Origin of the sequence: Lentzea sp. NPDC092896, from assembly GCF_044754905.1 — a bacterium.
In the GTDB taxonomy this organism is placed as follows: domain Bacteria; phylum Actinomycetota; class Actinomycetes; order Mycobacteriales; family Pseudonocardiaceae; genus Lentzea.
Window position 1 is genome coordinate 1 of the sequence record NZ_JBIVPX010000006.1, and the last position, 56883, is coordinate 56883.

The 56883-nt window shown below is 67.2% G+C and carries 51 protein-coding genes (1 of these 51 only partly in view); 20 read left to right on the forward strand and 31 right to left on the reverse strand.

Going from position 1 to position 56883, the window contains the following annotated elements; all coding sequences use genetic code 11:
- The first annotated feature begins 191 nt into the window (after positions 1–191).
- The gene (locus tag ACIQF0_RS27860; RefSeq protein ID WP_401033939.1) at positions 192–1403 is read left to right on the forward strand and encodes an amidohydrolase; all 1212 of its coding nucleotides are present in this window, start codon (positions 192–194) and stop codon (positions 1401–1403) included.
- Here ACIQF0_RS27860 and ACIQF0_RS27865 read toward each other — a convergent pair.
- The gene (locus ACIQF0_RS27865; protein WP_401033941.1) at positions 1400–2539 is read right to left on the reverse strand and encodes an acyl-CoA dehydrogenase family protein; all 1140 of its coding nucleotides are present in this window, start codon (positions 2537–2539) and stop codon (positions 1400–1402) included. The two genes, ACIQF0_RS27860 and ACIQF0_RS27865, sit on opposite strands and share 4 nt — an antisense overlap.
- 82 nt (positions 2540–2621) lie before the next feature.
- Between ACIQF0_RS27865 and ACIQF0_RS27870 the strand changes: the two genes are divergently transcribed.
- From ACIQF0_RS27870 to ACIQF0_RS27885, 4 genes are all read left to right on the forward strand, one after another.
- Complete coding sequence (locus ACIQF0_RS27870) at positions 2622–3212, forward strand: TetR/AcrR family transcriptional regulator (protein ID WP_401033945.1); 591 nt, start codon at positions 2622–2624, stop codon at positions 3210–3212.
- Positions 3213–3217: 5 nt separating this feature from the next.
- A complete protein-coding gene (locus ACIQF0_RS27875; RefSeq protein ID WP_360049248.1) occupies positions 3218–4150 on the forward strand; it encodes a carbohydrate kinase in 933 nt (310 codons plus the stop codon).
- A 225-nt stretch (positions 4151–4375) separates the two neighbouring features.
- A complete protein-coding gene (locus ACIQF0_RS27880; protein ID WP_191303710.1) occupies positions 4376–5689 on the forward strand; it encodes a citrate synthase in 1314 nt (437 codons plus the stop codon).
- A 236-nt stretch (positions 5690–5925) separates the two neighbouring features.
- Positions 5926–7131, forward strand: coding sequence for a cryptochrome/photolyase family protein (locus ACIQF0_RS27885; RefSeq protein ID WP_401034888.1), 1206 nt, complete (start codon positions 5926–5928; stop codon positions 7129–7131).
- On the opposite strand, the gene ACIQF0_RS27890 is transcribed toward ACIQF0_RS27885, so the two are convergent.
- A complete protein-coding gene (locus ACIQF0_RS27890; protein WP_401033948.1) occupies positions 7121–8302 on the reverse strand; it encodes an ABC transporter permease in 1182 nt (393 codons plus the stop codon). The genes ACIQF0_RS27885 and ACIQF0_RS27890 overlap by 11 nt on opposite strands.
- The gene (locus ACIQF0_RS27895) at positions 8299–9207 is read right to left on the reverse strand and encodes an ABC transporter ATP-binding protein (protein WP_401033950.1); all 909 of its coding nucleotides are present in this window, start codon (positions 9205–9207) and stop codon (positions 8299–8301) included. The genes ACIQF0_RS27890 and ACIQF0_RS27895 overlap by 4 nt, the downstream gene beginning before the upstream one ends.
- Positions 9208–9336: 129 nt before the next feature.
- Between ACIQF0_RS27895 and ACIQF0_RS27900 the strand changes: the two genes are divergently transcribed.
- The 3 genes from ACIQF0_RS27900 to ACIQF0_RS27910 are packed head-to-tail and all read left to right on the forward strand — an operon-like array spanning position 9337 to position 11805.
- Complete coding sequence (locus tag ACIQF0_RS27900; RefSeq protein ID WP_360049257.1) at positions 9337–9789, forward strand: YbaB/EbfC family nucleoid-associated protein; 453 nt, start codon at positions 9337–9339, stop codon at positions 9787–9789.
- Positions 9790–9808: 19 nt separating this feature from the next.
- Positions 9809–10117: a hypothetical protein gene (locus tag ACIQF0_RS27905; protein WP_401033954.1), complete on the forward strand. Its 309-nt coding sequence runs from the start codon at positions 9809–9811 to the stop codon at positions 10115–10117.
- On the forward strand, positions 10114–11805 hold the full coding sequence (locus tag ACIQF0_RS27910) for a WXG100 family type VII secretion target (protein WP_401033956.1): 1692 nt from the start codon (positions 10114–10116) through the stop codon (positions 11803–11805). The genes ACIQF0_RS27905 and ACIQF0_RS27910 overlap by 4 nt, the downstream gene beginning before the upstream one ends.
- A 62-nt stretch (positions 11806–11867) precedes the next feature.
- On the opposite strand, the gene ACIQF0_RS27915 is transcribed toward ACIQF0_RS27910, so the two are convergent.
- Together ACIQF0_RS27915 and ACIQF0_RS27920 are read right to left on the reverse strand one after the other, a co-directional pair.
- The gene (locus ACIQF0_RS27915; RefSeq protein ID WP_401033957.1) at positions 11868–13253 is read right to left on the reverse strand and encodes a glycerol-3-phosphate dehydrogenase/oxidase; all 1386 of its coding nucleotides are present in this window, start codon (positions 13251–13253) and stop codon (positions 11868–11870) included.
- Positions 13250–13825: a TetR/AcrR family transcriptional regulator gene (locus ACIQF0_RS27920; RefSeq protein WP_401033960.1), complete on the reverse strand. Its 576-nt coding sequence runs from the start codon at positions 13823–13825 to the stop codon at positions 13250–13252. Before ACIQF0_RS27920 ends, ACIQF0_RS27915 begins: the two co-directional genes overlap by 4 nt.
- Here ACIQF0_RS27920 and ACIQF0_RS27925 point away from each other — a divergent pair.
- Positions 13824–15386: an FAD-binding oxidoreductase gene (locus ACIQF0_RS27925; protein ID WP_401033966.1), complete on the forward strand. Its 1563-nt coding sequence runs from the start codon at positions 13824–13826 to the stop codon at positions 15384–15386. The genes ACIQF0_RS27920 and ACIQF0_RS27925 overlap by 2 nt on opposite strands.
- Before the next feature lie 395 nt (positions 15387–15781).
- Here ACIQF0_RS27925 and ACIQF0_RS27930 read toward each other — a convergent pair whose 3' ends face one another.
- The 11 genes from ACIQF0_RS27930 to ACIQF0_RS27980 all read right to left on the reverse strand — a co-directional run bounded on the left by ACIQF0_RS27930 (position 15782) and on the right by ACIQF0_RS27980 (position 24745).
- Positions 15782–16795, reverse strand: a complete 1014-nt coding sequence (locus tag ACIQF0_RS27930; RefSeq protein ID WP_401033969.1) for an NADP-dependent oxidoreductase — start codon at positions 16793–16795, stop codon at positions 15782–15784.
- Between the two features lie 83 nt (positions 16796–16878).
- On the reverse strand, positions 16879–17565 hold the full coding sequence (locus tag ACIQF0_RS27935) for a GNAT family N-acetyltransferase (protein ID WP_401033971.1): 687 nt from the start codon (positions 17563–17565) through the stop codon (positions 16879–16881).
- 27 nt (positions 17566–17592) lie between these two features.
- Positions 17593–18033, reverse strand: a complete 441-nt coding sequence (locus tag ACIQF0_RS27940; protein WP_401033974.1) for a hypothetical protein — start codon at positions 18031–18033, stop codon at positions 17593–17595.
- Positions 18030–20849, reverse strand: coding sequence for an FtsK/SpoIIIE domain-containing protein (locus ACIQF0_RS27945; RefSeq protein WP_401033976.1), 2820 nt, complete (start codon positions 20847–20849; stop codon positions 18030–18032). Before ACIQF0_RS27945 ends, ACIQF0_RS27940 begins: the two co-directional genes overlap by 4 nt.
- Entirely contained in the window at positions 20849–21100 is a 252-nt protein-coding gene (locus ACIQF0_RS27950; RefSeq protein WP_030481404.1) for a hypothetical protein, read from the reverse strand. The genes ACIQF0_RS27945 and ACIQF0_RS27950 overlap by 1 nt, the downstream gene beginning before the upstream one ends.
- Complete coding sequence (locus tag ACIQF0_RS27955) at positions 21100–21360, reverse strand: hypothetical protein (RefSeq protein WP_030481403.1); 261 nt, start codon at positions 21358–21360, stop codon at positions 21100–21102. The genes ACIQF0_RS27950 and ACIQF0_RS27955 overlap by 1 nt, the downstream gene beginning before the upstream one ends.
- 239 nt (positions 21361–21599) lie before the next feature.
- Complete coding sequence (locus ACIQF0_RS27960; protein WP_401033981.1) at positions 21600–22031, reverse strand: hypothetical protein; 432 nt, start codon at positions 22029–22031, stop codon at positions 21600–21602.
- Positions 22032–22047: 16 nt separating this feature from the next.
- A complete protein-coding gene (locus ACIQF0_RS27965; protein WP_401033984.1) occupies positions 22048–22524 on the reverse strand; it encodes an alpha/beta hydrolase in 477 nt (158 codons plus the stop codon).
- A complete protein-coding gene (locus ACIQF0_RS27970; RefSeq protein WP_401033986.1) occupies positions 22525–23121 on the reverse strand; it encodes a DUF4232 domain-containing protein in 597 nt (198 codons plus the stop codon). It abuts the gene before it with no gap.
- A 66-nt stretch (positions 23122–23187) separates the two neighbouring features.
- Positions 23188–24150 carry a gamma-glutamylcyclotransferase gene (locus ACIQF0_RS27975; RefSeq protein ID WP_401033989.1) on the reverse strand — a complete coding sequence of 321 codons (963 nt, stop codon included), beginning with the start codon at positions 24148–24150 and terminating at the stop codon, positions 23188–23190.
- Between the two features lie 250 nt (positions 24151–24400).
- Complete coding sequence (locus tag ACIQF0_RS27980; RefSeq protein ID WP_401033992.1) at positions 24401–24745, reverse strand: winged helix-turn-helix transcriptional regulator; 345 nt, start codon at positions 24743–24745, stop codon at positions 24401–24403.
- 75 nt (positions 24746–24820) lie between these two features.
- On the opposite strand from ACIQF0_RS27980, the gene ACIQF0_RS27985 reads away from it, so the two are divergent.
- Positions 24821–25579, forward strand: a complete 759-nt coding sequence (locus ACIQF0_RS27985; protein WP_401033995.1) for an NmrA family NAD(P)-binding protein — start codon at positions 24821–24823, stop codon at positions 25577–25579.
- Positions 25580–25723: 144 nt separating this feature from the next.
- On the opposite strand, the gene ACIQF0_RS27990 is transcribed toward ACIQF0_RS27985, so the two are convergent.
- The gene (locus ACIQF0_RS27990) at positions 25724–26827 is read right to left on the reverse strand and encodes a LysR family transcriptional regulator (RefSeq protein ID WP_401033998.1); all 1104 of its coding nucleotides are present in this window, start codon (positions 26825–26827) and stop codon (positions 25724–25726) included.
- A gap of 30 nt (positions 26828–26857) precedes the next feature.
- On the opposite strand from ACIQF0_RS27990, the gene ACIQF0_RS27995 reads away from it, so the two are divergent.
- Positions 26858–27289 (forward strand): nitroreductase family deazaflavin-dependent oxidoreductase, encoded by a 432-nt coding sequence (locus tag ACIQF0_RS27995; protein ID WP_360046891.1) that lies wholly within the window; start codon positions 26858–26860, stop codon positions 27287–27289.
- Here the strand turns inward: ACIQF0_RS27995 and ACIQF0_RS28000 are convergent.
- The 4 genes from ACIQF0_RS28000 to ACIQF0_RS28015 form a co-directional block, all read right to left on the reverse strand.
- A complete protein-coding gene (locus ACIQF0_RS28000; protein ID WP_401034002.1) occupies positions 27279–28553 on the reverse strand; it encodes a PhzF family phenazine biosynthesis isomerase in 1275 nt (424 codons plus the stop codon). The two genes, ACIQF0_RS27995 and ACIQF0_RS28000, sit on opposite strands and share 11 nt — an antisense overlap.
- Before the next feature lie 15 nt (positions 28554–28568).
- Positions 28569–29963: a hypothetical protein gene (locus ACIQF0_RS28005; protein WP_401034005.1), complete on the reverse strand. Its 1395-nt coding sequence runs from the start codon at positions 29961–29963 to the stop codon at positions 28569–28571.
- Complete coding sequence (locus tag ACIQF0_RS28010) at positions 29960–31759, reverse strand: dynamin family protein (RefSeq protein ID WP_401034891.1); 1800 nt, start codon at positions 31757–31759, stop codon at positions 29960–29962. Before ACIQF0_RS28010 ends, ACIQF0_RS28005 begins: the two co-directional genes overlap by 4 nt.
- A gap of 196 nt (positions 31760–31955) precedes the next feature.
- Complete coding sequence (locus tag ACIQF0_RS28015; protein WP_360046895.1) at positions 31956–32876, reverse strand: IniB N-terminal domain-containing protein; 921 nt, start codon at positions 32874–32876, stop codon at positions 31956–31958.
- Positions 32877–33096: 220 nt separating this feature from the next.
- On the opposite strand from ACIQF0_RS28015, the gene ACIQF0_RS28020 reads away from it, so the two are divergent.
- From ACIQF0_RS28020 to ACIQF0_RS28030, 3 genes are all read left to right on the forward strand, one after another.
- Entirely contained in the window at positions 33097–34314 is a 1218-nt protein-coding gene (locus ACIQF0_RS28020) for an Hsp70 family protein (protein WP_401034008.1), read from the forward strand.
- Between the two features lie 2 nt (positions 34315–34316).
- Positions 34317–36638 carry a LuxR C-terminal-related transcriptional regulator gene (locus tag ACIQF0_RS28025; protein WP_401034011.1) on the forward strand — a complete coding sequence of 774 codons (2322 nt, stop codon included), beginning with the start codon at positions 34317–34319 and terminating at the stop codon, positions 36636–36638.
- Between the two features lie 440 nt (positions 36639–37078).
- Entirely contained in the window at positions 37079–39088 is a 2010-nt protein-coding gene (locus ACIQF0_RS28030; protein ID WP_401034014.1) for a diguanylate cyclase domain-containing protein, read from the forward strand.
- Here the strand turns inward: ACIQF0_RS28030 and ACIQF0_RS28035 are convergent.
- The 4 genes from ACIQF0_RS28035 to ACIQF0_RS28050 form a co-directional block, all read right to left on the reverse strand.
- Positions 39063–39560, reverse strand: coding sequence for a DUF2165 domain-containing protein (locus ACIQF0_RS28035; RefSeq protein ID WP_401034017.1), 498 nt, complete (start codon positions 39558–39560; stop codon positions 39063–39065). The two genes, ACIQF0_RS28030 and ACIQF0_RS28035, sit on opposite strands and share 26 nt — an antisense overlap.
- 50 nt (positions 39561–39610) lie before the next feature.
- A complete protein-coding gene (locus ACIQF0_RS28040; protein ID WP_401034020.1) occupies positions 39611–43441 on the reverse strand; it encodes a hypothetical protein in 3831 nt (1276 codons plus the stop codon).
- A gap of 251 nt (positions 43442–43692) precedes the next feature.
- On the reverse strand, positions 43693–44592 hold the full coding sequence (locus ACIQF0_RS28045; RefSeq protein ID WP_401034022.1) for an LCP family protein: 900 nt from the start codon (positions 44590–44592) through the stop codon (positions 43693–43695).
- A 45-nt stretch (positions 44593–44637) separates the two neighbouring features.
- The gene (locus ACIQF0_RS28050) at positions 44638–45579 is read right to left on the reverse strand and encodes a nucleoside hydrolase (RefSeq protein ID WP_401034025.1); all 942 of its coding nucleotides are present in this window, start codon (positions 45577–45579) and stop codon (positions 44638–44640) included.
- Here ACIQF0_RS28050 and ACIQF0_RS28055 point away from each other — a divergent pair.
- Positions 45578–46090, forward strand: a complete 513-nt coding sequence (locus tag ACIQF0_RS28055; RefSeq protein WP_401034027.1) for a GNAT family N-acetyltransferase — start codon at positions 45578–45580, stop codon at positions 46088–46090. The two genes, ACIQF0_RS28050 and ACIQF0_RS28055, sit on opposite strands and share 2 nt — an antisense overlap.
- Here ACIQF0_RS28055 and ACIQF0_RS28060 read toward each other — a convergent pair.
- Both ACIQF0_RS28060 and ACIQF0_RS28065 read right to left on the reverse strand, forming a co-directional pair.
- Positions 46071–47525: a purple acid phosphatase family protein gene (locus ACIQF0_RS28060; RefSeq protein WP_401034030.1), complete on the reverse strand. Its 1455-nt coding sequence runs from the start codon at positions 47523–47525 to the stop codon at positions 46071–46073. The genes ACIQF0_RS28055 and ACIQF0_RS28060 overlap by 20 nt on opposite strands.
- An 11-nt stretch (positions 47526–47536) precedes the next feature.
- A complete protein-coding gene (locus ACIQF0_RS28065) occupies positions 47537–49117 on the reverse strand; it encodes a purple acid phosphatase family protein (protein WP_401034032.1) in 1581 nt (526 codons plus the stop codon).
- Positions 49118–49247: 130 nt separating this feature from the next.
- On the opposite strand from ACIQF0_RS28065, the gene ACIQF0_RS28070 reads away from it, so the two are divergent.
- Positions 49248–49718: a hypothetical protein gene (locus ACIQF0_RS28070; RefSeq protein ID WP_360046906.1), complete on the forward strand. Its 471-nt coding sequence runs from the start codon at positions 49248–49250 to the stop codon at positions 49716–49718.
- 219 nt (positions 49719–49937) lie between these two features.
- On the opposite strand, the gene ACIQF0_RS28075 is transcribed toward ACIQF0_RS28070, so the two are convergent.
- The 4 genes from ACIQF0_RS28075 to ACIQF0_RS28090 form a co-directional block, all read right to left on the reverse strand.
- Complete coding sequence (locus ACIQF0_RS28075) at positions 49938–50543, reverse strand: hypothetical protein (protein WP_401034036.1); 606 nt, start codon at positions 50541–50543, stop codon at positions 49938–49940.
- Between the two features lie 1506 nt (positions 50544–52049).
- Entirely contained in the window at positions 52050–53513 is a 1464-nt protein-coding gene (locus tag ACIQF0_RS28080) for a hypothetical protein (RefSeq protein WP_401034038.1), read from the reverse strand.
- A gap of 71 nt (positions 53514–53584) precedes the next feature.
- Positions 53585–54055 carry an NUDIX hydrolase gene (locus tag ACIQF0_RS28085; protein ID WP_401034041.1) on the reverse strand — a complete coding sequence of 157 codons (471 nt, stop codon included), beginning with the start codon at positions 54053–54055 and terminating at the stop codon, positions 53585–53587.
- Positions 54056–54064: 9 nt separating this feature from the next.
- On the reverse strand, positions 54065–54808 hold the full coding sequence (locus ACIQF0_RS28090; protein WP_330271191.1) for a DUF5919 domain-containing protein: 744 nt from the start codon (positions 54806–54808) through the stop codon (positions 54065–54067).
- A 169-nt stretch (positions 54809–54977) separates the two neighbouring features.
- On the opposite strand from ACIQF0_RS28090, the gene ACIQF0_RS28095 reads away from it, so the two are divergent.
- From ACIQF0_RS28095 to ACIQF0_RS28110, 4 genes are all read left to right on the forward strand, one after another.
- Positions 54978–55430: a hypothetical protein gene (locus tag ACIQF0_RS28095; protein WP_401034044.1), complete on the forward strand. Its 453-nt coding sequence runs from the start codon at positions 54978–54980 to the stop codon at positions 55428–55430.
- A complete protein-coding gene (locus tag ACIQF0_RS28100; protein WP_401034046.1) occupies positions 55430–55675 on the forward strand; it encodes a hypothetical protein in 246 nt (81 codons plus the stop codon). The genes ACIQF0_RS28095 and ACIQF0_RS28100 overlap by 1 nt, the downstream gene beginning before the upstream one ends.
- A complete protein-coding gene (locus ACIQF0_RS28105; protein ID WP_401034048.1) occupies positions 55662–55922 on the forward strand; it encodes an AMED_5909 family protein in 261 nt (86 codons plus the stop codon). The genes ACIQF0_RS28100 and ACIQF0_RS28105 overlap by 14 nt, the downstream gene beginning before the upstream one ends.
- Before the next feature lie 391 nt (positions 55923–56313).
- Positions 56314–56883: the beginning of an FtsK/SpoIIIE domain-containing protein gene (locus ACIQF0_RS28110; protein WP_401034050.1), read on the forward strand. 921 nt of this gene lie beyond the right edge of the window; 570 of the gene's 1491 nt are visible here — the first part of the coding sequence; the start codon lies at positions 56314–56316; the stop codon falls past the right edge of the window.

Genomic DNA, 56883 nt, shown 5'->3' on the forward strand with positions numbered 1-56883 from the left:
AGGGGTGTCAACTCGACGAAAAGCGTGTCGAGTTGACACCCCTTCAGGCATGCAGCAAGAGCTGTGGTGCGACTCGTGACGGGACCCCACCGCCCTTGCCGTTCGGTAAGGACGGCTCGCCTTCGGCTTCGCTGTGGTGGTGTAGGCGTAGGGGTGGCCGATGGCCTTGGTAACCGTTAGCGTTGCTAACCATGAACATCGCGATCACCGGGGGCTACGTCGTGCCCGTCGACGGCGAGCCCGTCGAGGGCGGCACTGTCCTCATTCAGGACGGGAAGATCGTTGCGGTTGGTGCTGACGTCGACATTCCTGATGGTGTCGAGGTCGTTGACGCTGACGGGGCGTGGGTGTTGCCCGGCTTTGTCGAGGCGCACGGACACATTGGCGTCCACGAGGAGGCTCAGGGGTGGGCCGGGCAGGACACCAACGAGATGACCGACCCCGTCGGGGCTCGGATGCGGGCGCTTGATGCCATCAACCCCGCTGACCTCGGGTTTGGTGACGCGCTCAGTGGTGGTGTCACCACTGCTGTGATCAAGCCTGGTTCCGGTAACCCCATCGGTGGTCAGACGGTCGCGGTGAAGTGTTGGGGGCGGACCGTTGACGAGATGCTCGTTCGGGAGCCGGTCAGCGTCAAGAGTGCGCTTGGGGAGAACCCGAAGCGGGTTTACGGCGAGAAGGGCAAGTTGCCGGCCACTCGGCAGGGGGTCGCGGCGGTCATTCGTGACGAGTTGACCAAGGCGCAGGACTACCTGGCCAAGAAGGCTGAGGCGGAAGCCGACGGCAAGGCGTTCGACCGCAACACCACGTTGGAGATCCTCGGCAAGGTTCTCAGTGGTGAGTTGCCGTGGTGTCAGCACGCGCATCGGGCCGACGACATCGCCACGGCTATTCGGTTGTCTGAGGAGTTCGGATACCGGTTGATTCTCAACCACGGTACCGAGGGGCATCTGATCGCGGACATCATTGCCGACAAGCAGATTCCGGTGATCATCGGGCCGCTGTTCACCTCGCGGTCCAAAGTGGAGCTTCGGAATCGCGGGTTGCGCAATCCCGGGATTTTGGCGCGGGCCGGGGTGGAGTTGGCGATCACCACCGATCATCCCGTCGTGCCGATCAACTTCCTGGTGCACCAGGCCACGTTGGCGGTGAAGGAAGGGTTGGACAGCGATGTCGCGTTGCGGTCGATCACCACCAACCCGGCGCGGATCATGGGGCTGGACGACCGGGTTGGGTCGTTGAAGCCCGGGCTGGACGGCGATGTCGTGATCTGGTCTGGGGATCCGCTTGACGTGATGAGTCGGGCGCTGCACGTTTTCGTGCAGGGGCGTGAGGTTTACACGTTCGACGAGCGGACTGGGGAAGGGGTCGTGGCCGACCCCTTCTACCGCGAGAGCGTTTAGCGGAGGCCCCTGCCGATGACGAGGCGCTGGATCTGGTTGGTGCCTTCGAAGATCTGCAGGACCTTGGCCTCGCGCATGTAGCGCTCTACCGGGAAGTCGCGGGTGTAGCCCGCGCCGCCGAGCACCTGCACGGCGTCGGTCGTCACCTTCATCGCCGCGTCCGTGGCGATGAGCTTGGCGATCGACGCCTGCTGGCGGAACGGCAGACCGCGGTCGCGGCGGCGCGCGGCCGAGATGTAGGTGGCGCGGGCCGACTCGACGGCCGCGGCCATGTCCGCCAGGAGGAACTCCAGGCCCTGGAACTCGATGATCGGGCGGCCGAACTGGGTTCGGGTCTTGGCGTACGCGACCGCCTCGTCGAGGGCGGCCTGGGCCAGGCCCACCGCGCAGGCCGCGATGCCCAGGCGGCCGGAGTCCAAAGCGGACAGTGCGATCTTGAGGCCGTCGCCCTCGTTGCCGATCAGGCGGTCGGTGCCGAAGCGGACGTCGTCGAACTGGAGTTGGGCGGTGATGGAGCCGGTCAGGCCCATCTTGCGTTCCGGGGTGGCGGCCGTGATGCCTTGGGCCTCGCCTGGCGCGAGGAAGCAGGAGATGCCGCGGCCCGCGTCTGGGGACGTGCGGGCCATCAGCGTGTAGAAGTCGGCGGCGCCGGCGTGCGTGATCCACGCCTTGGTGCCGTTCACGACGTACTCGGAGCCCTTGCGGACGGCCCTGGTCGACATGGCCGCCGGGTCGGAGCCCGCCTGGACCTCGGAGAGGGCGTAGCCGCCGAGCAGTTCACCCTCGAGCATCTCCGGGAGCCAGCGGTCTTGCTGTTCTTTGGTGCCGAAGGTGGCCAGGCCGTAGCAGGACATGACGTGCACGGAGAGGCCCACGGCGACCGTCATCCACGCGGAGGCGACCTCTTCGAGCGCCTGCAGGTAGACCTCGTAGGGCTGCTCGCCGCCGCCGAACTCCTCGGGGTACGGCAGGCCGAGCAGACCGGACCTGCCCAGCAGGCGGAACGCGTCGCGGGGGAACTTCTCGTTCTCCTCCGCGTCCGCCGCGTGGGGCTTCAGTTCGTCCCGCGCGATCTCCCTGACCAGCGCGATCAGGTCCTCGGCCTCTTGCGTGGGGAGCAACCGCTCGGCGGGCATCGTCGACCTCCGGTGTGTACTGGTAGCTGTACTCTAGGACGTTGTGCAGTACAGCGGCCAGCGAATGTGGCAGGGTCGTCACATGACGCGGGCTCTCACGCAGCGGCAGGCCGAGCTGCTCACCCGGTTGGAGGCGTTGTTCCTCACCGAGGGCTTCGGTCATCTCACGCTGGATGACATCGCCGCCCGCCTGCACTGCTCGAAGTCGACGCTGTACGCGCTCGCCGGCAGCAAGGAACAGCTGGCGGTCCGGGTCGTCGGCCGGTACTTCAAAGGCGCCGCCGAACGCATCGAGAAGCGCATCGCGGGCCTCAACGACGTGCGCAAACGCATCGGCAGCTACCTCGCGGGCGCGGCCGAGGAGCTGAGCAAGGCCTCGGCGGCGTTCATCGCGGACGTGTCCGACTTCCCGCCCACGCGTGCCACGTACGAACGCAACGCGCGCGCCGCGGCCGAGCGCATCAAGGCGTTCATCCAGGACGGGGTCGAGCGGCACGTGTTCCGCGAGGTGCACGCCACGTTGTTCGCCGAGATGGCCGGGCTGCTCATCGAGAGCATCCAGACGGGTGTCCTCACGAAACGGGCAGGTGTTTCGGACGCAGAGGCGTTCACCGCACTGGGCGAACTGTTGTTGGATGGGCTCCAGCGGAGTGGTGCTTCCCAGAAGGAGTAGAGCGCGTGATCGTGGTTGCTGGTGAGGCCCTGGTCGACATGGTGCCGGTGGGGGACGAGGAGCTCACGCCGCTCGCGCCCAAGCTGGGCGGCGGACCGTACAACGTGGCCGTCGCGCTCGGCCGGCTCGACGTGCCGACGGGCTTCCTGTCGCGCGTCTCGACCGACCACTTCGGCGAGCAGCTGATCAAACGGCTGCACGCGTCGAAGGTGGAGACCTCTCTGGTCCAACGTGGACAGGAGAACACCACGCTCGCCGTCGTCGGGCTCGCTGACGACGGGTCCGCGCGCTACTCGTTCTACGTCGACGGCACCGCCGACCGGCTCGTCGAGGACCCCGGTCCGCTGCCCGCCGAGACGAAGGCCGTGTCGTTCGGCACGTTGTCGTTGGTGCTGGAGCCCGGCGCCTCGGTGTACGAGACGGTGCTGCGGCGCGAGAGCAAGCGCTTGCTCACGGCGCTCGACCCCAACATCCGGGCGGGCCTGATCCACGATCCGGGCGCCTACCGCGCGCGGTTCCGGTCGTGGCTGCCGGACGTCGGGCTGCTGAAGGCGTCCGTCGAGGACGCGCGGTGGCTCGCCGAGGACGGCGACGTGATCGAGATCGCAAGGACGTGGATTTCACAGGGACCCGCCGCCGTCGTTCTGACGAAAGGTGGCGAAGGTCTGTCAGTGATCACCGCCACCGGACAGGTCGACGTGCCACCCGTGAAGGTGGATGTGGTCGACACGATCGGGGCGGGCGACACAGTGCAAGGCGCCCTGCTCGCGTGGCTGAACGACCACGATGCGTTGAGTGCAGAGAAGATCCGTGGGCTCTCCACGGATGAATGGACTGCCGCATTGACGTATGCCGGTGCGGCCGCCGCGATCACATGTTCCCGTGCGGGCGCCGAACCGCCCTTTGCGAGCGAACTCACCGCCGCGTTGGGTGGATAAAACGGAGGATCGGACTACCGTGGGGTAGCCGCGCTGGAAACTGGCATTACGGATGTGATGCCTGTCCCATCTCTCAGAATCGGTTCACACCGCTGCTGCGAGGCGGGCCTTCCGCCGACTAGCGTGAGTGAACTTGAAGACTCAGATCCCAACGGGGTGGTCCGAGACGACGGCAGGCCCAGCGTGGCCTGCCGCCACCCCGTCCGAGCGTTGAGAGGGACTTGAATGCCCGACGCGACGACTGCGCCGACCGACCCACAGACCGTCGCGCTGCGCCATGAGGGCGGAGAGCTCGAGATGAAGGTGGTGCCGGCGTCCGAAGGCGCGTCCGGCATCGAACTCGGCAAGCTGCTGTCGACCACCGGTCTGGTAACCCTGGACACCGGTTTCGTCAACACGGCCTCCTGCTCCTCCGAGATCACCTACATCGACGGTGACGCCGGAATTCTGCGTTACCGCGGGTATCCGATCGAGCAGTTGGCCGCGCGCTCGAACTTCGCAGAGGTCTCCTACCTCCTGATCTACGGCGAGCTTCCGACCGCCGCGCAGCTCGAGGACTTCTCCTCCAAGATCAGCAGGCACACGCTGCTGCACGAGGACCTCAAGCGCTTCTTCGACGGCTTCCCGCGCGACGCGCACCCGATGCCGGTGCTGTCGTCCGCGGTCTCCGCGCTGTCGACCTTCTACCAGGACTCGCTGTCGCCGTTCGACGCGAACCAGGTGGAGATCTCCACGATCCGCCTTCTCGCCAAGCTGCCGACCATCGCGGCCTACGCGTACAAGAAGTCGGTCGGCCAGCCGTTCCTCTACCCGGACAACTCGCTTGGCCTGGTGGAGAACTTCCTGCGGATGACCTTCGGGTTCCCGGCCGAGGCCTACGACCTCGACCCGGACCTGGTCCGCGCCCTCGACCTGCTCTTCATCCTGCACGCCGACCACGAGCAGAACTGCTCCACGTCGACCGTGCGCCTGGTCGGCTCCTCCGAGGCGAACCTCTTCGCGTCCATCTCCGCGGGCATCAACGCCCTGTTCGGCCCGCTGCACGGCGGCGCGAACAGCGCGGTGCTGGAGATGCTGGAGAAGATCAAGAACGACGGCGGCGACGTGCAGTCGTTCGTCAACAAGGTGAAGAACAAGGAGGACGGCGTCCGCCTGATGGGCTTCGGCCACCGGGTCTACAAGAACTACGACCCGCGCGCCGCGATCATCAAGAAGACGGCCGACGAGATCCTCGGCAAGCTCGGCGCCGACGACCAGCTGCTCGACATCGCGAAGCAGCTGGAAGAAGCCGCACTGAGCGACGACTACTTCATCTCCCGCAAGCTCTACCCGAACGTGGACTTCTACACGGGTCTGATCTACCGGGCGATGGGCTTCCCGACCAAGTTCTTCACCGTGCTGTTCGCGCTCGGCCGGCTCCCCGGCTGGATCGCGCACTGGCGCGAGATGATCAACGACCCGGCCACCAAGATCGGCCGCCCGCGGCAGATCTACACCGGCCCGACGGAGCGCGACTTCATCGCGATGGAAAACCGCTGATCACGGGCTAGTACTTCTCGTAGGCCGAAGGCGCGTCACCCGCTGGGTGGCGCGCCTTTCGCGTTGTCCGAGGAGTGGGTGGAGAGCCCGCGAGGCGAGTTCGTGGCTCTGCGGCTCGGCAGCCGTTGCCCAGCCCGTCACCCGGCCGGTGCGCTGCCCGTCGTGCAGGCCCGGCCCGTTCGTTTTAGCGTCGAGCTGTGAGTTCTTCCCCGTCGCTCGTCTGGTTCCGCCGCGATTTGCGGACATCCGATCATCCAGCCATTCTCGCCGCAGTGGAAAGATCACCTCGCGCACTGGCGTTGTTCGTTCTCGACGACCGGTTGCTGAAACCGTCCGGGCAGCCGCGAATCGATTTCCTGCACCGCTGTTTGCACGCGTTGAACGACGAGCTGGGCGGCCGGTTGATGGTCGTGCACGGTGATCCGGTGAAGACCGTTCCGCGCATCGCGAAGGAAATCGGGGCGGGCAGTGTCCACATCTCCGCGGACTACGCGCCGTACGGCCGCAAACGCGATGAAGCCGTCGAGGAAGCGTTGGGGGACATCGAGCTCGTCCGTTCCGGCTCGCCCTACGCCGTCGCGCCGGGGCGGGTGCGCAAGCAGGACGGCACGCCGTTCAAGGTCTTCACGCCGTTCCGCAACGCCTGGCTGGAGCACGGGTGGCGCAAGCCGGCGGACACCGACGCGTCCACTCTGGACTGGATCGAACCGGGCCACAGCACGAAAATCCCCGCCTCGAAAGAAAAGCTGCCGGACGCGATGAAGCTCTGGGAGGAGTTCCGCGACGAACGGCTGGAGGACTACGACACCACCCGCGACCGCCCCGACATGGACGCGACCAGCAGGATGTCGGCGTTCCTGAGGTGGGGTGTGCTGCACCCGCGGACACTCCTCCAGGACTGTGACGGAACGTTCCGCAGCGAGCTCGCCTGGCGCGAGTTCTACGCCGACGTGCTGTGGCACAAGCCGGAGACCGCGCGGGAGAACTACGACCGCAGGTTCGACCGCATGGAGCACGACGACGACCTGGAGCTGTTCGAGGCCTGGAAAGAAGGCCGCACCGGCTTCCCGATCGTCGACGCCGGCATGCGGCAGCTTCTCCAAGAGGGCTTCATGCACAACCGGGTGCGGATGATCGTCGCGAGTTTCCTGGTCAAGGACCTGCACCTGCCGTGGTGGTGGGGTGCGCGGCACTTCATGGAGCACCTGATCGACGGCGACATCGCCTCGAACCAGCACAACTGGCAGTGGGTCGCCGGCAGCGGCACGGACGCCTCGCCGTACTTCCGCGTCTTCAACCCCATGACCCAGGCCAAGAAGTTCGACCCGGACGGCGCCTACGTGCGCAGGTACGCGCCGGACTCGCCGAGCCTCACGCCGATCGTCGACCACGCGGTCGAACGCCAGGTGGCGCTCGACCGCTACCAGGCCATCAAAGCTTGAGCGCCTCGCGGAGCTTGACGCGAGCGCCGGTCCGCAGCACGGCGTTCGCGTAGACCTTGCCGCCCAGCCACGTGATCGCCGCGATGGCGAGCAGTGCCAGCACGACCGAGAGCACCACCTGCCACGCCGGGGCGACGCCCAGCGCCATCCGCCCCGGCATCAGGATCGGGGCGAACGGCGGCAGCAGCGACAGCACCGTCACAGTGGGACCGGACGGGCTGCCGATCATCAGGTTGATGCCGGCCACGAACGCCACGATGATCGTCATGCTGATCGGCGTCAGCACCGACTGGAGCTCCTCCTGCCGCGACACCAGCGACGCGGCGGCCGCGAACACGGTGGCGTACAAGAAGAATCCGAGCAGGTACCAGAGCACGCCGGTCAGCAGGGCCGCGCCGCCCAGTGCGCCGACGTCCACGACGTCGAAGGCGGAGGAGAGTCCCAGGCCGACCGTGGAGATCACCAGCAGTTGCAACAGGCCGACCGCGCCGAGCCCGATCACCTTGCCCAGCAACAACTGCCACGGCCGCACGGTCGCGAGCAGGATCTCCACGACCCGGCTCGACTTCTCCTCGACCACGCCCTGCGCGACCATCGTGCCGTAGACCAGCAGCGAGTAGTACAGCAGCGCGGCCACGATCAACCCGATCGCGAGGCGCTGACCTCGTTGCGGGTCAACGGGTTCCAGCGCGGTGACGTCCACCTTGACGTTCGCGAGGCTCTGCGCGACCTCCTGCGGGGTGGTGCCCGACTCGGCGAGCTGCGCGATCAGCACCTGCTGCCGCAGCACGTCGTTCAGCGCCGTCGTCAGGATCTCGTCGCCGGAGCCCTTGACGATCATCTTCAGCTCCGGCGGCGCACCGGTCACCAGGGCGTCCAGCCCGCCGTCGCGGACCTCCTGCTCGGGGTTGCCCGCCGTCGTGACGTCGCGTGTCTCCAGGTCGATGCCGAACGCTCTCGCCTTCTCCCGCAAGGGATCCGAGAGCTGCGTCGCCTGGCCGGAAAGCCCGACGACGCTGCGCTGCTGGTCGTCGAACAGGACCGACTGCAGCACCACGTACCCGGCGAGCACGGCGATGATCACCGCGGTGCCGATCAGGAACGACCTGGTGCGCACCTTCGTGACGAACTCGCGCTTGGCCACCAGTGAAACAGCTCGGGCCGACGTCATGCGCTCCTGCCCTCGGTGGTCACCACGTTGCGGAACAGCTCGGTCAGCGACGGGCGCTGCCGGGAGAACTCGTGCACGGGACCCGCCGCGAGTGCCGCGTGCAGCACCGCCTGGTCGTCCACGCCGTCGGTGAGTTCGAGCACGCAGCGCGTCCCGTTCTTCTCGATCACCCGCACACCGTCCAGACTGGCAGTCCAGACGGTCGTTGGCGACTCCACGACCAGTCGAGACGTGCCACCCGACCGGAGTTCGTCCACCGTTCCGATCGCGACCATCGAACCGGCGCTGACGATGCCGACCCGGTCGCACAGGCGTTCCACCAGATCGAGCTGGTGGCTCGAGAACACCACGGGCACCCCGGCGGACGCCTTCTCGCGCAGCACCTGGCTCATCACGTCCACCGCCACCGGGTCGAGGCCGGAGAACGGCTCGTCGAGCACCAGCACGTCCGGCTCGTGCACCAGCGCGGCGGCCAGTTGGACGCGCTGCTGGTTGCCGAGGCTCAGGCGCTGCACCTCGTCCGTGCGGCGGTCACGCAGCCCGAGACGCGCGATCCAGTTCTCCGCGCTCGTGTGGGCCTCGTTGGTGCTCATGCCGTGCAGCTCGGCCAGGTAGACGAGCTGGTCGAGCACCTTCATCCGCGGGTAGAGGCCGCGCTCCTCCGGCATGTAGCCGATCCGGCGCCGGGTGTCGAGGTCGACGGTTCTGCCGTTCCACCGCACCTCGCCGGAGTCGGCCGAGAGCACGCCCAGCGCGATGCGCATGGTCGTGGTCTTCCCGGCGCCGTTGCTTCCGACGAATCCGAAGAGCTCGCCGGCGCGCACGTCGAAAGACATGTCCCGCAGGGCGACGACCTCCCCGTAGCGCTTGGAGACCGCGTCGATCTCCAGCACTCCCTCAGGCACGGTGAACCCCTTCGTTAGCCCGGATGGCGGTAATCGGACTGAAAGTATCGGTGAGCAGGGAACGAGTGAAACGATACGGGCGTCTACGGCGAATCGAACGAACGACCAATTCACTCAACGGGGGTGACCATGCAGCCCATTGACCCGGATCAGTGGCTCAAGCAGTACGGCTCCAAGATCGAGCAGGCCAAGCAGCACGCCGAACAGGCCCGCGACCAGCTCGGTGGTGTGGGTGGCAGCGCCAGCTCGCCAGACGGCCTGATCACGGTGACAGTTAACGCCACAGGCGTGCTGACCGATCTCCAGATCAAGCCGGAAGCCCGCGGCATGGACCCCAGCGAGATCGCCTCAGCCGTGCTCACAGCCTCCGCCAAGGCCCAGCGTGACGCCTCCGGGCGTGTCGTGCAGATCATGACGGACTTCGTCGGCGACAGCCCCGCTCTCGAGTTCGTGAAGGCGCAGATGCCGAACGGATACAAGGGCGACGGAACCGACGAGGAAGAACCGAAGTCGGAGTTGGAGCGCAAGGACGTCCGGCCGGACGACGAGTACTTCACCAACCCACCCGACGTCATGGCCTGAGTGCAGGAGGGGGTTAGGCATGCAGCAGCACTTCAACATCGACCTCGACGAGCTGAGAACCCACGCCGCCAGCGTGGACCGGCTCATGGACCGGATGCGCAAGGCCACCGAGACGTGTGATCCGGGTGCCCTGACGACGGAGGCGTTCGGCGTCTTCCTCGGGTTCCTGGCGTCGAAGGTCCTCCAGGAGGCCGGCCTGTCGCAGGACATGCTCGGCAAGGCCGCGAACTCGCTCATGGACATGGGCAACGGGCTCAAGAAGACCGTTGAGCAGTACGAGCAGGTCGACCTCGACAACATGTTCGGCTTCCAGGGAGGCCGGGGATGAACGCCCCAGCGACGCAGTCCGGCAGCGGTGACACCGCGCAGCTGTTCAACAACGTCTCGAACGCCTACAAGTCCATCGAGAGCGGCGACTGGGTCAGTGGTGGCCTGGGCATCGCGAACGCGGCCATGAGCATGGTCGGCAACGGCTCGAACCCCCTCAGCGGCTTCCTCGCCGCAGGCTTCAGCTGGGCCATCCAGCACGTCGACTTCCTGCGCGAACCGTTCGACGTCCTGCTCGGCAGCCCCGAGTCCATCGCCAAGATGTCCGAGTCGTTCAAGAGCGCGGGCAAGCAGGTCAAGGACATCGGGACCGAGTACCAGAAGATCTGCGTCTCGCAGACCCGCGAGTGGCAGGGCAAGGCGGCCGACGGCTACCGCGCCGCCGCCAAGCGGCACGCGACCGGCCTCGAGACCCTCGCGAAGTCGGTCGACGGCATCGCGGGCGCTGTCAAGGGCGCCGGCGAGCTGGTCGGCACCGTCCGCAAGATGATCATGGACCTGATCAGCCAGGCCGTCTCGGACATGGTCATGAAGATCATCCAGTGGCTGGCTGCCTCGTTCCTGACCTTCGGCGCGGCCATCGCGGGCGCGATCGCGGACATCGTCACGACCGCGGTCAACTACGCGAAGAAGCTCTCCGACTTCCTGCAGAAGCTCGTCGGCTCCGTGCAGAAGCTGATGAAGCTGATCCAGTCCGTCTCGCAGATCGCCAAGGCCGCCGAGACGATCATCGACGCGATCTCCACGATGGCGAACCAGGGCAAGGGCGGTGGCGGCGGCGCTCCCGTCCGGCAGACCTCCGGTGGGTTCGACGGCATCCGCGCCGGCGACCAGAGCCGTGCGTCCAGCGGTGCGGGTGGCACGTTCACCAGCGGCTCGAACCCCGGCTACGCGGGTGGCGGGCCCAACGTCGCCGACGGCCTGGGCAACACCCGGCCGGCCTACGCGGGCAGCGGCAACACTGGTGGCTACCAGGGCCCGTACGGCCAGGGACCCGGCGTGGGCGCCGGTCCCGCCGTGACCCCCGTCTACACGCCTCCTGGCGGCCAGGGCGGCGGCGCGGGTGGTGGCGCCGGTAGCGGTGGCCAGTACCTGCCCGGGCCCGGTACCGGCTCTGGTGCCGGCACGGGTGCGGGCACCGGCACCGGGACGGGTCGCTGGGTTCCTGGTCACTGGGAGCCCGGCACGACCACGACGGCCGGTGGCAACGCCACGACCAAGCCTCCGACGTTCGGCGCCACGCCGACCACGTCGACGAACGCCGACTGGTACCGGCCCACGACCACCGACCACGCCGCGACCGCGGCCGCGGGCGGCGGCGGGGGTGGCGGCGGTGGCGGTGTCCCCAAGGGCATGGGCGGCGGCGGAGGTGGCGGCATGCCCGCCGGCTTCGGCGGTGGCCCGGCCGGTGGCGGTGGCGCCGGTGGGACCTCGGCCACGCAGTTCGGTGGCGCGGCGGGCGTCATGGCGGCCGGCAGCGGCAACGCTCCCGCCGCTCCTGCGGCCGCCGCTGGTGGCGCCCCTCGCGGTGCCGGTGGCGCCGGCGCGGGCGGCATGATGGGTGGCGCCCCGATGGCCGGCGGTGCCGGTCAGCAGGGTGGCAGCAACGAGCACAAGCGGAAGGTCCGGATCGAGGGAGAGGCTCTGGTCGATCCGCCGAAGGCCGCGAAGCCGGTCATCGGCGAGTGACCCAGCACTCCTCGCACTGAGTTCTTGCGCTGAACGGGGCGTCCCTCGCGGACGCCCCGTTTTCATGCGTTGGCCAGGAGTTTCGCGATCTCCGGCGCGGCCTTCTCGCGGTCCTTCGGCACCAGGCCGATGCGCGTGCGCCGGTCCAGGACGTCGTCGGCGTCCAGCGCGCCCTCGTGCTGGATCGCGTGGACGACGTCGGCCTCGGTGACACCGGGCGCGATCGGGGTGGTCGGCGCAGGCCTGTCGTCGACCAGGCGGATGTCCTTGGTGCGGCAGGGGATCTGCGTCAGGCCCGTCGCGTTCACCGCGTCCGCCGCCATCCTGCGGTAGGTGGTGAGCTTGCCACCGACGATCGTGATCACGCCGTTCGGTGCCCTGAGCACGGCGTGGTGCCGGGACAGGTCCGCGGTCTGACCTTCTGCCTGCAGCAACGGGCGCAGGCCCGCGTAGCTGCCGATGACGTCGTCCCTGGTGAGATTTCGTTGCAGGACGTGGGAGGCGGTCGCGAGCAGGAAGTCCACATCGGACTCGGGAACCGCCGGCACGTCCGGGATGTCGTCCACGGGCTCATCGGTGAGACCGAGGTACGCGCGGCCGTTCGCCTGGGGCAGCACGAACGCGAAGCGGTTGTGCTGCCCTGGGACCGGGATCGTCAGCGCCGTGCCGGTGATGCCGGCGGCCCGCGCGTCGATCACCAGGTGGGAGCCGCGGGACGGACGCAGGTGCACCGGGGCGAGCGTGCCGGCCCAGACGCCCGTCGCGTTGATCACCGCTTTGGCCTTGACGGTGAACGTGGTGCCGGTGAGGACGTCTCTTGCCTCCGCGCCGTCGCCTTGCAGCGTCACGACTTTCGCGCGGGTGATGATCCTCGCGCCGTGGCCGGCGGCTGTTCTGGCCAGTGCGACCACGAGCCGGGCGTCGTCGACGAGCTGGCCGTCGTAGCTCAGGAGTCCGCCGGTGAGTTTCGCCGAGTCCAGACCGGGAACCAGCGCCAGGGCTTCGTGTTTCGGCACTCGGCGAGGTGCCGGCAGCACGTCCGCCGGAGTGCGGGCGGCGATGCGCAGCGCGTTGCCGGCGCGGAAGCCCGACATGACGAAGTGGCCCGCGTTGGCGTGCAGGGGGAACAGCATCGGCAGCGTGCGGGTGAGGTGCGGTGCCGTCCTGGTCATCAGGATGCCGCGCTCGACGGCGCTTTCGTGGGCGAGCCGCACGTCGCCCTTCGCGAGGTAGCGCAGGCCGCCGTGGACGAGCTTGCTGGACCACCGGGACGTCCCGAACGCCAGGTCGTGCGCCTCCAGCAGGGTGACCCTGAGACCTCGGGAGGCCGCGTCCAGCGCGACACCCGCGCCCGTGACGCCGCCGCCGATGACCAGCACGTCGGCGACTTCTTGTTGAGCGGCCTCGAGATCTCGTTGGCGCCTGTCCGCGTTCAGGGACGTGTTCACGGCTTCAGGGCTCCGTCCAGCTGCTTGGCGAGCTCGTCGAGCAACGAGCCGAAGTCGAGCCCGGACGTCACCGGCCTGGTGGAGAGCACCATCGACTGCGTGCTCATCAGCACCACGCGCGCCTGCGTCTTGGCGTCGCCGAACCGGATCGACCCGTCGATGTGCCCGGCCTCGATCTGTGCGACGAGGAACTGCTCGACCAGCCGCTGCGTGCTGCCGAGCCGGTCGGTGAGGTACGGCAGCATCAGGTCCGCGTCGAGTTGCAGCACGCGTTGCATGAGCGGGTTGGCCTCGAGCAGCCGGATGGCGTCCACGGCCCTCTGAACGAGCTGCTGACGGGCGTTGCCGTGGTTGACGGCCCGTTCCGCCTCTTCGAGCAGTGCGGCGAACTCACGCGTCATCAGGGCCCGCACGAGGTGGTCCACGTCCGGGTAGCGGCGGTAGAGCGTCATGCGGCTGACGTTGGCCCGTTTCGCCACGTCGGTGAGGGTCGTGCGGCGCACCCCCACTTCCAGAACACACTCACGGGTGGCGTCGAGCAGAGCGTCGTGGGTGTGACGTTGAGACGTCATGTGTAACACTGTAGCAGTGATCAGGGCTCGATGGACCTCCGAAACCGTGCCGTTGCCGCCGCACGCGCTGGCTTGGCTCAGTCAGCGCGTTGGGCTGGGGGAGCCGTTGCCGGAGGTGGCCGTGTCGGTGCCTCCGTCTGAGTTGAGCGAGGACGCCTTTACGGCGTTGGAGGCTGTTTGCACGGTCTCCGTGGAGGACGCGGATCGGCTTGGGCGGGCTGGGGGGCTCTCGTACCTGGACTTGTTGCGTCGTCGTGGGCATGGGGAGCTGGCCGTGCCTGACGCCGTTGTGCAGCCTGCTTCGCCCGAGGAGGTTCTTGAGGTTCTTCGGGTTTGCGTTGAGTACGACGTTGCTGTGGTGCCGTTCGGTGGGGGCACTTCTGTTGTTGGTGGGGTTGAGGCTCTTCGTGGGGCCAAGTCCGCTGTGGTGGCGTTGGATCTGGCCGGGCTCGGGTCGTTGGTTTCCGTCGACCCTGTGTCGCGGGTGGCCGTGTTGCAGGCTGGGGTTACCGGGCCTGAAGCCGAGAGGTTGCTGGGGGAGCACGGGTTCACGCTTGGGCATGTGCCGCAGTCGTTCGAGCGGGCGACCATTGGTGGGTTTGCTGCCACTCGGTCTGCTGGGCAGGCCTCGTCCGGGTATGGGCGGTTCGAGGACATGGTCGAGTCGGTTCGGGTGGCCACGCCGGTGGGGGAGTGGGTTGCCGGGGCTGCTCCTGCGTCTGCTGCCGGTCCGGACTTGAAGCAGCTCGTGCTTGGTAGTGAAGGGCTGTTTGGGGTTATCACTGAGGTTTCCGTGCGGGTTCGGCCTACGCCGTCCGCGCCTCGGTATGAGGGGTTTGTGGTTGACGGGTGGGAGGCTGGGGTTTCGCTGGTGCGGGCCCTGGCTCAGGCTGGGGCGTTGGCTGATGTCACCCGGCTGTCCGATGTGGATGAGACTGAGGTTGCGTTGGCGTTGGCCGGGTCCAAGGCTGATCTGGTCAAGAAGTACTTGCGGGTTCGTGGGGTTCGGCAGCCTTGCCTGGTGATCCTTGGGTGGGAGGGGCGGTCCCGGGCTGCGACGCTGGGTGCGTTGCGTGGGCACAAGGTTGTTCGGCTTGGGCGGGCGATGGGGAACTCCTGGCTGCATGGGCGGTTCAACGGGCCTCGGCAGCGGGATGCCTTGCTGGACGCCGGCGTCTGCGTCGAAACCCTGGAGACCGCCACCCACTGGTCCCGCGTCTCCGAGCTGCGTGACGCTGTGCGGGATGCGTTGGTTGCTGAGCTTGGGAACCCCGTCGTGATGTGCCATGTCTCGCACGCTTATGAGACTGGGGCTTCGTTGTACTTCACCGTTCTTGTGCCTCGGGATCTTTCTGATCCTGTTGGGCAGTGGGGGAAGGCCAAGATTGCGGCATCGGATGCGATTTCTCGGCTTGGGACGATTACGCATCATCATGCTGTTGGGCGGGATCACCTTCCGTGGTTGGAGAAGGAGATCGGGGTTGTTGGGGTTTCGGTGTTGCGGGCGGTCAAGGAGCGGGTTGATCCGACTGGGATTTTGAATCCTGGGAAGTTGATTTAGACGCGCCGGTTGGGGTGCGTTCCCCTGTTGCGTTGGCGGGCCTGCGGTTGAGTGCTTCCCCTGGGGGCTCTGCCCCCAGACCCCCGGCAATCTGATCGGGGGGTCCGCGCCACTCGCGGGTAGATGGCACGCCTGTTGCTTTGGGCGGCAGCCGGTTGGTTAGAGAGTGCGTTGGCGGTGGGGTCCCGTCACGAGCCGAGCCAAGAGCGGGCCACATGCAAGAAGGGTTGTCAAACGGACGAAAAGCGTGTCCGTTTGACAACCCTTCTTGCATGTGGCAAGTGCTATGGCGCGACTCGTGACGGGACCCCACCGCCCTGGGCGCTTGGCAAGGACGGCTCGCCTTCGGCTTCGCGGGCGATCAGGTGCTGGGGTGCTGGGGTGCTGGGTGCTGGTTAGAACTGGACGAGCATCTTGCCCGTGTTCTCGCCTCGCAGCATTCCCAGGAAGGCTGCTGGGGCCTGGGCTGCGCCGCCCTCGATCACCGTTTCGGAGTACTTCAGTTCGCCTGAGGCGATCCAGGCTGCTACCTCTGAGATGAACTGCTGCTGCAGGGCCTTGTGGTCGCCCACCAGCATGCCTCGGAGGGTCAGGCGCTTCGCCAGGATCTGGATCATGTTGCTCGGGCCCGTGGGCTTCTCCGAGTCGTTGTACTGCGAGATGGCGCCGCACATGGTGATTCGGCCGTTGAGGTTCAGGGAGTTGATGGCTGCTTCGAGGTGTTCGCCGCCCACGTTGTCGAAGTAGACGTCGATGCCGTTCGGGGCCGCTGCGGCCAGCTGTTCGGCTACCGGGCCCTCCTTGTAGTTGAAGGCGGCGTCGAAGCCCAGTTCTTCGGTGAGGTACTTGACCTTGTCGGCCGAGCCTGCGGAGCCGATCACTCGGCTGGCGCCCTTGAGGCGGGCGATCTGGCCGACGATCTGGCCCACGGCGCCTGCTGCGCCGGAGACGAAGACTGCGTCGCCTTCCTTGAACTCCGCGGTTGACAGGAGGCCTGCGTAGGCCGTCAGGCCGGGCATGCCCAGGACGCCGAGGTAGGTGGAGAGCGGGGCGACGTTGCCGTCCACCTTCACCACGTGCTTGGCGTCCACCACGGCGTAGTCGCGCCAGCCGAGGCCGTGCAGGACGTTGTCGCCCGCCTTGAGGTTCTCGACGCCTGCGCCCACCTCGACGATCTCGCCGACCGCGCCGCCCTCCAGCGGGGCGCCCACCTGGAACGGGGGGACGTAGGACTTGACGTCGTTCATGCGGCCTCGCATGTACGGGTCGACGCTCATGACCACGTTGCGGACCAGGATCTGGCCTTCGCCCGGGGTCGGGATCTCGACCTCGGCGATCTCGAAGTTGTCCTCGGTCGGCCAGCCCTTCGGGCGGGACGCGAGCCTTACTTCGAGTGCGGTGCTGGTCATGGTCGGACCATCTCCATCCATTGCGTTTCGGATCAGTTATCCGTTTCAACCGACTGTCGGTGTCGACTGTTCCGGAATGTGACCTAGACCGCAGGGAGAAGTGTCGTGACGTCTCGGTAGGCGAAGCCGAGCTTGCGGTACAGGGCGATGGCTGCGGTGTTGTGGTTCTCCACGAAGAGGGCGCACGTGCCGTAGAGCGCTAGTAGTGCTGACGTCACGAACTGGCAGACGCGGTGGCCCAGGCCCTGGCCTGTGTGGTTTGGGTGAACTGCCACGCCCATCATGAAACCGACGTCGGTGGACGACCAGGCTTCGGCTGCTGTGGCGACCAGTTGGTTGTCGATGTGCACGCCTGCCCAGCGGTGGACGCCTTTTTCGCCTGGCCAGGCCCAGGAGTCCGGGTTCGCCTCGCGGAGCAGGGGGGCCACGTCGGTTGTGGTGCTCAGCCAGGTGGCGTCGGTGGGGAGGTCGAGGCTGCCTGTGCGGTCCATCCAGCCGAAGGGCTTGTCCTCCACCCACGGGGTGGGCATCAAGGGTTCTACTTCTTCGGCCAGTTTTCGTTCCAGCAGTGGGCGTAGGTCGACGCCCCTGCCGTGGGCTGCGAGCAGGGATGCGACGCCTTCTGCCGGGCCTGTCAGGACCAGCCGGCGGCGTCTTGTGAGGGCTGGTGCGTGCACGGCCACCGCGCCGCCGTGTTCCCAGGCCGCACCGCCGCACGACAGTGCCTGGGCTGCCCAGCGGACCATCGGATCGTCACTGGCGTCCTGCACGTCGGCGGTGGTGCGTAACCGGCGCACTCAGTCCTTCTGCTTGCGGCGCAGCAAGGTTCGCTTCGCGAGCGAGTCCTCCAGTGCCTGGTACGCGAGGTCCATCGCCCGGTTGTACTCGCCCTGGGGGCGTGGGGGGACGGACTCGTTCGGCTGTGGGGGCGTGACCATCTGGAGCCAGCGCTCGTTCCAGAGCTGCTCCACGGCCGCCTCCCAGTGCAGGGCGGCGCCCATCCGCACGACCCGCTCGCGATCGCGCACCTCGGCGATCTCGTGCTGGGTCGACGCGAGCCGCGCGGCGAGCTCGGCACACCGCACCTCGTCCAGCTTGCGCTGGCGGGCGGCCGCGTCCGTGGCGATGGCGATGATCTCCTTGTAGCGCTCAACCGCGGAGATCGTCGGCACCTCGATCACCTCCTCGCTCTGACGCTGCGACGGGACCGGGTCGAACATCGTCATCATCGGGTTCATGACGCTTCTCCAGTGTCGAACGGGATGATCACTTGCGGTCGCGAGTGCTCGAACCGGTCGAAGAACAGGCCTCGGCGTGGTCTCGGCGACCACGCCATCACCTGTTCCGGTCCGAGCGACAGCAGTTCCTTGCCCTGGACGTCGAACGCCACCCAGGCGCCGATGTCGTCGTAGACGCCGGGTGGGAGGCTCGCCTTCAGCCTCTGCACGCCGCGCCACCAGCCCAGCACGTGCGTGCGGTTCTCCGGGCCGTGCTTGAGGACCGTCCGCAGGCTGTCCACACCGGACATCCTGGTGGTCGGGTTCTTCTGCTCCAGCAACGTCTGCGCGGCGTCCACGCCGTACAGCACCAGGTAGTGCGGCTTCAGCGGCGCGTCGGTCTCGCCCGTGTTGATCGACTGCAGGCGGGCCGCCGTCTCGTTCAGCAGTTCGCGGACGCGGTTGATGCCGATCACCTCTGCATCATGCCCGTCCGCGTTCAGGCGCTTCGCCAGATGCAACGCGGAGGGCATCGCCTCCTCGACCAGGCAGGCCAGCGTGAAGACCGCCTCGTGCGGGCGGTGCTGCCTGCCCAGGGACGCGGCCGCTCCGCCGAGGACAGCGGCCGCGTCCTGGACCACGGAACCGATCACCGCGATGTTGCGGCCCGGCGTGCGGGCGAACCGCACCCGTGCCGCGCTGCCCGCGACGTCGATCACCTGCCCGAGAAGAACGGTAGGCGATGCCTCGCCCGGTCGCAGGCCGAGGAAGTCCTGCGTCGCGTCGATCAGCGGGATCTTGCTGCCGTCGAACAGGCTGGGCGCCTGGCCCGGTGCGCGCCGCCACAACTCGGTCTGCAGGGAGTCCATGGTGTTCTTGGCCGTCGAGTCCGGGATGCGGCAGATCTCGTTGCCGGGCTTGACACCCGACTCGTGGTTGATCACCGCGTGCCAGCGCGGCAGTTCGACGGCGGCGTCGTTCTGCGGCTCGGCCAGCACGCGGCGGGCCTTGGGCAGCGCGATGCGGACGGTGAACTGCTCGAAGATCGCCGACTTGCCCCAGAAACCCTCGATGCCCGAGACGTCCTGCGACGACAGCACGAGGTGGATGCCCTGCGAACGGCCGCGGCGCGCCACGTCCTCCAGCAGTTGCGTCGCGGCGGCGGTGACCTGGTCGCGTTCGCCGAACAGGTACTGGAACTCGTCGATCACCGCGACGATCCGCGGCCAGCGGCCGGACGGGTCCTCCGCGCGCAGGTCCTGAAGCTTGGTGACCTCGTGCTGCTTGGCCGCGTCCGCGCGCCGGCGCATCTCGTCGGACAGGTACCGCAGCAGTGCCACGCCGAACTCGCGGTCGGTGTTGACGTTCACGCCGACCAGGCGCGCGTGCGGCAGCCACGACGGATCCTTGCGACCCGGCGCGAACTGCGCGAACGACACGCCTTCCTTGAAGTCCAGCAGGTACAACTCGAGCTCGTTCGGCGAATAGCGCGCGCACAACGAACCGAGCATCGCGTAGAGGAAGTTCGTCTTGCCCGAACCCGAAGGCCCGCCGATCAACGCGTGCGGCGATGTGTCACCGAGCTGCACGCAGACCTGTTCGCCGTCGTCGAACCCAACGGGCGCAATGACTCCGGCCGACGAGTTCTCGGTCCACGGCCGGTCGGGCAGCAGATCTTCGAACTTGCCCATGCGCGAACGCCGTTCCTCGCGCTTCTCCGCGATGGCGGCACAGGCGCGCGGCACGAGGGTGCGCGGAAGAGCGGGATCCAGCGTCACCGCCACGTCTTTGCCGGTCATCGTGCACGTGGCGGAACCGCCGCTGCGCAGCGCGACCGTCTCCACCGGCGAGTTGATCGTGATCGGAATGTCCACGATGAACAGCTGCACGCCGCACGCCAAACCGTTGCGCGCCACGCGTTGCAGCTGCTGTTGCTGGTCTTCCTTCAACGCCTTGCGGTTGCCGAACAGCACGGCGATCCGCCACGGTTCGGTGCGCCTGCCTTCACCGCTGACCGCACGAACGGTCAGATGGCCGTCGACGAGAACCTTGGTGTGCACCTGGCGAATGTGCTCGGACAGCTCGTCGAGCAGCTCGTGCAGCCGCGCCGGGTCGTGCACCGTCAGCAGGTTCGCGCGGGTCAGCGGGTAGAGCCCCGGCAACGAGCCGGTCAGCTGGCCGACGTCCCACACGTGCACGTGCACGAGTCCCGGCTGGAAGTGCGACAGCACCCGCAGCAACAGGCTCTCCACCAGCGTGTCCGCGAGCTGGCGAGTGTCCGGAGTGGACGAGATGTGCAGGTGCGCCTGGTCCAGCAGCGGCACAGCGACGGGGAACGGCCTGGACTCCGGCGCCGACGTCACCACGCCGGTGCCGATCCGCCACAGCTCCGGCACGCCCTCGCTGCCGTCGTGCGTACCGGGGTGGCCGAGCCACGACTCGTGCGGCCACGACGCGGGACCGGCGGCGACCGAGTTCACGAGCTCGGTCAGCTGCTCGGGGCCGGAACTCGTCCACTCGTGGAACGACTGCTGCCAGTCGTACTTGATCTGGTCGAGGCGTTCGGCGAACTGAGCCATCGAGAGCGGCGCCTGACGCGGGTTCTTCGCGCGCTTCTCGTCGACCGTGAGGAACGAGGTCACGTCCTTCAGGGCGACGTCGTGCAACGCCTTGTCGACGCCCATGCCGCGCACGGTGAACTCGAACATGTCCTTGGCGTGTTCGGTGGCGAGCGCCCGGTGTTCGCGCGCCACCGAGCCCAGCGCGGCCGAAACAGCGCGCTGGAACTCGCCGAAGGCGTCCTCGATCCTCTGTCGCCGGTCGTCCCGCCTGCTCATCACAGCTCCACGGTGAGTCGTTGGATGCGCTCTAGGGTTCCCACCATCAGCTCCAGCTGATCAGGGAATCTTTCCTTTGCGCGCACGAACTCGACTGGAAGCAACGACTCGTGGTGGTTCTCGCTCGACTCGGCGAGGATCGCGACCGCCTCGTCGAGGCCCTCCTGCGCTGATCGCACGTTGCGGTACGACTCACGCAGGATCTCGCTCGCCTGCTCCAGCGCGGCGCGAACCTCGCCGATGGACGCCATCAAAGCCTGCTGTTGATGCCCTCGGCCCCGGAAATGCCGGCGCCGAGGTAGTTCTGCAGCTCGCTCACGCCGGACACGACCTGGGCGAACTGGGCGTTCGTCGTCTCGACGTCCGCCTGCACGGAGCCCTGCGTGACCGATGTCAGCAGTTGCTGCGCGTCCTCGGCGAGCTCAGCCGCCTGTTGGAGGGCGGACTGGCTTTGAGCCGCCTTGTCGATCGCCTGGGCAATTGCGGCACGGACCTCTTCGATGCTGGCCATGTCGGCTCCCGAACCCTCCGGAACAAGGTGGTCTGACGACCACCCTTAGTAGAGATTGTGCCCAGATTTTCACAGTTGAGAGCGAAGATCGGCTAACCGGGTGGATGCCTGAATCCACTCGAACGGGCCTTGCTTTAATGATCAGTTGAGCGCGCCGCTGGCCCCTTGCCCACGCGTGTTGTGACACTCACAATGCCGCCTACAGCCTGTCGTGCTCAGCAGCCGACCGGCCGGGTGAATCAAGACGGTTTGCTGGGTGACTTGTCACGCGGAGTGCCTGCCCCGAACGGGTCATCTCCCGCCCACACCTCGACCATGACGCGCTCGGCGCCCGGCACCAGTTGGTTGATCTGCTCCGGCTCGTCCAGCACGGTCCACGCCGTCGGCGGCTCGCAGGCCACCCGAGGCAACGGGAAGTCCTCACCCAGCCCGCGCACGAAGGTGCGCACGGCCCGTGCCAGCGCCGCGGCGACGTTGTGGGTGGCCTTCTCCGTGCTCGGTCTTGTGATGACGACGGCCCAGCAGCCCGGCTCTTCGTCCGAGCAGTCACGGGCGTCCACGATCTGGGCACCCGCACGGTTGATGAGCGCGTCGCACGCGGCACGCGCCTGTTGCTCGTTCGCTGCTTCGACCACCACGGTGATCACCAGCACGAGGTCGTCTTCGTCCATGACACCCGAAATGGTGTCAGATGACCCTCCGCGTGAACTCCAGCACCCGAGTGACGGCCTCGCCGTCGGTCAGCAGACCGTCCACGACGTGCTCCTCGAACGCGGATCCGCGGATCCGGTCGGTGCCCGCGCGGGTGTCCGAGATCGGCACGATCTCGTCGTCCGACCCGTGCAGCCACAACGTCGGCAGGTCGCCCAGCGCCGGGCCGAAGCTGACCTCGTCCATGAGGTCGGCCAGCCCGTTGGACGCGCCGTCCCAGATGCCGAGCACCGGAGTCACCAGGACGAGCGCGGCGATCCCGGAATGCGTTTGGGCATAACGAACCGCGGCGGGTGCGCCGACGAAGTGTCCAATGAGGACGACCGGTCGATCGGCGGCTTTCACCACCGCCTCGATGTCCTCGCTCACCGCGACCGGAACGCCGGCTGTGCGCAGTGAACGGGCGATGCGCTCGCCGTGCGGAAGCACGGCGAGCCATCCAGGTGCGTGCATTTACGAAGCGTAGAACGCGCTGATCTCGATCCGGCCACCCGAACAGACGGGGCCAAGGGTCCACGGCACGGTCAGCGGCGCCGTCTCGTCCGGCGGAATGGCCGCGGCCTTCGACGCCTCGGGCTGACACGGGCCCTCGACGGGCTCGTTGCCCGACGGCACGACGCCCCAGTGCAGGTTCGCCGAGGCCTTGCCGCCCGGTGCGAGCGTCATCGCCGCCGGACCCGGATCCGCCTTGCGCTCCAGCTTGGTCGGCACCGCGCCGGAGGCGTTCTCCAACTGGAAACCGCTGTAGCCGTTGAGCGTGCACGGGATCGTGCCGGAGTTCGTGACGACGAACTTGCCGTATCTGTTGCCCGCGCCGGCGTCCGTGGGGGCGACCTCGCCCTTGAGCGCGGCCGAGTCGCAGCGCTTCACGGCGGGAGCGGCCGCGCCCGAGTTGCCGGCCGGGGCGGTGGACGAAGCGGGTGCCGGCGACGACGGCGACGTGGACGTCGGCAGCGTTTGCGAGGCGTTGTCCGGGGTTCTCGTCCCACAAGCCGTTACGGCGGCAAACGCGGTGAGCACCAGTCCGCAAGCGATCAGACGACGAGTCATGGGTGCACCTCCTACCACCGAAGGATGTGCCCAAATATCAACTTGCCCACACACCGTGCCGGAAATTCACCGGATCTGGTGGACGTCCCAGCCGTCGGGCAGCTCGGACATGCCCTTCACCGCCGCGGTCCAGATGTACGTCCAGGCGATCCGGCCGTCCGGCAGCACGACGCGCACGCGGCGGTAGTCCTCGCCCTCGTACTCGTCGAGCAACGGCAGCGCGTCCTCGGGCGACCTGAGCCGCAGCACGAAGCCCGGCACGCCCAGCCCGGCACCGGGACGCAGCGCGGGGTAGCCCATGCCCGTGTCGAACAACGTGCCGGGCAGGTGGGTCTCCTCCGACTCCACGACGTGCGGCTCCATCAGGTGCCAAGCGTTTGCGCCCGGCTGCAGCGTGCCGTAGACGAACAGCAGTTCGGGCCAGTCGTCCGCGGACGGCTCGCCGTGCACCTCGGTCACGTCCAGTCCGTCGCTCATCGCGGCCCTCTCGCCCAGCACACGAGCGCCTCGCTGCGAGACGTCCGCGCAACGGACCATACGGTCGTTGAAGAGCACGGGCATCCGCTTCTTGGAGCCCGCCGTGTAGGCCAGAACGCTGTCGATGACGCCACCGTTGTAGAGCACCACACGGCCCGTGTGGACACGCACGAGGCGATAGCGCAGTCCGCGTCCCTCGCAACGGTCCAGCACACGCAACTGCTCAGGCGTGGCGAACCAGATGGAGTGCTCTTCGGTGACGCCAGGAGCACCCGCGAGAGTGGCGGGGCGCTGGTCGTCTCGCATGCGCAAGCCGGCGGCCCAGACAGCAGAAAGGCCCTCGCACCGTGCGCGAAGCACGACCGCAGGGCCTTCAAGTCCGAGCTCTTCGCGAAGCCACGTCAGCTTGCTGGGATTGGCGTTCGAGCCGTAACCGAGCACCGGCATGCGGGCCGCCAGCGGGGCCTCGCCGTGGTTCGCCAACCATTGGTCTAGGTCGATGTTCTCCGGCTCAACTCGCCATCCCGACTCCATCGTGAGGTCCGGTCGCACTGGCCAGCCTGTTTCGTCCACGTGAACGAAACAGTGGTCTGGACGAGTGCCCGGATAGGGCTCCGCCGGATGGCTTTCGTCGGTGAACGGTTGGGCCATTGGTCCATTGTGCCAGTGCAGGGGTTCATCTGGCGCCCCCTAATCGTGACCCATCCGATGACTAACCTGGATTCCTAGGGACTTAGTGAGAACTAACACTGCGCAATCGGGTGACTAACCCGATGTCTACCGGCTGACACTCCGGCAGAACTCAGGAGGCGTCATAGCGTTCCTGCGCCTGGGTGACCTCAGGCTGGTTCGCGGCGATCCAATGGGCGAGCGCCACGAGGTGGTTGGCGGCCCCCTTGCCGAGCGGCGTCAGCGAGTACTCGACGTGCGGCGGGATGACCGGATAGACCTCGCGATGCACGAATCCGTCCCGCTCCAGCGTCCGCAACGTCTGGGTGAGCATCTTCTCGCTCGCCAGCTCCAGCTCGCGCCGCAACTCGCTGAACCGCCACGCCTCCCCGTTCGACAGGGCGTTGAGCACCAGCACACCCCATCGGCTTGTGACGTGCTCCATGATCGCCCGCTCGGGACACATCGTGACCTGCATGCTCACCTCCACGTAAGTACCCGACTCCAAAGTGGGTACTTACGAAAGGTTAGCGCTATCCCTAGCTTCGTGGCTATGACGATCCTCATCACCGGAGCAACCGGCCAGCTCGGCAACGCAGTGGTCCGCCACGTCCTGAACCGCACGGACGAGCAGGTCATCGTGTCCGTGCGAGACCCGAAGAAGTTCGACGTGGACGGCGTGGAGGCTCGCCAGGGCGACTTCGAACAGCCGGAGACCCTCAACTTCGCCGGCGCCGACAAGCTGCTGATCGTGTCCGGCGAGGCCCCGGACACCGACACCCGCATCCAGCAGCACAAGAACGCCATCGCCAAGGCCGTGGAACACGGCGTGGGCCACATCTTCTACACGAGCCTCACCGACGCCGACACCTCCACGGTGGGCGTAGCGGTGGTGCACAAGGCCACCGAGGAGGCCATCCGCGCGACCGGCATCCCGTTCACGTTCCTGCGCAACGGCATGTACCACGAGAACTACCTCGGCGCCCTCTCCGGCGACACCGTCGCGGTCTCCACGAAGGACGGCCAGATCGCCAGCGCGGCCCGCGACGACTACGCCCAGGCCGCGGCCGCAGCCCTCACCACGCCCGGCCACGAGAACCAGGTCTACGAGCTCACTGGCTCGACCACCTGGTCCTTCCCGGAACTCGCCGGCGACCGCTTCCAGGACGTGAGCGACGAGGACCTGATCGCGGCAGGCGTGCCCGCGATCTTCGTCGACTTCTTCAAGGCGATCCGCGAGGGCGTGTTCGCCGAGGTCCGCCCGGACCTGGAGAAGCTGATCGGCCGCCCCTCCACCCCGATCAAGGTCTGACCCGGGACTGGCCGTCGCAAGCCCGACCCGCGCGGCCGAGCCCGCCAACGCACACCGTCCGGGCTCGGCCGGGGCGCTCTTCACCCCGGCCTTCGAGGCCGACTGCGCATCCCGCCAGAGGCTCACGCAAGCGGACCGCGTCAACTAGTTGAACTCCGGATGCGCTTCCGGATGCGCGTCCCACCACTTCCGGTACTCCGGATTCCGGTCCAACACAGACCGATAAGCCTCAGCAGCACAAGCGAACACCTCGTGCGCCCGCCCAGCCACCGGCGAATCCCTCCGCGTAGCCACAAAGATGTCGGTCATCAACGGCATCCCCCGCAACCGCCGAATCACGATCCCCTCCCCGGTCCGGGAAGGCGCCGCGGCAAACGAAACACACCCTCCAGCCACCAGACCGCGAGCCATGCTGGCCTCCCCGGTGTGATGGGTCAGCCGAGGCACGAACCCGGCATCCGCACAGGCCTGGAACATCTGCGTCCGGCTCCCGATGTGCTGCTTGGGCGGCGTGACCCAGTCCCGATCGGCAAGATCGGCAAGGTCGACCTCCTCCAGCAAGGCCAGCGGATCGGTCTCCGGCAACGCCACGAACGCCGGCTCGGTCACGAGCTTCCGCAGCTCTATCCCGGCCAGATCCCGCGCGTGCATCCCGTCGAAGAACTCGAACAGCGCCACGTGGACCTGCCCGGCCTCCAGCATGTCCACGATCTCCGCGGACGACGGCCGAACCTCCGCACGCACGTCGGAGTTGAGCGCCCGCAGCCCCTCCACGAGCCGCGCGAAGTACAGGATCGGGGCGCAGCCGAAGATGAGCGGCCCGCGCCGGTCGGTCTCGCGGGTGTTGGCCATCAGCTGTGCCATCTCGTCGAGCACCAGCCTGGCGGTGCCGAGTACGCGGCGCCCCAGGTCCGTTGGGACGCAACCGTTGCGCGTTCGGTCGAACAGCTGACCACCGACGAGGCGTTCCACGGTGCGCAGCTGGGCGGACAAGGCGGGTTGGGTGAGTCCGAGCCGCGTCGCGGCCCTGGTGACGCTGCCTTCCTCGGCGATAGTTCGTACCGCGCGAAGGTGGCGGAGCTCCAGCTCGGGCATAAAGACCTTGTATCCCCCTTCTGAATGCACCGCCACCCTTCGATCGGGGCATAGTGACTTTCGATCGATCATCCGGCCCGGCGCTTGCGGCAGCGCCCGAGGGTCCGGCGCGGGAGGGTGCGCACCCCTCGGTTCGACGCTGCTGTCGCGCACCCTGCGCTCCGCGGCAGTAGCGTCGAACCCATGGCGGTGAAGGACTCTCCCACTAGCTGGGTCAACGAGCACATCCAGAAGTACGTCGAGACCAACGGCGCCGAGGGCCACGAGTGGCGGCCGGGCGTGCACACGTTGCTGCTGACCACCAAGGGGCGCAAGAGCGGCGAGATGCGGCGGACCGCCCTCATCTACCAGCCCTCCGGCGACGACCACGTGGTCGTGGCGTCGCAGGGCGGCAAGCCGACGCACCCGGCGTGGTACCTCAACCTCGAAGAGGAGCCCGTGGTCGACGTCCAGGTGGCGGCGGAGAAGTTCCAGGCGCGCGCTCGCACCGCCGGGCCCGACGAGCGGGACCGGCTGTGGAAGCTGATGAACGAGGTCTGGCCGGCCTACACCGAGTACCAGCAGAAGACCGACCGCGAGATCCCCGTCGTCGTGCTGGAGCGGATCAGCGGATAGGGACGGCGGCACCCGTCACGACCACCCGGCGGTCCTCGCGGGTCGCGTCGACCTCCAGCCGGGACGGCCTGCCCATGTCCTCGCCCTGGCTGATGACGAACCGCTGCGGCCCTTCGAGGTCGCGCAGGTAGCCACCGAACGCGGCCGCGGCGGCGCCCGTCGCCGCGTCCTCCACCACACCCCCGACCGGGAACGGGTCGCGGGCGTGCACCACACCATCGGCGTCGCGCCAGAACAGGTGCACCGTCGTCAGGTCGTGCGCGAGCATCAGGTCGCGCAAGGCGTCGAAGTCGTAGTCCAGCTCGCGCAGCTGTTCGCGGTCCTTCAGCGGGATCAGCAGATGGCGGGCCCCGCCGAAGCCGACGTGCACCGGTCCGTCACCGATCTCCTCGTACCCCAACGCCTCCAGCGCCGCGGAGACCAGGGCCGGGTCCGCCACGGCACTGTCGGTCGGCACGCTGGTCAGCGACGCCGTTCCGCCGGAGGTCTCGATGGTGATCTCCCCGGCGGGCGTGTGGAACGTCAGCGGCCCGTCGCCGATCCGCTCGGCCAGCGCGACGGACGTGGCGATCGTGGCGTGTCCGCAGAACGGCACCTCCGCCTGGGGACTGAAGTACCGCACGTCGAACGAGCGCTCAGCGCGCGGCAGCACGAACGCCGTCTCCGAGTAGCCCACCTTCGCGGCGATGGCGAGCATCTCGTCGTCGGTCAGATCGGACGCGTCGAGCACGACGCCCGCCGGGTTCCCGCCGGCCGGATCGGTCGTGAACGCGCTGTACCGCAGTACGCCCTTGTCGCTCATACCCCGGTCCAACGCGTAGCAGTGCTGAAGTCTTCCGTGCTGGGTCCTGCTGGTGAAGTAGGTCAGCCCGGCCTTCTCCAGCACGCGCCCGGACGCGTGGTTGCGCGCGTCGGTCCCGGCGACGACCCGGTCGGCGATGGCGAGCGCCTTGTCCCGCAGCTGCGCGGCGACCTGCGTGGCGACGCCGCGTCCCCAGTGCGCGGGGTCGATCCAGTAGCCGATCTCGATCTCGCCCAGGTCGCCGTCGAGCATCTGCGCGAGCCCGATGACCACGCCGTCCTCGACGACCACGTGCAGGCCGAAGCCGTGCGTCTCCCAGTGCCGCAACGCCTGCTCGTGCCGTTCCGCCACGTAGTCCGGAGTCCAGGGCATGCCGTTGCCGACGTACACCGTCATCCGAGGATCAGACGCCCACCGCAGCATGTAGCCGAAGTGCCCGTCCTCCCACCGCACGAGTTCCATGGCGACCATCGTGCCTCAGCTGAACTGGGGGAGTAGCCCCTCGCACGTGCGGACCACGATCTGCGCGGCCTTCCGGTGCTCCTGGGACGCGTGCACGTCCGCGGCCTGCGCCTGCCACCGGACCAGCGCGTCGAGCAGGGCCTCGCGCAGCTCCCGCGCGTCGGCCTCGTACTCGAAACCCAGCCGTGCCAACGGAGCGACGCCCTCGGCGCCGATGATCCGCAGTGCCTCCGCCTGGAGTTCGGCGGGCAGTTTCGTCCGTCCGGACTGCAGCGCGGCCACGAGTCGCAGCTCGCGGAAGTCGTGCGCGGAGGCGACGACCCGTTCGAGGTCGGCCATCAGCTTGCGGGCGTTCTGCCGCGGCTCCATCCGGAACAGCACGTCGAGCGCCAGCAACGCCGAGCGCGCCTTGAGGATCTCGCGCCGCTCGACGAAGTGGACGGCGATCGAGTCGCGCAGCTCGCCGAGCCCGCTGCGCTGCACCAGCTGGCCGGTCAGCTTCACCTGCGAGTCGAAGCCCTGCCGGATCAACGCGGTGATCAGCCGGACGCCGAAGATCCCGAACCGCTCCAGCAACGCCTGCCGCACGGCCGGTTCCATCGTCAGCGGGAACTGCTCGCCGGCGAACCGGTCCGCCGACAGCAGGTGGTCCTCCAGCTCCTCACGGCCCAGGGACGACAGCACGCGCAACGCCGCGAACTCGTCCTCCCGCAACGTCTTCGCGGCCACCGCCAGCAGCCCGGCGACCGAGACCACGTTCTGGCACAACGGTTCCACGGCCACGTCACGGCGGTAGCGGCGGGCGATCTGCTTGGCGGACGACAGCGCGTCGATCCGCCCGGCCCCGATCTCGTCGGCACGGGCGAGCACCGCGACCGTGTGCACGGCGGCGGTGCGGGCGATCGGGTGGTCGTTGGCGGACTGCAGGAACTTCAGGTCCTCGTCCTGCACGTGCCGCATCAGGTACAGCAACGCGTCCGCGTCACCGAGCACCTGCTCCGGCGTGGCCTCGGACGGGGTGTCGATCAGCACGACGTCGCGCAACGTCCGCGCGGGCCAGTCGACGACGATCCGGTCGGCCCGGTCGAACTGGCCGGTCTCGACGTGGTTGCGGCTGCCCCGCCTGCCGATCGGGACGTCGTGGGGCCGGCCGGGGCCGGTGAACACCTGCGCGCGCGGTTCGGCACCACCGCGGTACCAGACGAACGAGCTCTGCGGCGTGAACTCGTCGCCGACCAGCGCGTTGACCACAGTGGACTTGCCGATCCGGGACCTGCCGGCCACCGCGATCCGCACGGGTTCGGTGTAGCGCTCGACGTGCGAGCGCAGCCAGGCCGTGGCGCGGGGACTGTCGCGGTAGACACCCAGCGCCTCTTGCAGCATCGACCAGACGACGCGGTCCAATGTCACGCGGTGAGCTCCATCGCCGGACCCCCGAGTGCCTGTACCCGCTTGTAGAGCGTGACGAGCTTGTCCAGCTCCTTGCGGCCTTCCCGCATCCTGCGCTCGCGTTCGGTTTGGTCGTCCTGCACCGCGCGCTTGGCGCTGCGGGCCGACTCCAGCAACGTCTCCTGCAGCTCTTCGGCGAGCGTGCTGAAGTGGTTGCGCAGCGAGCGCTGGATGTGCCGCCCGGAGTCGCGGACGTCCTTGGAGAACTTCATGAAGAAGTCGTCCACGTGCCGTTGCGCGGCGGCCTTCGCGGCGGCCTGGCGGCGCTTCAGCCGTTGGTCGCTCTCGTCCAGAATGGACTTCCCGCCGAACAGCGCGCCGGCGCCGAGCGAGATCACGTTGATCAGCGGCATGCCCGCGAGCGACGTGACCAGGCCGAACATCAGCACGCCGCCGTAGGAGCCGCGAAGACCGGTGAAGAGCTTCTGCGGCATCGAGAACGGCTCGATCTTCGGCTTCTCCAGCTTGCTCGCGGGTTCGAGCAGGTCGTCCGGCAGCACCGAACCCGGGATCAGGTCCTCGCGGTAGACCGGGAAGTTCTTGGCGACCTTCGCGGCCACCCACTCCGCCCGTTCCATCAGCCAGGCGAAGTTCGTGGTGGCGGCCTCGTTGAGGTTGTCCTCCAGCCACTGCTCGAACTTGTCCCAGCCGACCGCGGGGTCGGCCTCGTCGTAGGTCTTGTCGACCTCGCGCAGGATCTTGCGGGTCCGGTCGCGGAGGTCGTACTCGACGTCGGAGATCAGGTCGGCCATCTCGTCGTTGAGCACGTTCTGCCAGCGCGCGGACCGGCGCCGCAGCTCGTCGACCCGTCGCTGGGCCTCCTGCAGCGTCGAGATCGTGGCGACCGTGTGAGACGAGTCGTGGGCCGTGAGTTCTTCGCGCAACGGCGTGACGAGCTGCGTGATCGCACTCGAAGCGACGACGGCGACCGCGCGGCGGGCCAGCAGTTCTGCGCTCGCCACGATGTCGCTCTGCACGCACATCACCAGCTCGGGAAAGCCGGACTCTGCGTTGAGGCGCTGGTCGCCGGTCTTCGCGGCGCGCAACCTGAGCGCGCTCGACACCGGGATGAGCTTCGCGCGGACGCCGGCGCGGGCGAGCAGGGCCCGGTTGCGCTCCACGACGCTGCGCCAGCTCGGCACGAGGTCGATCTTGGTGACGACCACCGTGACGTTCGGGCAGGCCTCCATGACCTTCTTGAGCAGCGTCATCTCGGCCGACGTCAGCTCACCGGTCGCGTCGGACACCAGCAGCACGGCGTCGGCCTGCATCAGCGTCGCGAACGTGCTGGCGGTGTGCGCGGACCGGGTGTCGCCGACGCCGGGGGTGTCGATCAGGACCAGGCCGCTGTCGAGCAGCGCACGTGGAATGCCGATCTCGGCCCGCACGACGTGCTGCGCGGCGGCCTGTTTCGTCACCTGGTCGATCGGAACGGCGATGCGCTCGGTCGGGGTGTGGAAGATCGATCCGCCCGCGGACGCGTTGCGGACCAGCGCCGCCGACGGGGTGTCGGCGTGCTGGACGAAGGTCGGCACAGTCGTCGTGATGTCGTCGCCCACCGCGCAGACGGGGGCGTTGAGCAACGCGTTGACGAGCTGGCTCTTGCCTTGTTTGGACTCGCCGACGACGAGAACGCGCAACTTCGGGTCGAGTTGCTGTGCCCGCTTTTCGCGCAGCCGGGCCTCCAGATCGGGCCTCCGGTGCGTGACGCAGGCCCCGATCGTCTCGTCGAGCACGTCGAGCCAGGGCGGTGCCATCACCTGACTCATAGTGCCGTGTTCACCCCCTTGGGTGAAAGCCTCGAACGCAATACCGGTTTTGTTCGGGCAGATGGGGCTGTTCGGAAGGGCCGTGACGTTTCTCACCGTCACCTCGCACTGATCGTTTTGTCAGCCGAGACAGCGAACCGGCCCTGTCTGCGTGAGACAGGGCCGGTCCGCTTGGGAGGGTGGATCAGCCGAGAAGGCCCAGGTCCAGGTCGCCGACAACCGGGACGTTGTGCGTGACGTCGGTGACGGTGCCGAGGACGTTGCCCACGCCGTGGTCGCCGCCGAGCACGTTGCCGACGCCGTGGTCACCGGTGACGGAGCCGGCGACACCGGTCGCCGTGCCGACGAGGCCGGTCGCGGTGTGCGTGACCTGGCCGACGGTGTCCAGGGAGTGCAGGCCGACGTCGCCGTTGCCCAGGTCGTCCAGGCCGCTCGTGTTCAGCACGCCGAGGCTGACGTCGCCGCCGCCCAGCACGCCCAGGGCGTCGTGGCCGAGGCCCGTCACGCCGCCGAGCTGGCCGAGGATGCCGTCGACACCGGGGACGGCCGAGGTGACGCCGTCCAGCGGCGCGTCGACGGTCGCGGTGGCGGTGTCGGCCACGTCGAGGACGGTGCCGGTCAGCGGGGACGCGGTCTGGTCGAGGACCGAGGTCACGTCGCTGACGGCGGAGAAGTCGCCGTCGAGGCCCAGGGCGACGCGGGAGTACTCACCGAGGGAGCTGTTCTCCGCGGCGAACTTGAAGCCGTCGCCGTTGGCCGCGAGCATGCCGGCCGAGGACGTCTGCAGGTCGGTGAGGCTCACGCCCGACGAGGTCAGCTGAGACGCGACCGCCTGCAGCTGGCTGATGGCGCCGAGCGGGCCGTCCGCGAGGAGGGCGTCGGTGGGCAGGGTCAGGTCGACACCGTCGATGGCGGGCAGGCCAGCGGGGGTGGCGGGCAGCAGGTCGATCACCAGCGGGATGACTTCCTGCACGTCGACGGCCGTGATGTCGGCCAGGCCAGCCTGCTCCAGGGTGCCCTGAGCGTCGGCCGCGAACGCGTCCTTGAGCGACGGGTCGCTGAGCAGGTTGAGCACGAAGTCGTGGAGCGTGCTGGGCTGGGTCATCTGAGGGCACTCCATGGTGAGACGCGGATGTCGTTCGGGGTGTGTGACTGAAAGTTATGAGAGCGGGCCGCCACCTGCATCGGGGATCACTCCCAGTCAATCCCCGTTCCCCAATGGGGTGACGGTCGTTGACCCCCTAGGGGATTAGGGGCCTCACTTGAGCGTCTCTTGTTCACCCGTGTAGGTACTGGTCGCTGCTGCGAACAGGTGAGGAAGAGACTTGGCGTACGTACTGGGAGTCGATGTCGGCACCACCCGGACGACGGCTGCCGTGTGCCGCCTCGACGGCGCCCGGGATGCCGAGATCGTCCTCGTGGTGCCCTCGTTCTTGCAGCTCACGGACGCAGGAACGTTCAACGTCGGTGAGCGCGGCGTGGCCGGGTGGACCGCCTCCGGTTTCGCCCGCCGGGTCGGTGACGCGGTGCCGTTCGCGCTGGGTCCGGAGATGTGCCCGGCCGAGGAGCTCACCGCGTTGCTGATCATGTGGGTCGTCGGCGAAGTGGTCGCCCGAGAGGGTGAACAGCCCCGGCACCTGGCAGTGAGTCACCCAGCCGGGTGGGGCCCCTATCGCCGAGGACAGCTGTACGCGGCGTTGCGGGCCGTCGGCTTGCACGACGTGACGCTCGTGCCGGAGCCGTTGGCGGCGGCGGAGAACCACGCCGTGCGTTCCCGTGTGATGCCTGACGCGTCGTTGGCGGTGTTCTCACTGGGCAGCCACGCGTTCTCCGCGTCGGTCGTCCGGCGTGCGCAGAAACGGACGTTCGAGCTGGTCAACCACGTCGATGGCGTCGACCACCACACCGGCGCCGACTTCGACGACCTGCTGATGGGACTGGTGCGAGGCCGGCTCGGCAAGGACGGCCTCGTGTCGTCCGCCGAGTGCGAGGCGGCGAAGCGGGCGTTCGGCCCGTCCGGTCAGTCCGTGGTGGTCAGCGGCGTGGAGATCGCGCGCGACGAGTTCGTGGACGAGATCCGCCCGTCCGTCGACCACCTGGTCGGCACCTTCGTCCGTGCCCTGGGAACCGTGCAGCCCGACGCGGTGCTGCTCGTCGGCGGTGGCTGCCGGATGCCCGTGATCGGCGACGCGCTGTCGTCCTCGGTCGACTGCCGTGTGCTGGCCGAGGCCGCCCCCGAGCACTCGGTCGCCAAGGGCCTCGCGGTCGCCGCGCGCCTGGTGCTGATGGGCCCCGAGGCCGAACCGGCGCCGCTCGACACGTCGGTCCTGGTGCACACCCGCGAAGCGTCGTTGCGCTTCCCCGTCGGCGAGGTCCCGAACCCCGAAGACGACGAGTTCTCCGCGCCACCGCCCCGCCCGCCGGTGGACGTGTCCCCGCTGGAGCTGCCGCCGAGGCGGGTGAAGCGCGTCGCGAGCGCGCTCAAGCCCGCCGGACGCCGCTCCGGCTCCCGATCCCGAGACGATGATGAGGACGGCCGTTGAGCGTGACCACGCGAGCCAGGTTGGTGCTGGACGCCCCAGTGCGAGGCGTCCTCGACCGGATCAACGAGGCTGCACCGGGCGACCGCCTGCGTGTTGTCGTTGCGGCGCCTGGTGGTTACGGCAAGACAGCGCTGCTTTCGGAGATCACCAACACCGCCGTGCGCGTGGTGGACGACGCGCACCTGCTGGACGATGCTTCGTTGCGCTCTCTTGCCTCCGAACCGCTTTTGGTACTGGCCTACCGCCCGTGGCCGCGCCGTGCGCTTTTGGCCGAACTGACCCGTGGCGCGGTCGTCGTGCCGTTGGCGCCGCTGTCCCGTGAGGGCGTTCGCGAGCTGCTGAACGCTCCCAAGGCTGTTGCTGACTTCGTGTTCGCGCAGACCGGTGGCGTGCCGCTGTTCGTGGAACGTCTTGGCGCCGTCGCTGAGGTTTCCGCCGACGTGCTGAGTGCGTTCCGCGCCGAACTCGACTGGCTCGACGCCGACCTGCAGAAGTTCCTGCTGGCCGCGGAAGCCGGGGCCGCCCAGCGCCTGGACCTGCTGTCCGCGTTGCTGGACAAGGACTTCGACGAGGTCAGCGACATCATCGAGGCCGCCCGTGCCACCGGCCTGCTGGCCGAGGACGGCACGCTGCTGCCGTTGGCGTCGCGGGCCGTGGGCTCGTTGACCCGTGCCGAGCGGCGGATCGCGGTGCGGCAGAAGCTGGCCCAGCTCCAGCTCGACCGCGGTGGTCCTGTGCTGGAGCTGGTGCGGCCTTTGCTCGACACCGGCATCGGCGGCCCGGTGTTCGTCGCCGCCGCCCGTGAGGCCCTGGCTTCGGATCCCGCTCTCGCGGCTCAGCTGTTCAAGGCCTCGACGGGCGGCGGTGTTCCCGCTGCCGAGACCGCGGCTTCGTGGGCCACGGCGTCGGCGATGGCGGGCGACCTGGACGGCGCTCTTCGCCTCGCTGACCAGGTCATCAGCATTCCTGACTCGCCGCATCGCCGGACCGCGGCCGAGGTCGCGGCGGTCGCCTTGGCCCACCGCGGTCAGCTGGCTCGGAGCACCGAGTTGTTCCGCTGGGCCGCCACTCCGTACGCGGCGGCCTTCGCCGGGATCGGGTTGATCGGCACCGGGCACCTGTTCGAGGAGACGCCGCCGCAGCCGCCGACGATGCTCGGCGGTGCGGCCTCGTTGATGTTGCAGGGTGTTCGGCAGTCGGTCGTGGGAGCCGAGACCGTCGCACTGTCCACTTTGGTCCGTGCTTCGTCGATGCTCGAACCTGCCGGCGGTGCGGTGTTGTTGCCGGACAGCCCGGCTGCGTTGGCCGCACTGGTCGCGGTGCACTGCGGCGAGCCGAACGTGGCCGAGTCGGTGCTCGATCGCGCGGTCGAGACCGGTACCGGTGGCGTGCTGATGTCGGTGCGGCACCGGTTGTTGCAGGCCTGGCTGCACATGTTGCGCGGGAACCTGGCCGTGGCGCGCGAGACGCTGATGTCCGTTCGCGGGGCTTTCGAGCCTCGTGACTGGATCTTCGCGGTGGCCCTCGAGGTCGGCGTTGCCCGGCGGAACTCCGACCTGGCCACGTTGCGGCGGACCTGGGAGCAGGCCTGCGAGGCCGTTCTGCGGCATCCGGTGGACCTGTTCAGCCTGTTGCCGTTGGGGGAGTTCGCCGCCGCTGCCGCCCGGTTGCGGGATCACGAGCGGCTGGCGCCGCATCTCGCGCAGGCCGGTGCTTTGTTGCGGTCGTTGGGAAATCCGCCGCTGTGGTCCATGCAGCTGCACTGGAGTTTGCTGCACGCGGCGATCATTGACGAGAACACCGCTGCCGCTGAGGAGCATGCGGCCGCGTTGGCCGTTCATCGGGAGCGGAGCCGGTACTGCGCGATTCTGTCCGCGGCCGCCGAGTGCTGGCTGGACGTGGTGGCCGGCGAAGTGGATGCCGATCGGGTCGAGGAAGCTGCTCGGGGGTTGCACGCGGTCGGGCTTTGGTGGGACGCCTCCCGGTTGGCCGGGCAGGCCGCGATTCGCACCGCCGATCGGCAGGCGATGGTTCGGTTGCTGGACTGCGCTCGGTTGTTGCAGGGGCGACCGGTTTCTGCTCGGCGGGGGGCTGAGTCTGATGCTGCTCCCGTGGTCGAGGACGCCGGGAAGCTGAGTGATCGGGAGCGGGAGGTGGCTCAGTTGGTGGTGGAGGGGATGACCTACAAGCAGGTTGGGGATCGGTTGTTCATCTCCGCCAAGACTGTTGAGCACCACATGGCTCGGATGAGGCAGCGGTTGGGGTCTACGTCTCGGTCGGATTTGCTGGCTCAGTTGCGGCACATCATTGGGAGTGTGGGCTGACGCCTGTTGTGTCGTCCGTAGGTGGTTGGGTTGCGTGCTGGTGTGGCGGCTGATTCCTGGGGCTCCGCCCCAGACCCCGCCAATCTGATCAAAAGCCCACCCGGACCGCACGGCAAGGACGGCTCGCCTTCGGCTTCGCATGCGATCAGGTGCTGGTCGCGGGTGATCATGGGCCTGGTGCCGTTCACCGTCGTCAACCCTCCGCTGGCCGCGTGTAGCCCGATCGAAGGTCGAGGGTTGGCCTTGTTCATGAGAAAATTGGTCCGATTGAGCGAGTAAAGGCTGTAACGCTCAGAGATCGCTATACCCCCGTTGGGGGGAACGGTGCCGCGCATTGGGACGGTGTGGATTGCTGGCGGTAGGCTTCCGCTCCGTTGCTCGCCGAGCAGGTCAGGTGGAACGGGTTGCCGAGCCAGGACGACGCGAGACCGTCACGTCCGGTGGGACGCGACGCGTTGGCGCGCGACTGGGCGATCAAGGTCAGTCGTACCGCGTACATACCGCTGTCGGCCGCGAAGCTGACGGAGGAGCTGCACGAGCTGCTCAACCTGGTGGCTGAGGCGCTCGTCGGTGATCCTCGGGTGGCCTCGCTGGTCGGAACTCGGCTGGTGGAGATCCACTGCGTTGGCGCTGAGAGTCTGCGGGAGTCCATCGAGGTTCTCGCGCAGTTCGTCGTGCAGGAGGGGGCCGACGCTCGGCAGGCCGCGCTGGTGGTCGGGGCTGTTTCTGCGGCGTACACCGGGGCGATTCAGGCGTTCGTGCTGGAGCAGCAGGAGAGCGTCAGTCAGGCTCTGTTGCGGGCGAATCGGGCTGTGCAGCTGGATTTGCAGGCCAGCGAGGAGCGGTTCGAGGACATTTTCGCGCATTCCTCCACCGGTATCGCGATGGTCGGGCTCGATGGTGAGCTGATTCGGGCCAACGAGGCGTTGTGCACCATTCTTCGGCGTGAAGACGTTGCCGGGATGACGCTCACGGATTTGATCGCGCCCGCTGATCTGCCGCTCATCAACGACGCGTTGGCCGGCCTGCGGTACGGGCGGATGCGGCGGGTCGAGGAGCGGCCGCGGCTGATCGATCGCGATGGTGAGCACTTCCGGGTGTTGCTCGCGGCCACCGTGCAGAAGGATCCCGACGACAACCCGAAGCACTTCGTCGTGATGATCGACGACGACAGCCAGCTCACGTTGCTCGGTGGGCGGTTGCAGTACCAGTCGCTGCACGACGCGTTGACCGGGTTGCCGAACCGGCAGTACCTCACGACGCGGCTGGAGTCGTTGCTGCACAGCGACATCGAGCACGGCGTGACGCTGTACCACCTCGATCTCGACGCCTTCGCGGTCATCACGGACGGGCTCGGGCGCGAGATCGGCGACAAGGTGCTCAAGCTCGTCGCGGAGCGGCTCAGTTCGGTGTTCTCCGCCGAGAAGGCGATGGTCGCCCGGCTCGAAGGGGACGAGTTCGCCGTCCTCGTCGAGAACGGGGCCGAGACGCCGGACGTCGACACGACTATTCGGACGATCGAGCACGAACTGGCCGAGCCCGTCTACTTCGGCGAGCACGGGGTCGCGGTGTCGGCGTCGATCGGGGTGTTGCCCCGGCTGCATCCCGGTGATCATCCCGCCGAGGTGTTGCGGGCCTCGGACATGACGCTGCGGCGCGCCAAGCGCAGCGGGCGGCGGCAGTGGGGGCTGCACGACGCCACCCAGGACAAGCGGGAGCAAGAGGAGTTCGCTCTTGCCGCGGTGATGCCCGGTGCCTGGGAGAACGGCGACATCGAGGTCGTGTTCAACCCCGTCATGAAGCTCGACGGGTCGGCGCGGGTGTGCGTCGAGGCCGAGCTGAACTGGCGGCATCGGGACGTCGGGCTGATCCCGCACGAGAAGTGCGTCGGGATGGCCGAGCACACCGGGCTGATGTTGCCGCTCGGCGAGTGGATGCTGCGGACGGCCGCCGAGTCCGCGTGCCGGTACGAGGAGATGCTCGCCGTCTGCCTCACCGAGAGCATGGCGAACAGTCCGGACCTCGTGCGCGACGTGCGGCGCGTGCTCGCGGACACCGGGTTGCCGGCCGGGCGGTTGTTGCTGGGCTTTCCGGTGCAGGTGCTCGCGTCCGAGGACAGCGAGGCCGCCGACAACCTCGAGCTGCTCTCCGACATGGGCATCCACATCGGCGCGCGCGACTTCTCCGGCTCCACCGCGGAGATCGAACTCGTCCGCTCGCTCGGCGTGGCGGCGGTGCGGGTGAAGGGGCGTTGCCAGAAGCCGGACGAGTTGGTGTCGCACGTGCTCAGCGACCTCTTCGGGTTCGTGCACGAGGCCGGTGGGCTCGTCGTGATCGACTCGATCGAGGACGCTGAGCAGCGCGACTGGTGGAGTGGGCTGGGCGCCGACGCGGGCGTCGGACCGGTGTTCTGCGTGGAGCCGACTACTGAGTGGCCCGACGCGGGCTGAGGTGCACGAGGATCAACGCGAAGCCCGCGATGGTCACCATCCGCAGGGCCGCGCCGATGCCGTTCCAGTCCTTCGACTGCCACATCGCGAACCACTCGCCGCCGACGGTGATGAAGCCGCCCAGGAACAGCGCCACGATCATCAGCAGACCGGCGGACGCGAACCTGCGCGCGCTGTCCTCCTTGTCGCGGACGTAGGCGACGGTGCCCGCGGTCAGCAGCACCGCGGAGATCGCCTCCCACAGGATGATCGCGACGTAGACGATCGTGACGACGGCGGGGCTCGTGATCGCCCGCCACTTCAGCCCCTCGCCGAACGTCGTGTCCATCGCGAGGACGTGCTTCACGAACGCCTCGTTCGTGCCGTAGTCCGTGACGTTGCCGAGCACCACGAGAATCATGTTGAGGGCGATGAACCCGACGGTCACCGCGACGACCGCGCGCAAGCTGCCGACCCGAGCAAGAAGACGCATGCAGCGGACAGTAACCGATGAGGTGCTGTAGGTGAGGGCAGTTGGGCGGGTCAGCAGGGGGCGTGGAACTCCACCTGTGGCAGACGGCTCTGCCACAGTTGCTCGGTGAGCGCGCCCCGCGTGGTGGCGCAGATGCGCTCGGCCTCGTGCGAGACGTCGATGTCCCACAGGCGCAGCAGGCCGTCGCCCCCGCCCGACAGCACCAGCGCCCGGCTGCCCGGTCTGAAGAGGACGTTCGGCTCGGCACCGGACGTGAGCGCCATCGGCAGGCCCAGCGGGGTCGCCCTGGCCGGATTTCCGATGTCCCACAACCGGAAGGTCTTGTCCGAACTGCCGCTCGCGAGCGTCTTCCCATCCGGCGTCACCGCGAGCGAGAAGACCTGCTGCGTCTGCCCGGTGAGCACGCTGAGCGCCACCGGCTTCTCCCGGTCGCGCACGTCCCACAGCCGGATCGCCTTGTCTGCGCCGCCGGTGATCAGCGTGGTGCCGTCCGGCGTGAAGATGACGCGCTGCACCGGTTCGTGGTGGTCCTCCACCGGTCTGCCGAGCAGCCGCGGTTTCGCGGGATCGGTCACGTCCCACAGCCGGAACATGCGGTCGCTGCTCGCGGTCACCATGGTTCTGCCGTCGGGACTGAACGTCGTGTCGTTGACGTACCCGTCGTGCCCGGTCAACGGTTCGCCCAGCTCGACGGGCTTCGCGGGATCGCTGACGTTCCACAGTTGCACCGACTCGTCGTCGCCACCGGTGACCATGATCTTGCTGTCGGGCGAGAAGACGAGCTGGTTGGTGAACCGCGTGCCGAGCATGATCGGCGGCGTGAGCGGCACGACGTGCGCGGGATCGCTCGTGTCCCACAGTTGCAGTGCCTTCTCACCGGCCAACGCGCCGAGCACCTTGCCGTCCGGGCGGAGTTGAATCCGGACGGATCCCTTGTCAGGGCTGACCTTCACCGCTCCGAGGAACTTCGGCGTGAGCGGATCCGTGGTGTCCCAGAACCGCGCGGTCTTGCCGTCCCTGCCGCCGTTGCCGTCCGCCGTCGCGAGCAGCTCGCCGTCCTCGCTGAACGAGGTCACTCCCGCGTTCCCGGCGGGGACCGGCACCACGTGCCGCGGCAACGACCACAGCCGCACCGAGTTCTCGCCCGCGCCGGTGGCCAGCGTCGCGCCGTCCGGCGAGAAGCCGACCGCGAACACGCCACCGCTGGGCGCCGCGAGCGGCTTGCCGAGTTGCATCGCGTTGATCGGATCAGTGACGTTCCACAGCCGTGCGGTGCCGTCGACCGATCCGGAGGCGAGCATCCGCCCGTCGGGGCTGAACTTCACCGACCACACGCCTGCGGTGTGGCCCACGAGCGGGTCGCCGATCTGCGTCTGTGCCGCCGGATCCCACAGCCGCACCGTCGTGTCGTCGGCGGCGGACGCGAGGAGTTTGCCGTCCAGGCTGAACGTCACCGAGTGCACGCCGCCGGTGTGGCCGGTCATCGGCCTGCCGACCGGGGTTCTGGTCGCGACGTCCCAGAGCCGGACGACCTGGTCGTCGCCCGAGGTGGCGAGCGTGTGGCCGTCCGGCGTGAAGGCGAGCGTCCGCACCGCCGCGGTGGCGCCGCGCAGTGGCTCGCCGAGGGGTTGCGGGTCCGCCGGATCGCTGACGTTCCACAGCCGCGCGGTCTTGTCCTCGTTCGCCGCGGCGAGGATCTTGCCGTCGGGACTGAACTCCAGCAGGTAGCTGGTGCCGTTGCCGGTCTCGATCGTCCTGAGGTGCCGGGGATTCGCCTTGTCCGTGATGTCCCACAGCCGGATCGTCTTGTCGTTGCCGGTGGTGGCGAGCGTTCTGCCGTCCGGCGAGAACACCGCGGAGGTGAGCCAGTCGGTGTGGCCGGTGATCACCGCGAGCGGCTTCGGGTTCGAGCGGTCCCGCACGTCCCACAGGCGGGCGGTGCGGTCGTAGCTGGCGGTCGCGAGAACGGTGCCGTCGGTGGTGAACGACGTCAGGTACACCGCGCCGGTGTGCCCCGGCAGCGGGACGGCCAGCGGCTTCTGCTGGTTCGCGAGCAGCTTGGAGCCCACGTCCAGGTCGTCCGGACGCAACCGGTGGGCGGCGAGCAGCAGCTGGGCGGCCACCGACGCGTCCGTGTCGGCCAGCCGGTCCGCCTCGGCCACGATCTGGCGGAACACCGCGTCGTCACGCTGCCGCACGGCGATCACGGCGGCACCGGCGGCGATCAGCGCGAAGATCACCACGAGCGAGATGGCGCTGCGGCGCAGCCAGACGCTCTTGCGGTGCTGGCGTTCGGACGTCCGCACGAACTCCTTGGCGATCGTGGTGACGTCCTGCTGCTGCCGCACGCCCTCCAGCCGTGCGCCGCGGTAGAGCAGTGACGAGTCGCGGTCGTGGGTGGACCACGTCGCCGCGTCCTCTTCGAGCCGTTGCCGGGTCAGGTTGCCCGCGCGGTCCTCGTCGATCCAGCTGCGCAACCGGGGCCACGCCTGCAACAACGCCTCGTGCGTGATCTCCACCGAGCCGGCGTCCATGGTGATCAGGCGGGCGTGCGTGAGGACTTCGAGCGCGCGTTCCGTCGCCGGGAGGTTCGTGCTGGCCTCCAGCAGGCTGTGGCGGCTGGACCGGCGGCGGGTGTCCTGGGTGTCGTCGCCGACCCTGACCAGGCGCAACAGCAGCTGTCGTGCGGCGGCCCTCGCCGGTTCGTCGAGGTCTGACCAGGCACGTTCGGCGGTGGCGGCCACCGCGCCCTGGATGCCGCCCGCCGCCCGGTAGCCGGCGATCGTGAGGCGGCCCGCCTGCCTGCGTTGCCACGTGACCAGCAGCGCGTGGCTGAGCAGGGGGAGCGCGCCGGCGTCGTAGGCATCCTTGCCGCGGCGGTTGTGCGTGCCGAGGTCGCGCAGCATGAGGTCGACCAGACCGGCTTCGAGCTGCAGACCGGCGGCCTTGGCCGGGTTCGTCATGGCGTCGCGCAGTTCGGCCGCGGACATCGCGCCGAGCACCATCTGCCTGGTCTGCAGGGCCTCGGCGAGCTCGGGGAAGTCGAGGCAGCGAGCGTAGAAGTCGGCCCGCACGCCGAGCACCACCGCCGTCTTCTCCGCGGCCGCGTGCAGGGCCTGCACGAAGATCTGCAGCCGGTCCTCGTCGCCGCCGAGGGTGAACGCCTCCTCGAACTGGTCGACGATCACCACCCGGTCGCCGACCGCGGCCTGCACCTCGTGGGCGAACTCGACGTGCCCGTCCGCGTCGGCGGCGGCCTCCAGCACGTGGACCAGCTCCGGAACCTGGAGCGCGAACTCCTTCAGCGGATCGGTGCCGGGCGAAATGAGGACGGCCTCTTTGCTCAGCCGGGGGAGGACCCCCGCTTTCATCAAACTGGACTTCCCGGCACCGGACGCGCCCACGAGCGTCGTGATGCCGTTGTCGTTCAGCCGGTCGAGAAGTGCGTTCGTCGCCCTTTCCCGGCCGAAGAACCAATTCGCGTCTTCCGGCCCGAATGCGCTCAGACCCATGTACGGGCAGACGGAGTTGTCTTCCTGAGGGGGTGTGTTCGTTTCCGTGACGGGGCTCGCGAGCGCCTCTTCCCAGAGGGCGCGCCACGCGTCGAGTTCGTACAGGCCGTCGATCGGGGGCTGGGGCCTGCGCTTGCGGGCCTCACCGACCAGGACCTCCAGGACCGCGCTCAGGCCGCTGAACCTGGCGGGGACGTTGCGCCCGCGCCGCCAGTCGCTGACCCGCTGGGCCGGCACGCGCAGTGGCCTGCCCTGTTCGTCCGTTCGGCGGGCACGGGTGACCGACTCCGTGACTCGCTTCAGAGGCGGGTCGCCTGCCTCCGCGTAGAGCAGCGCGAAGCGCTCCGCGAAGACGCCACGGGGTCCCAATCGGCCTCCTCCTCGTCCGGACCGGAAAACGTGGACCGCCCGCCTGAGCTGCGGCGCACGCACCGGAAAGGTGGTCAGAGGCCCACCATAACGAGGAGGTCTGACAACCTCGACTCCACGTCCTTCACGAGACTGGGAGACCGTCAAAGTGGCTGTGGCTGACTGGGGCAACGCATCCACGGCTGAGGAGCCCTGGGGGTCTCCTCAGCCGTGGCCCAAGCCGAGCGAGTGGCAGGGCGCCGCCTGCTAGCTCAGGCGGCTTGCCAGAGCTCGTCCGCCTCCGGTTGCTTCGGCTGGACCCGGTTCGGATCGGGCAGGTAGCTCTCGGTCGGCAGCGTCACGTACGTGATCGCGTCCGGTTTCAACGCGGTGAGCTTTCCCGCGAGGTCGGCCAATTCGGGAATCGAACCGATTCCGGTGTCCGTGACGATGGACTTCGTCAGGATGTCGGCGAGCTGGAGTGTTTTCGCCGGGCTGGCGAGCCAGTTCTCGTTCGCCAGTTTCTCGCTCAGCGCCCGCATGAACAGCTGCTGGTTCTTGATGCGGTTCAGGTCGCTGCCGTCACCGATGCTGTAGCGGGTGCGCACGAATGCGAGCGCCTGCGTTCCGTCGAGCTTCGTCGGCCCGGCCGGCACGTGCAGCCCGCTCTTCTCGTCGTCGATCGCCTCGGGCATCGTGACGTCGATGCCGCCGAGCTTGTCGATGACGTCGCGGAAGCCGTTGAAGTCGATCTGCACGAAGTGGTCGATCCGGATGCCGCTCATCTGCTCGACCGTCGCCACCGTGCACGCGGCGCCGCCCGTGGAGAAGGCGCTGTTGAACATGGCGATCGCGGCCGGCGGGTTGGTCCCGCAACTCGGCCTCGGCACCATCGTGTCGCGCGGGATGCTGACCACGCGTGCCTGGTCGCCCTTCGCGTTCAGCTGCACGACCATGGCGGTGTCGGACCGGCCGTCGTCCTTGCCGATGAGGAGGATGTTGAGGGGGCGGCCAGGCGTCGACGGAGGCCTGGGGTGGGTGATCTCCGTGGAGAGATCGACGGTCTTGAGATTGCTCTCGAGCCGCCAGTAGGAGCCCCCGGCCACGACGCCCGTCGCGATGACCACGGCGGCCCCCGAGACCGCGAGCCATCGTTTCAAGTGGACGTTCATACCTCCACGGTCCCTGGTGTTTGTCCAGGTCCCGTCGGTGGTTTGTCATGGTTGTGTCACAGCGTGCCTCAGCTGGTCGAGGAACCGGGCGTGGTCGGCCGTGACGGCGTACTTGGCCTTCGTGCGTTCGGTGGCGATGTCACGCCCGAACGGGCTTCCCGGGGCGAGGAACCGTTGGTCGGCGACGATCTTGCCACGCGTGTAGCGGCCGGTGAGCTCGATCGCGAACCGGTCCTCGTGGTAGCTCGCGAGGCCGGGGTCGAGCAGGATCGCGGCGGCCAGCGGGTCGTGCGGCACGAAGCCCTTCTTGCCCAGGAAGCTGCCGTAGAAGTCGGCGTAGAAGCCGAGGATCCGCCGCGGGTAGCAGTCGTCGGGGAGCGCGTCGAGCCACTCCTGCGGGGCGTGGCTCGCCATGGTGACGTCGAGACCCACGATGGTGAGGTCCTCGAAGCCGGCGGCGAGGACCAGGTCGGCCGCCTCCGGGTCGTGCCAGAAGTTGGCCTCGGCGTGGGAGGTGATGTTGCCCGGCACGTTGAGCGCGCCGCCCATGACCACGACCTTGTCGAGCAGTTCCGGCAGGCGTGGCTCGATCTGCAGCGCCAGCGCGACGTTGGTGAGCGGGCCGATCGCGAGCAGGCTCAGTTCCTTCGGGTTCTCCCGCGCCTTGTTCGCGAGCTGTTCGGCGGCGCTTTCTGTTGCGTGAGTGGTCTTCGGCTCGTCTCCCGCGTGGCCGCCGAGACCGTCCTGGCCGTGCACGTCCTCTGCGGTCCTGAGGGGCTGGGCGAGCGGTTTCGCGGCGCCCATCGCCACCGGGACGTCGAGGTTGAGGCGCTCCGCGAGCCTCAACGCGTTGGCGGTGGCCTGCTGCACCGGCACGTTGCCGTGAACCGTGCCGATGGCGACTATTTCGATTTCCCGCTGGGCGCGCAGGTAGTACAAAGCAAGGGCATCATCGATGCCTGGGTCCGCGTCGACGATGATCCGCATGAGCTCGATCATGCCACTGGGGGAAGACATGACGGTCCGTCCAGCAGTCGTCGCCGACGCTCCAGCCGTTGCCGCGGTGCACGTCCAGACCTGGCAGACCGCTTATCGCGGTCTTGTGCCGGATTCCGTGCTGGACGAGCTTTCCGTGGAAGCGCGCACATCGATGTGGGAACGCGGTATCCCGCGCGGCGGCGTGTGGGTCGGCCTGTTCGATTCCGCGGTGGCCGGGTTCGTCGCCGTCGGCCCGTCCCGTGAGCCCGATGCCGCCTTTGAGCTGTACGCGATCTACGTGCTGCCCTCCGCGTGGGACACCGGCCTGGGCTACGAGCTGGCGCGTGCTGCCTTGGAGGGGCAGCAGGACGTGGTGCTGTGGGTGTTCGACGAGAACCCGCGGGCGCGGCGGTTCTACGAGCGGCTCGGGTTCCGCGCCGATGGCACGGTCAGGACCGAGACCATCGGCGGGGCCGAGTTGAAGGAGATCCGCTACCGGCTCACCGCCGTCGCAGGGTGAGCTCGTCGATCAGCACGCCGTCCTCGTTCAGCGCGCGGACCTTCATCGTGGTCTTGGTAACGTCGACCGCGACGATGCTGTAGCCGCGGTACCGCGTGCGTGACCAGGTGACCTTGGTGTCCGTCGAGCTCGAACTGTTCTTCTTGTAGCAGCGCATGGTCGGGGTGCCGCTGGTGTTCTCGTTGCCCAGGTAGGACTCCGGCGCGTCCTTGTAGAACCTGTCCAGGGCCTGACCGCCCGCACCCGCCGTGATGTAGGTGGTGCCGTCGCTGCTCGCCTTGCCGGCCTTGATCGGGTCGGTGCGTTCGTAGACGCGGTTGTGCGCGTTGAGGACCAGGTCGACCTGGTACTTGTCGAACACCGGCGCCCACTTCTGCTGCGCGACGCTCTCCGCGCCACCGCCGTCAGCCGTCGAGTACGTGGCGTGGTGCAGGTAGACGACGATGAAGTCGATGCTCGTGTCCTTGCGGAACTTCTCGAGCTGCGCCTTGAGCCAGATGAGCTGCTTTCCCTTGGTGTGGTCGAGGTTCGCGGTGTTGCGGTTGCAGATGTCGTTGCCGTCCAGGCTGATCAGCCCGACGTTCTGGTACCGCCAGGAGTAGATGCCTGTTGAGCCGCTCCAGGCGTTGTCCGGCATGGTGACGCGTTGCTTGATGCCGCCGTAGCCGTTGGGGGAGTACCACTCCTCCATCTCGCGGTTGCCGAGCGTCAGCATCCAAGGCGTCGTCTGTGCCATGAACTCGTTCTGCGCGAACAGACTGTTCCACCGCGCGGCGTCGTACTTGTCGGTGTCGGTGTGCCCGCCCTCGACGTTCGTCGTGCCGCCGTGGATGGCGTAGCTCAGGTTGCCGAGCGCGAGGTGGAAGGCCGGGCTTTGGTCCGCGGCGAGGCTCGTCAGCTTGCGCGCGTTGTAGCCGTAGCCCTGGTCGCCGAACGCCGTGAAGGTGAACGGCGTCGTGGCGGTTGTCGGTGCGGTCTTGAAGGACGCGATCTCGTTCGGGCGCTTGCTGGTGGCGGGATCGTAGTTGTCGTGCCCCACGACGTAGAAGTACGTCGTTGCGGGCGTGAGGTCGTTGAGCTTGGCGTGCAGGTAGTACTGGTACATGGGATCCGGGCCGTGCGGAGGAAAGCTGTGGTCGCCCTCCTGCCAGCCGATCTCGCTCTTGAGCGTGCGCAGTTCGGCGGCGATCTTCGGCCCGAACCCACCCGCGTTCGTGGCGATCCGGACGTACGGCCCGGTGACCTTCTCCAGCTGCTGCCAGGAGATCACGACCTGCTTGGACGGATCCGCGCCGTACGCGAGATGCCGACCGACCGGCCGGACCTTCCGCCCGTCGGGTGCGGCCTGGGCCGGTTTCGTGCCGGTGATCGCGGCTGTGACGAGCGCGGCGCCACCGACCTTGAACAACAACCGGCGCGAGTGTTCCTCAGTCATGTCAGGCCCTCTCAGCCGCGCCGGATCGTGAACTCGTCGACCAGCGCACCCGTCTCGGTGAGCGCGCGGACCTTCATCTGGGCCGGCTCGTTCGTCCTCGGCTCGACGTCGACGACGATCAGCCCGTACCCGCGATACCGCACCCGCGACCACGTCACCTTGACCAGCTTCTCCTCGCCGTCCTCCTGGTCGACCCGCATCGTCGCCGTGGCGTCCTTGACGTTGCCGAAGTAGGAGTCGGAGATCTTCGAGTCGGCCCAGCTGTTGATGCTCTCGCCACCACCGCCCGCGGTGATGTAGGTCGTGCCGTCCTTGACGGGGTTGATGACGCTCTTGATGTCGGCCTTCTTGGTGCCCTTGCCTGCCTTGATCGGATCCGTGCGCTCGTAGACGTGGTTGTGCCCGTTGAGAACCAGATCGACCTGGTACTGGTCGAACAACGGAGCCCACCGCTTCTGCGCGCCGACCTCGGACCCGTTGTTCCCGGACGTCGAGTACGTGCACTGGTGGCAGTAGACGACGATGAAGTCGATGCTCGCGTCCGCGCGGAACTTCTCGAGCTGCGCCTTGAGCCACACCTGCTGCTTGCCCTCGGTGTAGTCGAGGTTGGCGTCGCTGTTGTAGCAGATGTCGTTGCCGTCCAGGCTGATCATCCCGACGTTCTGGTACCGCCAGGAGTAGATGCAGGTGGACCCGTCCCACGCGTTGTCGGGCATGGTGAACCGCGCCCGCATGCCGCCATAACCGTGGTTGTCGTACCAGCTCTCCATCTCGTGGTTGCCGAGCGAGACCATCCACGGCGTTGTCGCCGCCACGAGCTCGTTCTGCGCGAAGAACGAATCCCACTTCCGCGCGTCGTACTTGTCCGTCTCCGGCCGCCCACCCTCACCGTCGTTGGCGTAACTCATGTCGCCCATCGCGAGGTGGAACTGCGGCCCCAGATCGGCGATGAGACCGTTGGTGGCCAACGCGTTGTGCCCAACCCCTTGATCGCCAAAGGCCGTGAACGAGAACGCCGTCCTGGCGCCGGCCGCCGGTGCCGTCCGGAAGCCGGCAGGCTCCTGCGGCTCAAACCCCTGATGCCCGACGACGTAGTAGTACGTCGTGTTCGGCACCAGATCGTCAAGCCGGACGTGCAGGTAGTACTGCGTAACGGCTTTCCCCAAATGCGGCGAGATGGTGAACAGCGGCTCCCGCTCCTGCCACGCCAAGTCGCTGGTAAGCGCTCTCACCTCCGCGGGCAACTTCTCCCCGTACTCACCTAGGGTTGTCCCGACCCGGAGATAGGGCGCCTGAACGTTGGCCGGCGCCTGCCACGAGACCACCACCTGCCGCGACGGGTCCGCCCCGAACGCGATGTGCCGCCCGAACGGCCGGAGTGTTCTGCCGTTCGCCGTCTCCTTGAGCAACACCGCGGGAGCGTTGAATCCACCGGCCGAAGCGGTGCCCACCAAACTCGACGTGGCAAGCACAGCCCCACCCACCGCCCCGGCCCGGAAGAGCCCGCGCCGCGAGTACCGCCGCCGGGCGTCCTCGTAGAGCTCCTGAAGGCGTGGACCGTTCTGCGACCTGCGTCCCGGAGGCTCACTCATGGGCCCGAAATTAGGAAACCTTGTTTACAGCGGTCAATGACCATTGGTGCACAACAGCACTTCCGCCGGTACTTCTGCCGGTTAGCCCGTCCGCCTAACATCGGTACTCCTCCGACGCAGGGGAGCTGCCGTGGTGTTCCGTCGCAACCTGGAATCACGCGAGGCCGACATAGCCCGCGAGGTGTTCGGCGACGCCCTGGACATCAGCGCCCTCCGCCTGGCAGAAGGCGGCCTCCTGGGCAGTTTCGGCGTGGCCCGCACCCTCCCGAAGCTCGTCACGTTCCCCAAGGGAGTCCTGACCGGCCCGCAACACCAGGCTCGCTACGAGCGCTGGCTCGTCCACGAACTCACCCACGCCTACCAGTACCAACACGGCCGCAGCGTGCTGAGCCTGCTCCCGACCGCGATGGCGGGCTTCTTCGTGAAGGGCCTCTACGACTACGGCGGCGCGGAGGGCCTGCACGGGAAGACGTTCGCCGACTTCAACACCGAACAGCAGGCCAACATCGTGGCCGACTACTACTACCTGAGCACGTACGAGCCGCACCGCGACCTGTCGGCTTACGAGCCGTACATCAGCCACGTCCGCGCCGGCAGGTGAGGAAATAGATCAAGCCTTGACCGCGTAGTCGCAGGTCAAGGCTTGATTTCACCCGGCGAAAGGTGGTGCCCCAGGCAGGATTCGAACCTGCGACACACGGTTTAGGAAGGGACGACAGACCTAGGTCCTGTCATGCCTCTTGAGCTGCGGCTTCGGCTTCTTACGTTGTGGCGCTTGGGTTCCGCATTTCGCGATGGTTTCGCGGTTCGTGCGCGCCGGCTAACTCTTCTCTGGGGGCGTCACGTCTGGCTTTCGCGCGGTCTTCTGCGTTCGCTCCTGCTCCCACTCTTCATGTTGACGCGCCATCTCGTCATGACCGGAGTCATACGCGGTGCGGAGCTTCTGTAGTTGCTCAGAGGGCGGCTGCGATGGCTCGTCTCGCAGGTACCGGCCGAGTACTTCCAGACCCTCGCGGCACGCAACCCAAACCATGACGGCAGCACTTGCGTAGTCGTGGCGACCGAACCGGTCGGCCACGAAGTTGTCTGTGATGACGTTGTGCACCAGCTCGACCTGGCTTCGTGCTTGGTCGTCTGTCAGGAAGACGACGGCTTGGCCGAGCCGGTCTAGCTGCTCTTGCGTGTCGCTGAGATCACCAGGAGGCGCAGACATCGACCAGTTCACGACTTCGTCGTTGTGGCGCTGAAGGAATCGAAGCGCGGCGACAGCCTCTGTAGCCTTCTCTCGACCCTGCTCGTCAACAGCCTTACGTCGATCGAACCGGTGTTGGCGCTTCTGGGTGCCTCGCGCGTACCCGCCACCGATCAAGCCTCCAACCACGGTACCGAGCAGGGTGCCCGTTGGAGCCAGCCATTCCCAAGCCAAGCGACACCTCCAGAGGTGACAGGGCTTCCTGACGACAAGGGGGAGTGTGAGCCGCGGGGTCATCCGTATCAAGCGGTGGCAAGGCGGCGCAGCCGTCGCGGCAGCCGAGCGCCATGACCAGCATGTCCGAGGTGACCCTGACGGCGCTCGTCGGGAGCTGCGGGCCGGCATGGCTCTATGGGTGAGTTCGTCGGTTGGGGCAAGGCCGGAGGACGGCGCGCAGCGCCGCCCGGCCGACCGGCGCAGCGAAGCGGATGCCGGGAGTGCCGGGATGGAAGGTGTTCGCCGTACGCGCGGAGCGTGCCGCAGCGGCGGCCTTGATCCTGTAGAGCGGATTTCGGCAGTGCGCAACCTCCTACAGCAAGCCCCACGACGCCAGTGGTGACGCAACATCGATAACGGCTTGGACACGAACGGTGTGCGTGGCGCGAGCGGGGCCTGCTTGGGCATCGCATTTCTGCAGCTCAGGCCCTTTGAATGTCCAACTGTGCTGGGGTGATCAAAGTGGCGCGGCGATCCCGAAGTCCGCCACGATCACTCCCGTGACAAAGAGAAAAATTTCCGACCGTTACGGGGTCAAGGCGGAGCAGATCCCTGGGAAGCGCGTTTCCTATGTGAATGCAGTCTTGAAGAAGCCCAGGATGATTGAATACTCAGAGATCTCGGTCAATGCTGCACGGGAACTCGGATGCACCTACGAGGAGTTCTGTCGTGATGCAGCACTGATTCCTACGCCGCTGGGATGGGGATTGCTTCACTGCACCGTTCATGACAGGAGGGGTCGCCGCGCCCGTGTGACCTTGGCGACGGATGACCTGACCTACCACCGCGCCTTTGTGGAGGCGACTTCTCATATGGGTCGCGGGGTCCAGATCGAACCTGCACTGGGTCGTTACGGATACTGGCGTGCTGGCTGGCCTGGGCCTAATCGGCAGGGTGGCAGCTGGACTGGCGGCGGTGTCATTCCGTGGGCAGCAACTTATCGGGCCGCCTGCCCTGATGTGACGACCGCTAAGCACCTCCACGGGTTGCAGGCGACAGGCGCAGGTGTAATCCGGGGGATCTGCGCGGTATTCGCTACAGGTCCTAGCGGTACCAAATGGACAATGATTAACGGTGAGCCAATCGAAGACCACTCAAAGGTGCTGATCCCTGAATCGAACCTGCAGTTCTATGTTCCCCCAGGTGTCGGAGTTTTGCCTAGCTGGCCTTTTGAATCCGTGTCAATCCCGTGCAATCTATGCGGCTAGAAGAGCGGTTTCAAATTGTTGCTCAACGTGTCTGTATAAAGTTGGGAAGTCATATGTTTATTGATGAGATTGCTCGTCATTCCGGCCTGCTGTCCCTGCTCGCCTTGCCAGCTGCCGTTGCGTGGTACGTGCAGCAGATCCTGAGGACGGCCCGTGTCTTTCGCAGATTTCTCTTCTGGCTGCATTCCTGGCTTAGAAGGGTCGGTCAGCGGCTGGTGCGGTGGCTACTTGCAGCAGGTGATCAGTAAGGCGGTTGCTACAAGTTGGACGCAGACTCTTTAGGGCGCGCATCGATGAATCGTGCGGCCACTGTATATCCTGACTGCTCCGCGTAGGCTTTGCATGTATCTTTAACGAGTTGCATCCGTTCTTGTGACAGCTCTTCATCTTTGTAGCCGACGCACACGTAGTAGGCGAAGCCGATCTTCTCGCTGATCATGTACTGCGGCAGTTGTGCTTCGGCGCCGCGTCGAAGTTTCTTACTGCTCATCAATTTTACTTCGAGCAGTACCCGCTTCTTCCAGCCTGCAGAGAACTTAAAATCAACTGGACCGCGGCCAATATTTGGTTCGCGAGACATGTCCACGCCGGCCTGTTCGCAGACGACGACCCACAGTTGTCCGGCGATGGCCTGTACGATCTTTTCTTTTCGTGGATTAAGGAGTTCGTCATCCCAAAGTGCTCGCCACAGATCGGACTCTTCGACAGCATGCTGAAAGCGATCGACGAGTTTTCCAACCCAATCATGTAGTTCTTGAGGTGACCTGGGCTGATCGATTCCGGCTGACTCTTCGACCTCTTTACGTCCAGCGGCACGACCAGCTTCGTACCATCCAATAAGTAGGTCAGAGTCCTGCTTTGCGTCGTAGGCGGGTTGGTTGTCGTCCTCGGCGATGGCTTCGACATAATCAAATGCCCAGTCTGGCATCTGGCGAGCAAGCTGATGGCCCCGCTCGCGTTTCTGTGATCGACTGAGATCTGCGCCCAGGTCATAGTTTAGATCTTCCCGAAGTACGGCGTTGTGGTTTACCTCTGCCCAAGACCAAAATCCTGGAGAATCAACTCGAAGTGGAATGCTTTGGAGAAACCTTTCCGGAGTAAGAAGGATGGCCCCTTTTGTTACTGGGCTTACCGGCATAAGCAGGCGTGCATCCGACCATCGCAGGGACTCGGTACTCCAGGATGCATTGCGAACTCGAATTCGCTCCGTCTCTATTGCTAGTTCTTCGCAAACCTTCTGTGTGTACTTGATGAATCGAGATTTCAGGATGTTGCAGAAGATGTCACTGATTCGGTCTGTGCCCAGGCCTGGGACGAATAGTGTGAATAGCTCGACGTAGTCGATCTCTCGCTCTGTTCGTTGGCTCACGCGATACAGGGAGTCGGCCATCTGTTCGGCGAAAAAGCTATCAGTTCCCGATCCATTTGGCGACCCCATCGACAGTCCGAGGGCAAACTCTTTCGGCTCAGGAAAGGTAAGTAGGCGAACAGCTTTGATCCAGTGTGGTGAAATTTTGGTTCCATTGGATCGCTTAAGTAGATCTCGGCACATGGTGAAGAAAGTGACTACCAGGTCTCGAGCATCCGTGAACAGTGGATCTTCGACCTCATCGAACACCAGGAAGGGATCGACGTACAGAGGGGTGTCTTCTACAAGGACTGGATCGAACCACTCGGTTTCCTTGGTGTGTGCGACGCTAGTCAGCTCAGAGAAGCGCATATTCACCTACCGTTCGCGAACCAAGGGTGCGAGTTGCTCCTATGTCGCTCGTATTGGCTCTCGCGTTACCGCTACGAGAAGTACGGGGCGTCGCGCTCTGCGAGGGCGTGGCTGATTCGTAGCCGGATCGACGGGTGGATGTCCAGGTTGTCGAGTCGCTCCTGGTCCACCCACGCCACTTCTTTGGACTCGATGCTTGTGCTGGTCTTGCGGCTGGTTGGCTTGGCCCTGAAGCAGATTGAGAACTCCTGGCGAACCTCGCCGTTGTTGTACGCGATCACGTGGTTTGGGTTCGAATAGAGACCGATGAGCTCGACGACATCGACGTCGATTCCAGTCTCTTCCTTGACCTCTCGAACGGCCGTCTGGGCCAACGTCTCGCCGACGTCTTGTTGTCCGCCGGGGATGGAGTACTTGTCGTTGTCGGTCCGCCGGATCATCAGAATGCGCCCATCTTCGTCCTGCACGAAGGCGCTGACAGCGGGACGCAGGCTATTGGCTTTGGGGGCGTTTGGGTCGTGGAAGTAGTCCACGCGGGTCATGTTGCTTCCTCAGAACGTTGCTGGTTTGGACAGGTTCCAGACGTGCTCGAAGCTTTCAGAGTAGGTCTCGAAGAGATCGCCCGCAGCGAGCCGCCGCAGGTGCAGGGCCGGAGCGTGCGCGGCCTGGAAGCCGTAGACGTGCGTGTTGACGACCATCTCGTCATCGAAGCGGAAGATCGAGTTGTAGAGCGTCGTCTTGTGGAAGCGCATCTCCACGCCGTCCACGCCCACCAGCGGTCGGTAGAACGCCAGCGCGTTGCGGATGCGGGAGCCGAGCGTGCCCTTGCCGAGCTGCTCTTCGTCGCTGCGCTTGGCGACCTCGCGGCTGGCTGGGTCGCCGAAGATCAGTCGGATGCGCGCGCCGTTCGCGGCCTTGTTGGCCAGGTCCCGCATGAACGTCGGTCGCTCCACCAAGAAGATGCCGGCGTGCACCAGCACCTCTACGTGCCGGGTGGCGTTGGTGATGAGGTGGTCCCACAGGTCTGGAGGGATCGAGTTCCGGTGTGGGTAGAGCTTGACCACCTCGGACTCGGTGATCTCCGCCTTCCGCTCCGGCGCGACCGCGTCCGGCCACAGGTACGTCTCGGTCTCCTTGACCATCGACGCGATGGTGTTGCGGTGGCGCGGGTACGGCGCGCGGCCCTTCGTGATCCAGCGTTCGACGGTCTTCTGGTCGACGCCCGTGGCCTTGGCTACCTGCTCGTATGTGAGTCCGTTGCGTAGCAACGCATCTCGTAGTCGCTCGTTCGCCATGATCGCTCCTGTCGGACGTCCTCGGGACGCCAGGGACGTCTTACGTTAGTAGGGACGTCTCTAGATGTCCCGCCATGCGGTGCTCCCGTCCCGGTTTTCAGCCGAAAGTCGTAAGTGTCGAGAACTCCAGACAACCGGTCTGGACGACACCTACGACAGGAGAGCCACGATGGCGATCACAGGTGGGAGCAGGCTCCCTGCGGGTCACGACTTCGTGTTTCCCAGGGGCGCGCTCGTGATGGGCGTTGAGCCCGTGCTCAAGTTCCAGTCCGCCGATGAGCGGGCGAAGGGCCTGCCGGTGGAGCAGGAGAAGGATAAGGAGAGCGGGCTCCTCGTGTGGTCCGTACTGGTTATCGACCAGGCCGCGGAGCGCAAGACGGACGCGGTGGTCACGGTGAAGATCTCCGCGCCTCACCAGCCGGTGCCGCCGGAGGCGATCCCCGGAACGGACGTCCGGCCGGTCGTGTTTGAGGGGCTGACGGTCACGCCGTGGATCGATGACAAGGCGTGTCGTGGGGTGCATGCGGGTGAGCGTCACCGCTGCCGCGCCAAGCTCGGTTACAGCCTGCGGGCCTCCGGCATGAAGCCGGCCGTCAGCAAACCAGCCGCTAAGGCGGCGTGATGCCTGACCTGGTGCGCGTTCACCTGACCGATGGCGTTCCCATGCGGCCGCTCGCGATGCCGTTCGCCGACCGGATTGAGATCCGCTTCGGCAACGCCTTCCCCGCCGTGCTCGTCGTCGATCGGGACGTGGTTCCGCAGCTGCGTGACGTGCTTGACCAGGGGTGGCGCGCTCTTGAGGCCTCGGCCGCTCGACAGGAGGGGCGTCACGCGCTCACGGAGGAGGCTCCCGATGTCCGCAGTTGAGGCCATGCACTGGGGCCTCGCGGAACAGGCCCGGACGCTGAGCGAAGCACACGACGTGTTGAGCAAGCTCCTGCCCAATCCCAAGGCTGCGCCCGCCGTTCTGCGGGACTACTACCTCCGCTCCGCCGCTGTCTACGCGCGGGTCGCTGAGAGCGACCGCAGCCACCACCACGAGGCCATGTATTGGGCGAATCGTGAGCGCGAGAAGGGGGAGGCGATCAAGGTCACCAAGACGGCGAAGAAGTAGCACAAGTCCTTATTGGACAGAGCGCGTGACTCTGCTGGGTCACGTGGCGATGCCGCACGTCTTGTTGCGGCGCAAAGAGAACGTGAGACGCAGGAGCGGAGCCCGGCTACCAACCTCGCCGCTCCTGCGTTGTCCACCCAACTCAGGAGTGAACAACGATGAGCGTAGAGCCTGAGCGCATTCGTGCGCTAGACGGGGATCGGATGATCTCCGCCAGGCAGACCGTTTCCAGCTACGCCGTGATGCTCGATGGCGGCTCGCTGGAGACGATGGAACTCACGGCTGCGCAGGCTAGGGGCTTCGAATGCCTGACCTGTCGGGCGCAGCACACCGCCACTTCGGGAGCGTTCCAGCCTGTTGGGCGCATCCCGAGCGTGGGCAGCGTCTTCCAGTGCCTCAACTGCGCTGGCGGTGCGCGATGAAGGGCAACCGCTGGGTCGATCCCGCACCGTTCGAGGGCGCACGTCCGCAGGTCCCTTGGTGGGTATGGCTTCCCGGCTGGGTCAAGCTTGTACTCGCGCCGTTCGCACTGCTCTGGCTCGCCGTCCGCCTGGTCGTGCTGCTGGCCGTTCTGGCGGTTCGATACCCGGTCGCAGCCACGGCCGGCCTCGGTGGCTACGTCGCCTATCACCAGTTCGGACTCTCGCCGCTGGTGATCGCGTTGCTGTCGCTCCTGTGCGCCCTAACTGTCTGGTACGGCCTCGATCGAGACTCGTTCCTGCGGCACGGCTGGTACCGCGTGCTGACCGAGTGGCGGCGACTCACGGTGTACGTGCCGCAATGGCGCACTGTGATGCGTCTGGGTGAGCTGACCAAGGAAGTCCGCGGGAAGGAGTACCTCCCGAAGCTGCGCCGCATCCGTTCGGAGGGCTGGCGGGACAAGGTCCGGGTGCGGATGATCCCAGCACAGTCGCCGGAGCAGTGGGAACTGCGGCGGGACAACCTCGCGCACTCCTTCAAC

Excerpts from the sequence above, each read along its gene's own strand:
- ACIQF0_RS27890 (WP_401033948.1), bottom strand. The coding sequence starts at position 8,302 with ATGACGTCGGCCCGAGCTGTTTCACTGGTGGCCAAGCGCGAGTTCGTC.
- ACIQF0_RS27995 (WP_360046891.1), top strand. The coding sequence starts at position 26,858 with ATGGCGGTGAAGGACTCTCCCACTAGCTGGGTCAACGAGCACATCCAG.
- ACIQF0_RS27980 (WP_401033992.1), bottom strand. The coding sequence starts at position 24,745 with ATGCAGGTCACGATGTGTCCCGAGCGGGCGATCATGGAGCACGTCACA.
- ACIQF0_RS28085 (WP_401034041.1), bottom strand. The coding sequence starts at position 54,055 with ATGACCCGCGTGGACTACTTCCACGACCCAAACGCCCCCAAAGCCAAT.
- ACIQF0_RS28035 (WP_401034017.1), bottom strand. The coding sequence starts at position 39,560 with ATGCGTCTTCTTGCTCGGGTCGGCAGCTTGCGCGCGGTCGTCGCGGTG.
- ACIQF0_RS27925 (WP_401033966.1), top strand. The coding sequence starts at position 13,824 with ATGTGTAACACTGTAGCAGTGATCAGGGCTCGATGGACCTCCGAAACC.
- ACIQF0_RS27930 (WP_401033969.1), bottom strand. The coding sequence starts at position 16,795 with ATGACCAGCACCGCACTCGAAGTAAGGCTCGCGTCCCGCCCGAAGGGC.
- ACIQF0_RS27920 (WP_401033960.1), bottom strand. The coding sequence starts at position 13,825 with ATGACGTCTCAACGTCACACCCACGACGCTCTGCTCGACGCCACCCGT.
- ACIQF0_RS27950 (WP_030481404.1), bottom strand. The coding sequence starts at position 21,100 with ATGGCGTCCATCGGCGAGGTTCGCGCCGCGCTGGAGCAGGCGAGCGAG.
- ACIQF0_RS27960 (WP_401033981.1), bottom strand. The coding sequence starts at position 22,031 with ATGGACGAAGACGACCTCGTGCTGGTGATCACCGTGGTGGTCGAAGCA.
- ACIQF0_RS28105 (WP_401034048.1), top strand. The coding sequence starts at position 55,662 with ATGTCCGCAGTTGAGGCCATGCACTGGGGCCTCGCGGAACAGGCCCGG.
- ACIQF0_RS27880 (WP_191303710.1), top strand. The coding sequence starts at position 4,376 with ATGCCCGACGCGACGACTGCGCCGACCGACCCACAGACCGTCGCGCTG.
- ACIQF0_RS28000 (WP_401034002.1), bottom strand. The coding sequence starts at position 28,553 with ATGGAACTCGTGCGGTGGGAGGACGGGCACTTCGGCTACATGCTGCGG.
- ACIQF0_RS27965 (WP_401033984.1), bottom strand. The coding sequence starts at position 22,524 with ATGCACGCACCTGGATGGCTCGCCGTGCTTCCGCACGGCGAGCGCATC.
- ACIQF0_RS27985 (WP_401033995.1), top strand. The coding sequence starts at position 24,821 with ATGACGATCCTCATCACCGGAGCAACCGGCCAGCTCGGCAACGCAGTG.
- ACIQF0_RS27860 (WP_401033939.1), top strand. The coding sequence starts at position 192 with ATGAACATCGCGATCACCGGGGGCTACGTCGTGCCCGTCGACGGCGAG.
- ACIQF0_RS27870 (WP_401033945.1), top strand. The coding sequence starts at position 2,622 with ATGACGCGGGCTCTCACGCAGCGGCAGGCCGAGCTGCTCACCCGGTTG.
- ACIQF0_RS28045 (WP_401034022.1), bottom strand. The coding sequence starts at position 44,592 with ATGAACGTCCACTTGAAACGATGGCTCGCGGTCTCGGGGGCCGCCGTG.
- ACIQF0_RS27955 (WP_030481403.1), bottom strand. The coding sequence starts at position 21,360 with ATGGCCAGCATCGAAGAGGTCCGTGCCGCAATTGCCCAGGCGATCGAC.
- ACIQF0_RS28055 (WP_401034027.1), top strand. The coding sequence starts at position 45,578 with ATGAGCTCGATCATGCCACTGGGGGAAGACATGACGGTCCGTCCAGCA.
- ACIQF0_RS27900 (WP_360049257.1), top strand. The coding sequence starts at position 9,337 with ATGCAGCCCATTGACCCGGATCAGTGGCTCAAGCAGTACGGCTCCAAG.
- ACIQF0_RS28010 (WP_401034891.1), bottom strand. The coding sequence starts at position 31,759 with ATGGCACCGCCCTGGCTCGACGTGCTCGACGAGACGATCGGGGCCTGC.
- ACIQF0_RS28100 (WP_401034046.1), top strand. The coding sequence starts at position 55,430 with ATGCCTGACCTGGTGCGCGTTCACCTGACCGATGGCGTTCCCATGCGG.
- ACIQF0_RS27940 (WP_401033974.1), bottom strand. The coding sequence starts at position 18,033 with ATGAACCCGATGATGACGATGTTCGACCCGGTCCCGTCGCAGCGTCAG.
- ACIQF0_RS28095 (WP_401034044.1), top strand. The coding sequence starts at position 54,978 with ATGGCGATCACAGGTGGGAGCAGGCTCCCTGCGGGTCACGACTTCGTG.
- ACIQF0_RS28090 (WP_330271191.1), bottom strand. The coding sequence starts at position 54,808 with ATGGCGAACGAGCGACTACGAGATGCGTTGCTACGCAACGGACTCACA.
- ACIQF0_RS28080 (WP_401034038.1), bottom strand. The coding sequence starts at position 53,513 with ATGCGCTTCTCTGAGCTGACTAGCGTCGCACACACCAAGGAAACCGAG.
- ACIQF0_RS27970 (WP_401033986.1), bottom strand. The coding sequence starts at position 23,121 with ATGACTCGTCGTCTGATCGCTTGCGGACTGGTGCTCACCGCGTTTGCC.
- ACIQF0_RS27865 (WP_401033941.1), bottom strand. The coding sequence starts at position 2,539 with ATGCCCGCCGAGCGGTTGCTCCCCACGCAAGAGGCCGAGGACCTGATC.
- ACIQF0_RS28065 (WP_401034032.1), bottom strand. The coding sequence starts at position 49,117 with ATGAGTGAGCCTCCGGGACGCAGGTCGCAGAACGGTCCACGCCTTCAG.
- ACIQF0_RS28015 (WP_360046895.1), bottom strand. The coding sequence starts at position 32,876 with ATGACCCAGCCCAGCACGCTCCACGACTTCGTGCTCAACCTGCTCAGC.
- ACIQF0_RS27945 (WP_401033976.1), bottom strand. The coding sequence starts at position 20,849 with ATGAGCAGGCGGGACGACCGGCGACAGAGGATCGAGGACGCCTTCGGC.
- ACIQF0_RS27905 (WP_401033954.1), top strand. The coding sequence starts at position 9,809 with ATGCAGCAGCACTTCAACATCGACCTCGACGAGCTGAGAACCCACGCC.
- ACIQF0_RS27910 (WP_401033956.1), top strand. The coding sequence starts at position 10,114 with ATGAACGCCCCAGCGACGCAGTCCGGCAGCGGTGACACCGCGCAGCTG.
- ACIQF0_RS28050 (WP_401034025.1), bottom strand. The coding sequence starts at position 45,579 with ATGCGGATCATCGTCGACGCGGACCCAGGCATCGATGATGCCCTTGCT.
- ACIQF0_RS28060 (WP_401034030.1), bottom strand. The coding sequence starts at position 47,525 with ATGACTGAGGAACACTCGCGCCGGTTGTTGTTCAAGGTCGGTGGCGCC.